63 protein-coding genes (2 of these 63 running past the window's edge) are annotated in these 54,816 nt (G+C 71.9%); 23 read left to right on the plus strand and 40 right to left on the minus strand.

Features of this window, described 5'->3' with window-relative positions; all coding sequences use genetic code 11:
- The 13 genes from csrA to DEJ02_RS01740 all read right to left on the minus strand — a co-directional run.
- Positions 1-47 carry the beginning of a carbon storage regulator CsrA gene (csrA, locus tag DEJ02_RS01680; RefSeq protein WP_111030047.1) on the minus strand. Its footprint begins 232 nt before the window's first position, so only the first 47 of its 279 coding nucleotides appear in the window; the start codon lies at positions 45-47; the stop codon falls past the left edge of the window.
- Positions 48-51: 4 nt separating this feature from the next.
- Positions 52-1,017 (minus strand): hypothetical protein, encoded by a 966-nt coding sequence (locus DEJ02_RS01685; protein ID WP_111031783.1) that lies wholly within the window; start codon positions 1,015-1,017, stop codon positions 52-54.
- Entirely contained in the window at positions 992-3,046 is a 2,055-nt protein-coding gene (locus DEJ02_RS01690; protein ID WP_111022852.1) for a flagellar biosynthesis protein FlhA, read from the minus strand. Before DEJ02_RS01690 ends, DEJ02_RS01685 begins: the two co-directional genes overlap by 26 nt.
- Positions 3,043-4,236 (minus strand): flagellar biosynthesis protein FlhB, encoded by a 1,194-nt coding sequence (locus tag DEJ02_RS01695; protein WP_111031784.1) that lies wholly within the window; start codon positions 4,234-4,236, stop codon positions 3,043-3,045. The genes DEJ02_RS01690 and DEJ02_RS01695 overlap by 4 nt, the downstream gene beginning before the upstream one ends.
- 4 nt (positions 4,237-4,240) lie before the next feature.
- Entirely contained in the window at positions 4,241-4,999 is a 759-nt protein-coding gene (locus DEJ02_RS01700; protein ID WP_111031785.1) for a flagellar biosynthetic protein FliR, read from the minus strand.
- The gene (locus DEJ02_RS01705; protein WP_027465541.1) at positions 4,999-5,274 is read right to left on the minus strand and encodes a flagellar biosynthetic protein FliQ; all 276 of its coding nucleotides are present in this window, start codon (positions 5,272-5,274) and stop codon (positions 4,999-5,001) included. The genes DEJ02_RS01700 and DEJ02_RS01705 overlap by 1 nt, the downstream gene beginning before the upstream one ends.
- A 9-nt stretch (positions 5,275-5,283) precedes the next feature.
- Positions 5,284-6,120: a flagellar type III secretion system pore protein FliP gene (gene fliP, locus DEJ02_RS01710; RefSeq protein WP_110859880.1), complete on the minus strand. Its 837-nt coding sequence runs from the start codon at positions 6,118-6,120 to the stop codon at positions 5,284-5,286.
- Positions 6,117-6,677: a flagellar biosynthetic protein FliO gene (locus tag DEJ02_RS01715; RefSeq protein WP_111031786.1), complete on the minus strand. Its 561-nt coding sequence runs from the start codon at positions 6,675-6,677 to the stop codon at positions 6,117-6,119. The genes fliP and DEJ02_RS01715 overlap by 4 nt, the downstream gene beginning before the upstream one ends.
- Before the next feature lie 7 nt (positions 6,678-6,684).
- Positions 6,685-7,389, minus strand: a complete 705-nt coding sequence (gene fliN, locus DEJ02_RS01720) for a flagellar motor switch protein FliN (RefSeq protein WP_111022848.1) — start codon at positions 7,387-7,389, stop codon at positions 6,685-6,687.
- Positions 7,389-8,267, minus strand: coding sequence for a flagellar motor switch protein FliM (locus DEJ02_RS01725; RefSeq protein WP_084740413.1), 879 nt, complete (start codon positions 8,265-8,267; stop codon positions 7,389-7,391). Before DEJ02_RS01725 ends, fliN begins: the two co-directional genes overlap by 1 nt.
- Positions 8,268-8,408: 141 nt before the next feature.
- Positions 8,409-9,338, minus strand: a complete 930-nt coding sequence (locus DEJ02_RS01730) for a flagellar motor protein MotB (protein ID WP_111031787.1) — start codon at positions 9,336-9,338, stop codon at positions 8,409-8,411.
- A 2-nt stretch (positions 9,339-9,340) separates the two neighbouring features.
- Positions 9,341-10,174: a motility protein A gene (locus DEJ02_RS01735; protein WP_111031788.1), complete on the minus strand. Its 834-nt coding sequence runs from the start codon at positions 10,172-10,174 to the stop codon at positions 9,341-9,343.
- Position 10,175: 1 nt separating this feature from the next.
- The gene (locus tag DEJ02_RS01740; protein WP_111031789.1) at positions 10,176-10,472 is read right to left on the minus strand and encodes a flagellar FlbD family protein; all 297 of its coding nucleotides are present in this window, start codon (positions 10,470-10,472) and stop codon (positions 10,176-10,178) included.
- Positions 10,473-10,600: 128 nt separating this feature from the next.
- Between DEJ02_RS01740 and DEJ02_RS01745 the strand changes: the two genes are divergently transcribed.
- From DEJ02_RS01745 to DEJ02_RS01785, 9 genes are all read left to right on the plus strand, one after another.
- Positions 10,601-11,680, plus strand: a complete 1,080-nt coding sequence (locus tag DEJ02_RS01745) for a hypothetical protein (RefSeq protein ID WP_111031790.1) — start codon at positions 10,601-10,603, stop codon at positions 11,678-11,680.
- A gap of 109 nt (positions 11,681-11,789) precedes the next feature.
- Positions 11,790-12,629, plus strand: coding sequence for a DUF4397 domain-containing protein (locus tag DEJ02_RS01750; protein WP_111031791.1), 840 nt, complete (start codon positions 11,790-11,792; stop codon positions 12,627-12,629).
- 2 nt (positions 12,630-12,631) lie between these two features.
- The gene (locus DEJ02_RS01755) at positions 12,632-13,276 is read left to right on the plus strand and encodes a class F sortase (protein ID WP_181440247.1); all 645 of its coding nucleotides are present in this window, start codon (positions 12,632-12,634) and stop codon (positions 13,274-13,276) included.
- Positions 13,277-13,344: 68 nt separating this feature from the next.
- The gene (locus DEJ02_RS01760) at positions 13,345-13,890 is read left to right on the plus strand and encodes an RNA polymerase sigma factor (protein WP_111031793.1); all 546 of its coding nucleotides are present in this window, start codon (positions 13,345-13,347) and stop codon (positions 13,888-13,890) included.
- On the plus strand, positions 13,887-14,693 hold the full coding sequence (locus DEJ02_RS01765) for an anti-sigma factor domain-containing protein (RefSeq protein WP_111031794.1): 807 nt from the start codon (positions 13,887-13,889) through the stop codon (positions 14,691-14,693). The genes DEJ02_RS01760 and DEJ02_RS01765 overlap by 4 nt, the downstream gene beginning before the upstream one ends.
- 110 nt (positions 14,694-14,803) lie before the next feature.
- Entirely contained in the window at positions 14,804-16,372 is a 1,569-nt protein-coding gene (locus DEJ02_RS01770) for a UDP-N-acetylglucosamine 1-carboxyvinyltransferase (RefSeq protein WP_171907747.1), read from the plus strand.
- 146 nt (positions 16,373-16,518) lie between these two features.
- On the plus strand, positions 16,519-17,652 hold the full coding sequence (locus tag DEJ02_RS01775; RefSeq protein WP_111031795.1) for a DUF475 domain-containing protein: 1,134 nt from the start codon (positions 16,519-16,521) through the stop codon (positions 17,650-17,652).
- A 135-nt stretch (positions 17,653-17,787) separates the two neighbouring features.
- The gene (locus tag DEJ02_RS01780; protein ID WP_111031865.1) at positions 17,788-19,389 is read left to right on the plus strand and encodes a Na+/H+ antiporter; all 1,602 of its coding nucleotides are present in this window, start codon (positions 17,788-17,790) and stop codon (positions 19,387-19,389) included.
- 264 nt (positions 19,390-19,653) lie between these two features.
- Entirely contained in the window at positions 19,654-20,520 is an 867-nt protein-coding gene (locus DEJ02_RS01785) for a pentapeptide repeat-containing protein (protein ID WP_111031796.1), read from the plus strand.
- A gap of 17 nt (positions 20,521-20,537) precedes the next feature.
- Here the strand turns inward: DEJ02_RS01785 and DEJ02_RS01790 are convergent, their stop codons facing one another.
- Positions 20,538-21,485 carry a GlxA family transcriptional regulator gene (locus DEJ02_RS01790; RefSeq protein ID WP_111031797.1) on the minus strand — a complete coding sequence of 316 codons (948 nt, stop codon included), beginning with the start codon at positions 21,483-21,485 and terminating at the stop codon, positions 20,538-20,540.
- A gap of 115 nt (positions 21,486-21,600) precedes the next feature.
- Between DEJ02_RS01790 and DEJ02_RS01795 the strand changes: the two genes are divergently transcribed.
- The 3 genes from DEJ02_RS01795 to DEJ02_RS01805 all read left to right on the plus strand — a co-directional run bounded on the left by DEJ02_RS01795 (position 21,601) and on the right by DEJ02_RS01805 (position 22,892).
- Positions 21,601-22,236, plus strand: a complete 636-nt coding sequence (locus DEJ02_RS01795; RefSeq protein ID WP_111031798.1) for an isochorismatase family protein — start codon at positions 21,601-21,603, stop codon at positions 22,234-22,236.
- An 89-nt stretch (positions 22,237-22,325) separates the two neighbouring features.
- Positions 22,326-22,481, plus strand: a complete 156-nt coding sequence (locus DEJ02_RS01800) for a hypothetical protein (protein WP_017887460.1) — start codon at positions 22,326-22,328, stop codon at positions 22,479-22,481.
- Positions 22,482-22,601: 120 nt separating this feature from the next.
- On the plus strand, positions 22,602-22,892 hold the full coding sequence (locus DEJ02_RS01805) for a helix-turn-helix transcriptional regulator (RefSeq protein ID WP_111031799.1): 291 nt from the start codon (positions 22,602-22,604) through the stop codon (positions 22,890-22,892).
- 25 nt (positions 22,893-22,917) lie between these two features.
- Here DEJ02_RS01805 and DEJ02_RS01810 read toward each other — a convergent pair whose 3' ends face one another.
- The 20 genes from DEJ02_RS01810 to DEJ02_RS01900 form a co-directional block, all read right to left on the minus strand.
- Positions 22,918-23,607 (minus strand): cation diffusion facilitator family transporter, encoded by a 690-nt coding sequence (locus DEJ02_RS01810; RefSeq protein ID WP_111031800.1) that lies wholly within the window; start codon positions 23,605-23,607, stop codon positions 22,918-22,920.
- A complete protein-coding gene (locus DEJ02_RS01815; protein ID WP_111031801.1) occupies positions 23,589-23,915 on the minus strand; it encodes a helix-turn-helix transcriptional regulator in 327 nt (108 codons plus the stop codon). Before DEJ02_RS01815 ends, DEJ02_RS01810 begins: the two co-directional genes overlap by 19 nt.
- A 78-nt stretch (positions 23,916-23,993) precedes the next feature.
- Complete coding sequence (locus DEJ02_RS18395; RefSeq protein ID WP_181440249.1) at positions 23,994-24,167, minus strand: hypothetical protein; 174 nt, start codon at positions 24,165-24,167, stop codon at positions 23,994-23,996.
- Between the two features lie 192 nt (positions 24,168-24,359).
- Entirely contained in the window at positions 24,360-25,535 is a 1,176-nt protein-coding gene (locus DEJ02_RS01820; RefSeq protein WP_110863826.1) for a flagellar hook protein FlgE, read from the minus strand.
- A gap of 70 nt (positions 25,536-25,605) precedes the next feature.
- Entirely contained in the window at positions 25,606-26,049 is a 444-nt protein-coding gene (locus DEJ02_RS01825) for a flagellar hook assembly protein FlgD (protein WP_071403921.1), read from the minus strand.
- A 25-nt stretch (positions 26,050-26,074) separates the two neighbouring features.
- Positions 26,075-27,475 (minus strand): flagellar hook-length control protein FliK, encoded by a 1,401-nt coding sequence (locus tag DEJ02_RS01830; RefSeq protein WP_111031802.1) that lies wholly within the window; start codon positions 27,473-27,475, stop codon positions 26,075-26,077.
- Positions 27,472-28,209, minus strand: coding sequence for a C40 family peptidase (locus DEJ02_RS01835; RefSeq protein ID WP_111031803.1), 738 nt, complete (start codon positions 28,207-28,209; stop codon positions 27,472-27,474). Before DEJ02_RS01835 ends, DEJ02_RS01830 begins: the two co-directional genes overlap by 4 nt.
- The gene (locus DEJ02_RS01840; protein ID WP_111031804.1) at positions 28,206-28,637 is read right to left on the minus strand and encodes a flagellar FliJ family protein; all 432 of its coding nucleotides are present in this window, start codon (positions 28,635-28,637) and stop codon (positions 28,206-28,208) included. Before DEJ02_RS01840 ends, DEJ02_RS01835 begins: the two co-directional genes overlap by 4 nt.
- Positions 28,637-29,980 carry a FliI/YscN family ATPase gene (locus DEJ02_RS01845; RefSeq protein ID WP_111031805.1) on the minus strand — a complete coding sequence of 448 codons (1,344 nt, stop codon included), beginning with the start codon at positions 29,978-29,980 and terminating at the stop codon, positions 28,637-28,639. The genes DEJ02_RS01840 and DEJ02_RS01845 overlap by 1 nt, the downstream gene beginning before the upstream one ends.
- Positions 29,977-30,651 carry a hypothetical protein gene (locus DEJ02_RS01850; protein ID WP_111031806.1) on the minus strand — a complete coding sequence of 225 codons (675 nt, stop codon included), beginning with the start codon at positions 30,649-30,651 and terminating at the stop codon, positions 29,977-29,979. Before DEJ02_RS01850 ends, DEJ02_RS01845 begins: the two co-directional genes overlap by 4 nt.
- Complete coding sequence (gene fliG / locus DEJ02_RS01855) at positions 30,644-31,696, minus strand: flagellar motor switch protein FliG (protein WP_244993480.1); 1,053 nt, start codon at positions 31,694-31,696, stop codon at positions 30,644-30,646. The genes DEJ02_RS01850 and fliG overlap by 8 nt, the downstream gene beginning before the upstream one ends.
- Positions 31,693-33,363 carry a flagellar basal-body MS-ring/collar protein FliF gene (gene fliF / locus DEJ02_RS01860; RefSeq protein ID WP_111031807.1) on the minus strand — a complete coding sequence of 557 codons (1,671 nt, stop codon included), beginning with the start codon at positions 33,361-33,363 and terminating at the stop codon, positions 31,693-31,695. Before fliF ends, fliG begins: the two co-directional genes overlap by 4 nt.
- Positions 33,363-33,704 carry a flagellar hook-basal body complex protein FliE gene (fliE, locus tag DEJ02_RS01865; protein WP_071244597.1) on the minus strand — a complete coding sequence of 114 codons (342 nt, stop codon included), beginning with the start codon at positions 33,702-33,704 and terminating at the stop codon, positions 33,363-33,365. The genes fliF and fliE overlap by 1 nt, the downstream gene beginning before the upstream one ends.
- Positions 33,704-34,099, minus strand: a complete 396-nt coding sequence (locus DEJ02_RS01870) for a flagellar basal body rod protein FlgC (RefSeq protein ID WP_017886136.1) — start codon at positions 34,097-34,099, stop codon at positions 33,704-33,706. The genes fliE and DEJ02_RS01870 overlap by 1 nt, the downstream gene beginning before the upstream one ends.
- Complete coding sequence (locus tag DEJ02_RS01875; protein ID WP_017886135.1) at positions 34,096-34,440, minus strand: flagellar basal body protein; 345 nt, start codon at positions 34,438-34,440, stop codon at positions 34,096-34,098. The genes DEJ02_RS01870 and DEJ02_RS01875 overlap by 4 nt, the downstream gene beginning before the upstream one ends.
- 237 nt (positions 34,441-34,677) lie before the next feature.
- A complete protein-coding gene (locus tag DEJ02_RS01880; RefSeq protein ID WP_111031808.1) occupies positions 34,678-34,980 on the minus strand; it encodes a hypothetical protein in 303 nt (100 codons plus the stop codon).
- The gene (gene fliS / locus DEJ02_RS01885) at positions 34,970-35,443 is read right to left on the minus strand and encodes a flagellar export chaperone FliS (RefSeq protein WP_084740422.1); all 474 of its coding nucleotides are present in this window, start codon (positions 35,441-35,443) and stop codon (positions 34,970-34,972) included. The genes DEJ02_RS01880 and fliS overlap by 11 nt, the downstream gene beginning before the upstream one ends.
- An 11-nt stretch (positions 35,444-35,454) precedes the next feature.
- On the minus strand, positions 35,455-36,843 hold the full coding sequence (gene fliD / locus DEJ02_RS01890; protein WP_258378643.1) for a flagellar filament capping protein FliD: 1,389 nt from the start codon (positions 36,841-36,843) through the stop codon (positions 35,455-35,457).
- 103 nt (positions 36,844-36,946) lie between these two features.
- Positions 36,947-37,786, minus strand: coding sequence for a flagellin (locus tag DEJ02_RS01895; RefSeq protein WP_071403929.1), 840 nt, complete (start codon positions 37,784-37,786; stop codon positions 36,947-36,949).
- Positions 37,787-37,904: 118 nt separating this feature from the next.
- On the minus strand, positions 37,905-38,720 hold the full coding sequence (locus DEJ02_RS01900; protein ID WP_111030012.1) for a sigma-70 family RNA polymerase sigma factor: 816 nt from the start codon (positions 38,718-38,720) through the stop codon (positions 37,905-37,907).
- 443 nt (positions 38,721-39,163) lie between these two features.
- Between DEJ02_RS01900 and DEJ02_RS01905 the strand changes: the two genes are divergently transcribed.
- The 5 genes from DEJ02_RS01905 (at position 39,164) to DEJ02_RS01925 (ending at position 43,510) form a co-directional block, all read left to right on the plus strand.
- The gene (locus DEJ02_RS01905) at positions 39,164-39,649 is read left to right on the plus strand and encodes a flagellar protein FlgN (protein WP_071403931.1); all 486 of its coding nucleotides are present in this window, start codon (positions 39,164-39,166) and stop codon (positions 39,647-39,649) included.
- A 4-nt stretch (positions 39,650-39,653) separates the two neighbouring features.
- On the plus strand, positions 39,654-41,081 hold the full coding sequence (flgK, locus tag DEJ02_RS01910) for a flagellar hook-associated protein FlgK (RefSeq protein ID WP_111031809.1): 1,428 nt from the start codon (positions 39,654-39,656) through the stop codon (positions 41,079-41,081).
- Positions 41,082-41,083: 2 nt separating this feature from the next.
- Positions 41,084-41,965, plus strand: a complete 882-nt coding sequence (gene flgL / locus DEJ02_RS01915) for a flagellar hook-associated protein FlgL (RefSeq protein ID WP_111031810.1) — start codon at positions 41,084-41,086, stop codon at positions 41,963-41,965.
- On the plus strand, positions 41,962-42,330 hold the full coding sequence (gene fliW, locus DEJ02_RS01920; RefSeq protein WP_071403934.1) for a flagellar assembly protein FliW: 369 nt from the start codon (positions 41,962-41,964) through the stop codon (positions 42,328-42,330). The genes flgL and fliW overlap by 4 nt, the downstream gene beginning before the upstream one ends.
- A 259-nt stretch (positions 42,331-42,589) precedes the next feature.
- A complete protein-coding gene (locus DEJ02_RS01925; protein WP_111031811.1) occupies positions 42,590-43,510 on the plus strand; it encodes a hypothetical protein in 921 nt (306 codons plus the stop codon).
- A 17-nt stretch (positions 43,511-43,527) separates the two neighbouring features.
- On the opposite strand, the gene DEJ02_RS01930 is transcribed toward DEJ02_RS01925, so the two are convergent.
- Complete coding sequence (locus DEJ02_RS01930) at positions 43,528-44,175, minus strand: hypothetical protein (RefSeq protein WP_111031812.1); 648 nt, start codon at positions 44,173-44,175, stop codon at positions 43,528-43,530.
- Positions 44,176-44,213: 38 nt separating this feature from the next.
- Between DEJ02_RS01930 and DEJ02_RS01935 the strand changes: the two genes are divergently transcribed.
- Complete coding sequence (locus DEJ02_RS01935; protein ID WP_181440250.1) at positions 44,214-45,086, plus strand: hypothetical protein; 873 nt, start codon at positions 44,214-44,216, stop codon at positions 45,084-45,086.
- 93 nt (positions 45,087-45,179) lie between these two features.
- Here DEJ02_RS01935 and DEJ02_RS01940 read toward each other — a convergent pair whose 3' ends face one another.
- Together DEJ02_RS01940 and DEJ02_RS01945 are read right to left on the minus strand one after the other, a co-directional pair.
- Positions 45,180-46,148 (minus strand): beta-ketoacyl-ACP synthase III, encoded by a 969-nt coding sequence (locus DEJ02_RS01940; RefSeq protein ID WP_111022822.1) that lies wholly within the window; start codon positions 46,146-46,148, stop codon positions 45,180-45,182.
- A gap of 67 nt (positions 46,149-46,215) precedes the next feature.
- Positions 46,216-46,608: a ChaB family protein gene (locus DEJ02_RS01945; protein ID WP_111031813.1), complete on the minus strand. Its 393-nt coding sequence runs from the start codon at positions 46,606-46,608 to the stop codon at positions 46,216-46,218.
- A 133-nt stretch (positions 46,609-46,741) separates the two neighbouring features.
- Between DEJ02_RS01945 and DEJ02_RS01950 the strand changes: the two genes are divergently transcribed.
- Entirely contained in the window at positions 46,742-47,713 is a 972-nt protein-coding gene (locus DEJ02_RS01950) for an aldo/keto reductase (RefSeq protein ID WP_071403939.1), read from the plus strand.
- Between the two features lie 188 nt (positions 47,714-47,901).
- Here DEJ02_RS01950 and DEJ02_RS01955 read toward each other — a convergent pair whose 3' ends face one another.
- Both DEJ02_RS01955 and zapE read right to left on the minus strand, forming a co-directional pair.
- Complete coding sequence (locus tag DEJ02_RS01955) at positions 47,902-49,176, minus strand: ammonium transporter (protein ID WP_110859596.1); 1,275 nt, start codon at positions 49,174-49,176, stop codon at positions 47,902-47,904.
- Between the two features lie 210 nt (positions 49,177-49,386).
- On the minus strand, positions 49,387-50,409 hold the full coding sequence (zapE, locus tag DEJ02_RS01960; RefSeq protein WP_111031814.1) for a cell division protein ZapE: 1,023 nt from the start codon (positions 50,407-50,409) through the stop codon (positions 49,387-49,389).
- Between the two features lie 171 nt (positions 50,410-50,580).
- Between zapE and DEJ02_RS01965 the strand changes: the two genes are divergently transcribed.
- Together DEJ02_RS01965 and DEJ02_RS01970 are read left to right on the plus strand one after the other, a co-directional pair.
- On the plus strand, positions 50,581-51,492 hold the full coding sequence (locus tag DEJ02_RS01965) for a sulfurtransferase (protein ID WP_111031815.1): 912 nt from the start codon (positions 50,581-50,583) through the stop codon (positions 51,490-51,492).
- On the plus strand, positions 51,489-51,947 hold the full coding sequence (locus tag DEJ02_RS01970; protein WP_111031816.1) for a SufE family protein: 459 nt from the start codon (positions 51,489-51,491) through the stop codon (positions 51,945-51,947). The genes DEJ02_RS01965 and DEJ02_RS01970 overlap by 4 nt, the downstream gene beginning before the upstream one ends.
- Before the next feature lie 72 nt (positions 51,948-52,019).
- Here the strand turns inward: DEJ02_RS01970 and DEJ02_RS01975 are convergent, their stop codons facing one another.
- Positions 52,020-53,243, minus strand: a complete 1,224-nt coding sequence (locus tag DEJ02_RS01975) for an alpha/beta fold hydrolase (RefSeq protein ID WP_146249202.1) — start codon at positions 53,241-53,243, stop codon at positions 52,020-52,022.
- A gap of 23 nt (positions 53,244-53,266) precedes the next feature.
- On the opposite strand from DEJ02_RS01975, the gene DEJ02_RS01980 reads away from it, so the two are divergent.
- Complete coding sequence (locus DEJ02_RS01980; protein WP_017886108.1) at positions 53,267-53,848, plus strand: DUF3000 domain-containing protein; 582 nt, start codon at positions 53,267-53,269, stop codon at positions 53,846-53,848.
- Positions 53,845-54,816, plus strand: partial view of an HRDC domain-containing protein gene (locus DEJ02_RS01985; protein WP_258378644.1) — the 5' portion only. 366 nt of this gene lie beyond the right edge of the window; 972 of the gene's 1,338 nt are visible here — the first part of the coding sequence; the start codon lies at positions 53,845-53,847; the stop codon falls past the right edge of the window. Before DEJ02_RS01980 ends, DEJ02_RS01985 begins: the two co-directional genes overlap by 4 nt.

A 54,816-nucleotide genomic window follows, 5' to 3' on the forward strand; every position in this document is an offset into this window, starting at 1 on the left:
TCGCCGACGAGGATCCGCTCGCCGACCTTCCGCGTGAGTACCAGCACCCGTTCAGCCTAGCGACACGACGGGGAGCCCCAGCAGGTCCACCGACCCGGGCGTGGCGGTCTCCCCCGCACCGATCGCCACGACACCGACCACCGGCAGCCGCGAGGCCACCGCGGACACCATCGCGGCCGAGTCCGCCGGCTTCCGCCCGACGTCGACCACGACCCACACCTGGTCGGCCTGCAGCGCGTCGCCGGTCGCCCGGTCGTCCCACGCGGCGACGGCGAGCACGGCGTGACCGTCCCGGACGCCGTCGGCCCGCGCGAGGATCGCGGCACGGCGGTCGGCGGCGTCCGTCGGCCGGAGCGCGTGCCGCACCGCGAAGAGCCCGGCGGCCGCGTCGACGTCGTTCGGCCGCCCGACCAGGAGCACCAGGTCGCCGTCCGCGGACCGCACGGCCGGCGCGGTGGACCGGGCCACCGGAGCAGGCGAGGACGCGTCGAGAACGCGGGACGGGCCTCCCGACCGGGTCTCGACGACCGGCTGCGCGACGGCCACCGGCTGCGCGTCGACCACCGTCTGCGCGTCGACGGCGGCCTGGAGGCGCGGGTCGACCCCGGTGGGCACGTCCGGCACGGCCGGCGCGCCCGTCGGGCGCGGGGCGCTCGGCGTGATCCCGTCCGCCTGGAACCCGTCGAGCACCGACGCGAAGGCGTCGGCCCGCGTCGTCGCGGTGCCGTCGGTGCCGGCGATGCGCGCCTCGGCCGCCTCGGCGTCGGCGAGCAGCGCGGCGATGCCGACGCGCTGCACGGGCGAGTCGGCGATGACGACCCGGGCGGTGGGCTGGTCCCCCGGTTCCGGCACCTCGACGGTGGCCTCGACGTGCGCCTTGCGGAACAGTCCGCCGAAGCCCGGCGTGGTCACGCGTTCGGCCGCGACGATCCGCGCACCCGCGCCGAACTCGGTCCGGACCGCGTCGCGGACGGACTCGAGCGTGGCGCCGCTACGCTGCAATCGGGTCGGCGGCACGGACCACTCCCACGGTCTCGATGGTGGAGCCCGCGGCGGTGGCCTCCTGGTACGACAGCACCGGGAGCCCGTTCGACTGGGCGGCGACCATGCGGTGCACGGCCGGGCGGAGCTGCGGGGCGCAGACCAGGACGGCGGAGAGCCCCTGGTCCTCCACGGAGCGCACGGCGTCGCGGACGGAGCCGAGGACCTGCTCGATGCGGTGCGCGTCGAGCACGATCTGGCTGCCCTGCTCGGAGGGTCGGAGCCCCTCGAGCATCGACTGCTCGAGCATCGGGTCGATCATGATGACGCGCAGGGTGCCGGCGTCCGTGTGCCGAGCGGCGAGGGCCGGGCCGAGGGCTGCACGGGCGGACTCGACGAGCCCCTCGGGGTCGGTCGACACCTTGGCGCGGAGGGTGAGGGCCTCGCAGATCCGGCCGAGGTCGTTGATCGGCACGCGCTCGGCGAGCAGGCCCTGCAGCACCCGCTGCAGCTCGGCCATCGAGAGCATGCCGGGGACGAGCTCCTCGACCGCGGCGGGGTTGACCTGCTTGACGCCCTCGGTCAGGACCTTGACGTCCTCGCGGGTGAGCAGGCGCGCGGCGTTGTCGCCGATGACCGCCTGCAGGTGGGTGACGAGCACGGAGACCCGGTCGATCACCGTCGCGCCGGTCATCTCGGCGGCGTGGCGCAGTTCGGCAGGCACCCACTTGCCGGTCAGGCCGAACACCGGCTCGACGGTCGAGGTGCCGGGCAGGCCGTCCAGGTGGTCGCCGAGCGCCAGGACGCTGCGGGCGGGCGCGGTGCCCCGACCGGCCTCGACGCCGGCGATCCGGATGGCGTACGTCGACGGCGGCAGGTCGATCGAGTCGCGGGTGCGGACCGGCGGGACGACGATGCCCATGTCGATCGCGATCTTGCGGCGGAGCGCACGCACCCGGCCGAGCAGGTCGTCCGAGGCGCCGGACACCATGTCGACCAGATCGGGGGCGAGCAGGATCTCGAGGGCGTGCACGCGCATCTGCTCGAGCAGGTCCTCGGGGGTGTCGCCGGTCGGTGCGGCGGCCGCGAGTGCCTGCTGCTGGGCGGCGTCGGCCTCGGCCCGGGCGGCGTTCCGGCCGATGCGCCAGCCCGTGAAGAGCAGGGTCGCGCCGACGAGCAGGAAGGGCAGGATCGGCATGCCGGGGATGAACCCCATGGCGATCGCGGCGACACCGGCGATCATCAGGGCGTTCCGCGACTGCGACAGCTGCGTCGCGGCCGAGGACCCCATCTCGGACTCCGCGCCGGACCGGGTGACGATCATGCCCGTGGACACCGCCATGAGCAGCGCCGGGATCTGCGTGACCAGGCCGTCACCGATCGTCAGGATGCCGTACTTCGACAGTGCGTCGGTGACGGACAGTCCGTTCTGCAGCATGCCGATCGCGATGCCGCCGATCAGGTTGATGATGATGATCAGGATGCCGGCGATCGCGTCGCCCTTGACGAACTTCGACGCACCGTCCATCGCGCCGTAGAAGTCGGCCTCGGCGGACACCGCGGCGCGGCGCTCCTTGGCTTCCTGGTCGGTGATGAGCCCGGCGTTCAGGTCGGCGTCGATCGCCATCTGCTTGCCCGGCATCGCGTCGAGGGTGAAGCGTGCCCCGACCTCGGCGACGCGCTCGGCACCCTTCGTCACCACGACGAACTGGATGACGATGAGGATGAGGAAGATGACCGCGCCGATGATGATCGACCCGGAGACGGCGACGTGGCCGAACGCCTGGATGACGTCACCGGCGAAGCCCTCGCCGAGCACCAGCCGGGTGGACGCCACGTTCAGGCCGAGCCGGAACAGCGTCGCGACGAGCAGCAGGGACGGGAACACCGAGAAGTCGAGGGGCTTCTTCACGAACAGCGTCGTGAGCAGGATCACCAGCGCCAGCAGGATGTTGATGATGATCAGGAAGTCGAGCAGGAACGACGGCACCGGCAGGATCAGCAGCAGGATGATGCCGACGATGAACACCGGGACGACGAGCTTCGGCAGGTCCTTGCGGTTCATGCGGGGAGTCCTTTGGTCTGGTTCTCTGCGGTGCGCGGTGTGCGGAGCCTGCGGGGGCGGAGGTCTCCGGTCAGGGTGGCGGGGTCGATGACGCTCGCGACCTCGTCCGGGGTGGTCGGCCGCGGCGGGGCGTGCGTGCCGGCCGCGGTGCCGCGGGCCTTGAGCGCCATCACGAAGGACAGGACGCGGGCCACCGGGGTGTACAGGTCGACGGGGATCTCGTGCCCGAGCTCGCACGCGGCGTGCAGTGCCCGGGTGAGCGGGACGTCGCGGACGATCGGCACGCGTTCTTCTTCGGCACGGGCGCGGATGACGTCGGCGACCGGGCCGGCCCCCTTCGCCACCACCCGGGGCGCGGACTTCCCCGGCTCGTACTTGATCGCGACGGCGTAGTGGGTCGGGTTCGTCATCACGACGTCCGCGGTGCCGATGGCCTGGATCATCCGGTTGCGGCTCATCGCGAGCTGACGGGAGCGGCGCTGCGACTTCACCAGCGGGTCGCCGTCGCTCCGCTTGTTCTCGTCCTTGACCTCGCGCTTGGTCATCATCGTGCGCTTCCGGTTGCGGCGGATCACCACGAACACGTCGAGGGCTGCGAGGACGAGCCCGGCGACGATCGCCGCGCGCAGCAGGGTGCCCGATCCGGCGGCGGCGGCCTCGAGCACGGCCGACAGGGGCAGCGAGCCGCTCGCCATCAGGACCGGCATGAGCCCCTGCACCGCCAACCACAGGACCAGCCCGACGACGGCGGTCTTGAGCAGCGCCTTCGCACCGTTCCAGAGCGCCTGGGTGCCGAAGACGCGCTTCAGTCCGGCGATCGGATCGAAGTGGTCGGGCTGCGGCGTCATCTTGCGGAAGTGCACCCCGCCCTGGGTGACGGCGGCGGCGAGCACCGCGACCGCGACGACCGCGAGCATCGGGCCGAGGGTCGCACCCATCGAACCGAGGGCGTCGGCGAGCAGGGCCTGCACGGCACCGAGCTCGGGGTCCTCGATGACCCGCTGCACGGCGAGGAGCTGGTCCTGCCCGGCGGCCGCGGCGTTGCCGATCGCGGCCGGGATCATGAGCGCCGCGACGGCGATCCCGATCCACGCGCCGAGGTCCTGCGAGCGACCGATCTGGCCCTTCTCGTGGACCTCGCGCATCCGCTGCTGGGTTGCCTGTTCGGAACGTTCTCCGCTGTCGGACACGTCGTCACCCCCGTCCCGTGATCGCCTCGACGGCATCGCCGGTCAGCGACGACACCACCGAGGGCAGGGCCATGAAGAGCGCGCCGGCGAACAGGACGGTCAGGCCGATCTTGATCGGGAAGCCCATCTGGAACGCGTTGAGCGCCGGTGCCACGCGGGTCAGCAGCCCGAGGCCGACGTCGGCCAGGAACAGCACGACGACGAGCGGTCCGGCGATCTGCAGGGTGGCGAGGAACATCTGCGACATCGCCGTCACGAGCATCGACGCGAGCCCGTCCACCGCGAAGGCACCGGTGAGCGGCACGGCGTCGAACGACCGCACCAGACCGCCGACGATGAGCTGGTAGCCGCCCGAGGTGAAGAGCAGCGCGAGCGCGGTCATCTGGAACAGGCGGGTGAACTGGGCGCCGTTGACCTGGGACTGCGGGTCGAACGCCTGCGCGAGCGTGAACCCGCCGAACAGGTCGATGAGCGCACCCGCCGACTGCACGGCGGCGAACACCAGGAACACCAGGAACCCGAGGGACAGCCCGACGACGAGCTGGGTGAGCAGGGCGAGCAGGAACGGCCCCGTGTCGAGCGACTCGTAGCCGACGGCGACACGCGGGGCGACGCCGATGGCGAGCCCCAGCCCGAGGATCACCTTCACCGTGCCGGGGAACGCCCGGTACGAGAACGGCGGCGCGATGACGAAGAACGCGACGAGCCGGACGCCGGCGAGCATGGTCGCCTCCAGACGGTCGGCGTCGATGCTGAGCTCCATCAACCGGCCCCGAGCAGCTTCGGGATCATGTCGAAGGCGACGTGCGTGAACGCGATCATCTCCGAGATCATCCAGTTGCCGCAGACCACCAGGGCGATCGCGACGGCGACGGCCTTCGGCACGAACGAGAGCGTGACCTCCTGGATCTGCGTCACCGACTGGAACAGCGAGATCGCGAAGCCGACGACGAGCGAGGTGATGAGCACCGGGGCGGCGAGCTTGCCGGACACCAGGAGCGCCTGGAGCACGAGGTCGATGACTGCCTGCTGGTTCATGCGTGCCCCCTAGACAACGTGGTAGCTCTCGATGAGCGACGTGATGATGAGGCCCCAGCCGTCGACCAGCACGAAGAGCAGGATCTTGAACGGCAGCGAGATCATGACCGGCGGGAGCATCATCATGCCCATCGACATCAGGGCTGCGGAGACGACGAGGTCGATCACCAGGAACGGGATGAAGATGACGAACCCGATGATGAACGCGCTGCGGAGCTCCGAGATGATGAACGCCGGGATCACCGTCGTCATCGGCACGTCGGCCATCGACTTCGGGTTGTCCAGCCCGGCGGCGCGGGTGATCAGGGCGACGTCCTCGTCGCGGGTCTGGTGGAGCATGAAGGTCCGCAGGGGCTTCGTGCCGATCTCGACGGCCTGGTTGAAGTCGAGGTGCCCGGCCAGGTAGGGCTGCAGGGCGTCGTCGTTGATGTGCCCGAGCACCGGTGCCATCACGAACAGCGACAGGAACAGTGCCAGTCCGGCGATCACCTGGTTCGGCGGGATCGACTGCAGCCCGAGCGCGTTCCGGGTCATCGCGAGCACGACGAAGATCTTCGTGAACGACGTCATCATGAGCATCAGCGCGGGCGCGACGCTCAGCAGGGTGATGCCGATGAGCGTCACCACGGCCGACGACGGGGTGCCGTCCGGACCGTTCACGCTGACGCTGAAGTCACCGGTCGCGGGGGCGGTCGGGGTCGCCGGGGCGGTGGGTTCGACGACACCGGCGGCGTGCGCACCGGTCGTCGTGAGCATCAGGAACCCGGCCACGACCGCCAGGCCGAGCAGGACGAGGGCGACGAGTCGACCCGACCGTGCCAGCCGGTGCGGCCCTGCCACGGTCACCCGGCCCGCCGGTTCCGCAGCGCGGCGGCGGCCTGGCGCCAGGTGTCCACCGAAAGGATCGAGCCCTGCAGCTGCTGCGCGCTCGGCACGGCGCGCTGCGGGCGACGGTTGCGCGGGCGCATCGGCAGGGGCGCGACTTCGCTGGTCGCGTCGGTCCCCCGGGTCACGTCGTCCGAGCCTGCCGGGAGGCCCGTGGTGGCGTCCGACTGCTGCGCGAGTTCCCGACCGAACGCGTCGGCCGACGGGGCGGGACGCACGGGCAGCGCCACCGGTCCGGTCACGATGGTGAGTTCCGGCGCGGGCGCCTGCCCGCTGGTGAGCAGGTTGACCCCGTGCTCGGACACGCCGAGCACGAGCCGCTCCCCCTCGACGTCGACCACGACGACGCTCGCCTTGCCGCCGATGCCCTGCCGACCGACGACCTCGACGGTCGCGGCACGGCGGCCCGACGGCTTGCCCGAGAAGCGCTTGCGGCTCGCGCGGTGCAGCACCCACATGAGGGCGAGCACGACGCCGAGCGAGAGCGCGACGCGGAGGGTGACGACGAGGGTGTCCACGTGCGGGTCAGACCGTCTCGGCGACGTCGAGGATGCGGGTGATCCGGACCGCGTAGTCCTGGTCGACGACGACGACCTCGCCGTGCGCGATCAGGCGGCCGTTCAGCAGGACGTCGGCGGGGGCACCGGCACTGCGGTCGAGCTCGACGACGGCGCCGGGCTCCATGCCGAGCACGTCGCGGACCGACATCCGGGTGCGGCCGATCTCGACCGTCAGGGTCATCTCGACGTTGTTGATCCGGCCGAGGTTGCCGGCGGGCAGGTTCGCCACGACGGGCGCCGACACCGTGCCGTTCTCGCGGATCCGGATGCCGAACCACCCGGCGGGCAGGCCACCGGCGGTCAGTTCGAACACGACGGTGTCCGGGTCGGCCAGCAGCGACGCGGCCGACTCGCGGTTCGCCTCGCCGAGCACCCCGACGCCGAGGACGCCGGCCGCGGCCTCGAGCGACGGACGCAGGACGTCCGTGACGGCCACGATGCCGTGGTCGGTGCCTCCGGCGGCCGTGATCGACTCGAGGTCGGTGAGCACGAGCGCCAGGTCGGCCGACAGGCCGCCGACGAACGAGGCGACCACGGCGTCCGTCGCCGCGTCGAGCACGACCGGTGTCGCGCCTCCAGGCAGGAGCACCGCGGTCAAGGGGGCGGCCGTCGGGAGCTGCGCCGCGAGCGACTCGGCCGCTGCGGTGTGGAGGGTGGTCGTTTCGGTCATCAGTGCTGCTCCGTGCTCGTGGTGGTGACGACGATGCCGGCGAGGCGCGAGCCGTTCGCGCCGACCGCGGCGGTGCCGACGGGTTCGCCGTCGACCGCGATGGTGAGGGGCCGGTGCTGCGGGTGCGGCAGCGGCAGGACGTCGCCGACAGCGAGCCGCAGGACCTGCGTCGGCAGGACCGCGGCCGGGGCGAAGCGCAGGCTGACGCCCACGGGCACGCTCTCGAGCTGCGCGTCGAGCAGGGCTCGGGCGTCGGCGGGCGACACGTGCGCTGCGGCCTCGCCGAGCTGCGGCAGGACGGCCTCGGCCGGCAGGGCCAGCGTGCCGGGGGCGATGCGGTCGCCGACCCGGATCGAGAACGAGGCGACGATCATCAGGTCGCCCTTCTGCGCGGCCTGGGCGAACTGGCTGTTGAACTGGAACCCGCCGACCGTGACGTCCTGCGCGAGCAGCCCGCCGAACGAGTAGCGGAGGTCGTCGAGGGCGTCCTCGACGATCTTGCGGACCAGGGCCTGCTCGATGGGCGTGAAGGTGCGGTCCGGGGTCGGGAGCGGCTTCGAGGCGCCCAGCGCGTGCGACACCCACGTCAGCGCGGCGTCGAGCGGGACCTGCAGCACGCCCTTCGGGGTCAGGCCGGTGATCGGCAGCAGCACCATGCCGGTGAGCGCGGGCAGCGACGCGGCGTACTCGTCGTACGTCGTCATCTCCACCTGCTCGCAGGTGACCTGGCTGACCGCGCGGACCTTCGCCGTCAGCTGCGTGCCCCACTGGCGCGCGAACGTCTCGAAGGCGAGCTCGAGGACCCGGGCGTGCTCACGGGCCAGCGTCGACGGGCGCGCGAAGTCGTACACCTCGGGCGCTGGCAGGGTCTCGGTCACGGGTGCGTCTATCGGTCACCTGTGGGGCACCCGTCAGTGCTGTACCCCGTAGTGGGGCGGTGGCGGCAGCGCTGGTGCGCTCCGCGCGCTGCGTGTCTCAGCCCCGCTGCGCTGCGTCTCAGCCCTGCTGCGCTCTGCGTCTCAGCCCTGCTGCGCTCCGTCCTGCGCCTTGGCCAGCGCCGGCATGAGGGCGCTGACGTCCTGGTCGGCGTTCGACAGGACCACGATGTCGACCCGCCGGTTCAGGGCGAGGTCCCGGTCCGTGCCGCCCTTCGCCAGCGGTCGGCTCGACCCGAACCCGACACTCTGCACGTGGTCGCCGGGCATCCCGCCCCGCTCGACCAGGTCGCGCAGGACCCCGGTCGCCCGTGCTGCGCTGAGCTCCCAGTTGGTGGCGTACGGCGCGGTCGAGTTCCGCTGGTCGGCGTGCCCCTCGACGCTGACGTCGTGGGCGGAGGTCTTCAGCACCGGCGCGATGGCGTCCATGATCGACCGCGCCTGGTCGGACAGGTCCGCGCTGTTCGTGCGGAAGTACGTCTCGCTGCCGATCAACCGGACGATCAGGCCGCGGGCGTCCACGGTGAACTGGACGTTCTCGGTCTGGCCCGCCTTCGCCAGGTTGCGCTGGATCGCACGCTCGAGCTTCGTCAGGTCGTCGAGCTCGCGCTTCGCCTCGGCGAGGTCCTGCTTGCTCGCCGTCGTCGGCACCACCGTCGACGCGGGGTCGACGTTGGTGTCCTTCGTGCCGGACGACGCGGTCGAGTGGTCGGCCTGGGACTTGTCCGTCGAGTAGCCGGAGCCGTCCTCGACCTGGTCCTTCGTCACGACGGTGCCGCTCGCGGTGTCGATCTTCTGCGAGTCGACCTCGCCGAAGCCGGTGGCGAGCGACTGCTTCAGCTGGATGTACTTCTCCTGGTCGACGGTGGACATCGCGAAGAGCACGAGGAACATGCACATCAGCACCGTGATCATGTCCATGTACGACGCCATCCAGCGCTCGTCGGGGTGCTCGGCCTCGTCGTGGGACTTCTTCGCGCGACCGCGGCCGCGGCCCCGGGGGTTGGCGCTCACGGTCAGGCCGCCAGCTGCTGGTCGTCGGCCGCGTCGGCCTTCTTGCCGGCCTTGCCGCCCTTGCCGCCCTTGCCGCCCGTGTCGGCGCGGGCGGCGGGCGGGACCATGGCCTTCAGCCGCTCGCCGAGCAGACGGGGCTGGCTGCCGGCCTGCACCGCGAGCAGCCCCTCCATCAGGAGCGTCTGGCGGTCCGACTCGAGCTGGGCGAGCTTGCGGAGCTTGCCGCCGATCGGCAGCCACATGAAGTTCGCGGTCAGCAGGCCCCACAGGGTGGCGACGAACGCACTGGCGATCAGCGGTCCGAGCTCGTCGGGCTTGCCGAGGTTCGCGAGCACGTGGGTCAGCGAGACCACGGTGCCGATGATGCCGACGGTCGGGGCGAAGCCGCCGAGGCCCATAAAGAACGCGCTCGCGCTCCGGGTCGGGGCCGCGTTCGACTCGATCTCGTCCTCGAGCAGGATCCGCAGCTCGTCGCCGTCCGTGCCGTCCGCGATGTTCTGCAGCGCCTTCTTCATGAACGGGTCGTCGTGCTTGTCGGCCTCCTGCTCGAGGGCGAGCAGGCCGTTGGCGCGGGCGGTCTCGGCGAGCCCGACGACGTCGTCGATGACCGACGCCGGCGGGGTGACCTTGCCGGTGAACGCCTTCGGCACGGCCTTGAAGCTGGCGATCGCGTCCTTCAGCGTGGTGCTGGCGATGCCACAGCCGATGGTGGCACCGAACACGAGCAGCATCGGGGCGGGCAGGAAGAGTCCCCCGAGCTCGACGTGCTCCATCTGGACCATGCCGAACAGGGCGCCGAAGGCGAGCAGGATGCCGACGATCGTTGCGATGTCCACGTCAGCGACCCCCGTCCAGCGCGCGGCCGTGCTGCGTGGAGCGGAGCGCGGCGACCGGGGCGAGCGTCGGCTGCGGGCCGGTGTTCGTGCGGGGGGCCTGGTCGGTGCCGTAGGCCATGCCGACGATGCGTGCGCGGTACGCGGCGATCAGGTCGATGACCTCGGCCATCGACTCCCGCACGATGTACTTCGCACCGTCGACCATGATGAGCGTCGTGTCCGGCGTCTCCTGGATGCGCTCCACGAGATCGGGGTTCACAGCGAATCCGCTGCCGTTCAGTCGTGTGACGACGATCATGGCCCGTCCTGGTTCTCGATCGTCCCGCCGCCGTCCGTGGGGCGGGATGCGGGCCCGTCCGTGGGCCTGCACGGAGGACTATCGGCGCGTGCGACGGGTGCGTTAGCGGCCGTCACTAGCCTGGTTCGGTGATCGATGCCTCGGACCTGCTCGCCCACCCGCGTGGCCGGCGCTTCTGCCTGGAGCTCGTCAGCGGTGTCCAGGACCCCGACGAGCCGGCCGCCGTGCAGCTCGGCCACCTGCTCTTCTGGGCGGAGCACCACCTCGGCGTCGAACGCGGCGACGACCGAACGCTCTTCGGCATCGGTGGTGCGGTCGAACCCAAGCCGGCTCCGAACCTGGCAGCGGTGGCGAGCGCACTCGCGGCGGTGTCCCTGCCGTCCGTGGGCGAGGACGACGTCGTGGTCGCGCTCGAGTCGACTGCGGAGAGCGCGCTGTGGTGGCAGCAACCCGACGCGCTGGACGCGCTCCTCGCTCGGACGGAACTGCAGGCCGCGCTCCGGCGGCTCGCTCGGTGGGCGGTCGGGAGCCCGGTCGTGCGCCGGCTCTTCGACCCGCAGGGCGGAGCATGGACCGTCGAGTTCGACGAGGACGAGCAGCCCCGACGTCCGAGAGCGGCAGAGGCGCTCGCCGACTGGTCCCGGAAGCTGCGCCGCGAGGACGCCGAGGGGAACCCGGGGGTGGCCAGCGGGGTGTGGTGGACGACGCCGCCGTGGCCGCTCGCGCAGCACACGCGAGCGCCATTCCCGTCCGCCGGGCCGCTGGCGCTCTGGGCGGTCGAGGACTCCTTCGGGCAGGAACGCGCCGTGGTCTCGGCCGTGCCCGCCGATGCCATGGCGCGCGTGTGCACCGTCGACGGTCCCGCCGACTGGGCTGCGCTGTGCCGCCGCTGGCCGCTCGACGTGACGCGGACGACCCGACGGAACGACTGGGCCGTGGCGACCGGACGGCAGGGTGACTGGGTGCTGCCGGACTGGTCCGCGGTGGCCACCGAGTACGACGTCGTGCACCTGACCGTCGCGGGCTGGTTCCGCACTTCCGGGCTCGCCGTGCCGGTCGACGGCCGCCGCGCGAGCGTCGTCGCAGGGTGGACGCCGGACTCCGCGTACCGGCTCACCGACCGGGGAGCCGGGGACGAGGCCGTCACGGGCGATCCGGAGACCTGGTCGCGTCCGGGCAACGCAGGGGTCTGGCGCCGTCTCAGCTGATCCCCAGCAAATCGCTGCATCCGATCGGGGTGCTCCGGCGGTAGTGGGGGTACGACGTCGAGGACGACGTCGTCCGCACCGGCCCGGACAGGCCCGAAGGAGACACGTCATGCGCAAGACACTCGCCACCGGCCTCAGCGCCGGTGTCCTGTTCGCCGCCGCTGCGGCCGTACTGCCCGCGACCGCTGCGACCGCCGCCACCGGCGAGGCGACGCTCTCGGTCCTCCACGCCGTCCCCGACGTCACCGTCGACGTCTACCTCGACGGCGAACGTGCCATCGACGACTTCACCCCGGGCACCCTCGCCGGCCCGATGATGGTGCCGGCCGGTGCACACCAGCTCGCGATCACCGCCTCGGACGCAGCCGACGCGTCGAAGCCGATCATCGGCCCGGCGGACGTCTCGTTCGACGCCGGCGGCAACTACACCGCCGTCGCCCACGACGCCACGGACGGGTCGCCGACCGCCACGGTGTTCACCAACGACACCTCGGCCGTCGCGGCCGGCCAGGGACGCCTGGTCGTCCGGCACGTCGCCGCCGCACCGGCCGTCGACGTCCTCGCCGGTGGGAAGGCCGTCGTGTCGAACCTGTCGAACCCCGACGAGCAGGCACTCGAGCTGCCGGCCGGCACCGTGTCGGCGACCGTCGCCGCCACCGGGACCACCGACCCCGTGATCGGCCCGGCGGACGTCGCGGTCACCGCGGGCTCGTCGACCATCGTCTACGCCTGGGGCAGCCTGGACGACGACAACCTCGCCCTCGCCACGCAGACGATCGCGGACCTCGGCGGCACGCCGAACGGCGTCCCCGCCGGGAACGCCGGTCTCGTGGCCACGAACGACCAGGACCCCCTGCCCCTGGTCGGCGCAGCGGCGGCCGCACTGGCCGCCGCTGCCGCGATCGGGGCCGTGGTGCTCCGCCGCCGGCACGCAGCGACCCGCCGCTGAACGTGCCACGCCCCCTGCGGTCCGCCACGGTGACGCTCGTCGTCGCCGTGGCGGCCGCCGCCCTGACCGGGTGCTCGTCGGCCGGGACCACCCCCGGCGGGCAGCCGTCCGTCCTGCCGACCACCACCCCCACACCGGTCCCGTCGGCGTTCTCGACCGAGGTCCCGCAGCAGGCCGCCACGATCCCCCCGGTCCGGGACGCCCCCGCCCCGACCAGCATCACCGTCGACCACGCCGGCATCAGTGCGCCGGTCCGTCCGGAGGGGGTCGACGAGGACGGCGCGATGGCGCTCCCGCCCGACCCGGCGACCGCGGGCTGGTACCGGTTCGGTGCCGCACCGTCGTCCACCGAGGGCACGGTCGTCATCGCGGCCCACGTCGACGCGGTCGGCTACGGCATCGGCCCGTTCTCGCGGCTCGCCGACGCCCCGTCCGGCACCCGCATCACCCTGACCGACGCGGACGGTGCCGAGACCGCGTGGCGCATCGACTCCGTCAGCATGCTCGAGAAGCAGGGACTCCCCTGGGGCGAGGTGTTCCGTGACGACGGACCACGACGGCTCGTCCTGGTGACCTGCGGCGGGACGTTCGACGCAGCCACCGGACACTACGAGAGCAACCTCGTCGTCACCGCGGTCCCGGCCTGACCGTGGCGACGATCCGCCCCCTACGATCGGATCGTGGTCGACGACGACCGCGCCAGCGACAGGAAGACGTGACGACCATCCTCCCGGACGATAGCGAGCTCTCGGACGCGTTCCGCGCCGGGGGCGAGCACGCCCTGCGAGCCGTCTACGAACGGTGGTCGTCGCTCGTGTACTCGCTGGCCCTGCGCGCCCTGGCCGACCCGGACGCCGCGGAGGACGTCACGCAGCAGGTCTTCGTGAAGGCCTGGCAGCGCAGCACGAGCTACGACCCCGGCCGCGCCCCGCTCGGCGCGTGGCTGGTCGGCATCACCCGGAACTGCATCGCCGACGCGCAGAACGAGCGCCGACGGCACGCCAGCGCCGCCGACCCGGACGTGGTCGAGGAGACCACACCAGCGCCGGAACCGGCCTTCGACCTGGCCGAACGCGCACTGGTCGCAGGCGAGCTCGAGCGGCTCGACGAGGTCCCACGACGCGTGATGCGACTGGCGTTCTACGACGACCTCAGCCATCGTGAGATCGCCGAACGGCTCGAACTGCCGCTGGGCACCGTCAAGAGCCACATCCACCGAAGTCTGGCTCGGCTCCGAACACGTCTGGAGGTGATCGAATGAAGCACGTCGACGACGAGACGCTGGCGATGCTCGCGGTCTCCGACCAGGTCGCCGCGGACGACGTCGCCGAGCACCTGGCGTCCTGCGACCGGTGCCGCGCCGAGGTGGCCGCGCTGCAGCGGGTCGCCGCGGTGACGCGGGCGTCCGAGGACGTCACGCTGGCCGCGCCCCCGGAGCACGTGTGGGACCGGATCGCGGCCGAGATCGCCCGGACGCCGCAGCAGGCTGCGGCGACGACCGAACCCGGACGAGCGGCCGAACGAGCACCCGAAGGGGCGCCCGTCGGCGCCCGGCCCGACGCGGAGCACCACGCCGTGGCCCGCCGGCCCCGATCCCGTCCCCGTCGTCGCCGAGCCCTCGCCGTCGCGATCGCCGGCGTCGGTGTCCTCGCCGTCGTCCTCGGCATCGGTGTGGCGTCGGGGATCGTCCCCGGACTCCCCCGCGGCGACACCGAGACCGTCCTGGCGAACACTGAGCTCGCAGCGCTGCCCGGTTGGTCGGGGACGACCGGCCGCGCCGAACTCGAACGTGACCAGGACGGCCGGGTGACCCTGCTCGTCGACCTGCACGGAGAGCGCGGTCGCTCCGGCACCGGTCCGCTGCGCGAGGTCTGGATGATGCGGTCCGACCTCGGCGGACTGGTGAGCGTCGGCTACCTCGACGGCGACCAGGGCCGCTTCACGGTGCCCGACGGCGTCGACACCGCGGAGTTCCCGGTCGTCGACGTCTCGGCCGAGGCCGACGACGGTGATCCGGCGCACTCCGGTGACTCGATCGTCCGGGGCACCCTGACCGATCCCTGAGCGGTTTCGTCCCCCGAAATTCCCAACTGTGACGTATTCGAGACCTCAGGACGCGCAACGGGTGTCGATCTTCCACTGCTTTATCTCATGAGCGTGTTAGCGTGGCGCGCATGACCGACACCACCACCGTCGTCTCGCCGGCATCTCCGGCGACCGCAGCACCCCTCCGTGAGGTCGGCGCCCTGATCCGGGGCGCCCGCAAGGGCCGCAGCATGACGCAGGCCCAGCTCGCCGAACGCGTCGGCACCAGCCAGAGCGCCATCAACCGCATCGAGCAGGGCGGGCAGAACCTGTCCCTCGAGATGCTCACCCGCATCAGCGACGCCCTCGACCAGCAGATCGTCTCGATCGGCGGCGCCCCGCAGCGTGCCCACCTGCGCGTGCAGGGAGGCCGGAAGCTCAGCGGCTCCATCGCGGTGAACTCGAGCAAGAACGCCGCCGTGGCCCTGCTCTGCGCCTCGCTGCTCAACCGCGGCGTGACCCGTCTGCACAAGGTCGCCCGGATCGTCGAGGTCGACCGCATCATCGACGTGCTCCGCAGCCTCGGCGCGAGCGTCACCTGGTCGGAGGACGGCGAGACCCTCGAGATCGTCGCCCCCGACGACCTGCACCTCGACGCGATCGACGCCGACGCCGCCCGCCGCACCCGCAGCGTGCTCATGTTCCTCGGCCCGCTCAGCGGCCGGTACGAGTCCTTCCGCCTGCCCTACGCCGGCGGCTGCGACCTCGGCACCCGCACGGTCGAGCCGCACCTCATCGCGCTCCGCCCGTTCGGCGTGGACGTCGAGGCGACCTCCGGCTGGTACGAGGTCGACGTCGCGAACCAGGCCGTCCCCACCAAGTCGGTCGTGCTCACCGAGCGCGGCGACACCGTGACCGAGAACGCGATCCTGGCCGCCGCGGCCCGCGACGGCGAGACCGTCATCCGGAACGCCAGCCCCAACTACATGGTGCAGGACCTCTGCTTCTTCCTCGAGCTGCTCGGGGTGCAGATCGAGGGCATCGGCACCACCACGCTCCGCATCACCGGCAAGAGCAAGATCGACGAGGTCGTGGACTACTGGCCGAGCGAGGACCCGGTCGAGGCGATGAGCCTGCTGACCGCCGGCATCGTCACCGCGTCGACCCTCACCGTGACCCGGGCGCCGATCGAGTTCCTCGAGATCGAGCTCGCGACCCTGGCCGAGATGGGCCTGCGCTTCGACGTCACCGAGGAGTACGCCGCCGCCAACGGCCGCACCCGCCTCGTCGACATCACGGTGTACCCGTCCGAGCTGCACGCACCGATCGACAAGATCCACGCGATGCCGTTCCCCGGCCTGAACATCGACAACCTGCCGTTCTTCGTCGTCATCGCGGCCATGGCCGAGGGCACCACGCTCGTGCACGACTGGGTCTACGAGGGCCGAGCGATCCACCTGCTCGACCTCACCCGCCTGGGCGCGAGCGTCACCCTGCGCGACCCGCACCGCCTCGACGTGACCGGCCCGACGCACTTCTCCGGCGCTGAGATCAGCTGCCCGCCGGCGCTGCGGCCCGCCGTCGTGATCCTGCTGGCGATGCTCGCGGCGAAGGGCGAGAGCGTCCTGCGCAACGTCGGCATCATCGCCCGTGGCTACGAGCAGCTGCAGGAGCGCCTCAACTCGCTCGGCGCGTCCATCGAGACGTTCCACGACTGACGCGACCACCCACCCGCGCGACCTGACGGCCCGTCCCCGCAAGTGGGGACGGGCCGTCACCCGTCTGACGGGGTCCCCACGGGCCTCCAGGCCGATGCCCAGGAGCGCTCCATGCGCCGCCCAGCCCGACCGTGCTGGATGGGCAGATGGCCACGAGATCACTCCTGACCGTCCCCCTGCTCATCACCGTCGCGGCCGCCGCGGCGGCCTGGCTGGTGCTCGGCCCCGCCGCGGCGCTCGCCTTCGTGGCCCTCGCGTTCCTCGAGATCGCGATGGCCGCGGACTCGTCCGTGCCGATGGCCGGCATCGCCGGCCGTCTGCACTCCCCCGCCCGGCGGCTGTTCCTGTCGCTCGGGATCGTCGCGGGCGTGCTCGCGATGCGCCTGCTCCTGCCGCCGGCCGCCGTCGCGGTCGGTGACGCGACCGACCCGGCCAGCTCGGTGGAGGAAGCCGTCTTCGCGCCCGGCTCGTTCTCCGCGCACCTGGCCGAGGTGCGTCCGGCCCTCGCCGCCTTCGGCGCCGCGTTCATCTGGCAGGTCTTCGCCGAGTACCTGTTCAACACCGACCGCGCGTCACGCAGGTCGTGGCTGGGCAGCCTGGAGGCGCGGCTCGCCTCCGTCGCGCGACCGCGCGTCTGGTCACTGGTCACCGCTGCGACGGGGGTTGTCGTGACCTCCGTGCTCGTCGGGTCGCGTTCCGGCTGGGCCGCCGGTGCGCTGCTGCCGGTCGCGCTCGGCGGGGTGGCCGGCATCGCGGCGTACCTCGTGTCGAAGCGGACCGCGGCGTGGGCGCTGCGCGGCGGCCCCGGGGGCGGCGGGTCGGACACGGCGTCGATCGGGGTCGGCCGCGGAGCCTGGCGCATCCACCTGTACGCGTCGACGGTCGTGTTCGAGCGGGGGCTCGTGGTGTTCATGCTGTTCGAGATCCTCGACGGCGTGTACAGCCTGTCGGGGTCCGGGCCGCTCGGGTCGGACGGGCTCGGGGCGCTCGAGCAGGCCGCGGTCGCCATCGGGGCGATCGGGGTGGGCGCGGTGTTCCTGGCCCGCCTGACCTCGCGGGTCGACCAGGCTGCTGGGCTGAAGCGGCTTCGGTACCTGAAGGCCGGGGCGGCGTACGTGCTCGGGGTGCTGTCGGTGCTGCTGTGGGCGAGTCTGCTCGTGCCGATCCCGGGCGTCGTCGTGGGGTGGTTCGGGACCGTCGTGATCGGGTCGGCGCTGGTGAGTTCCCTGCCGTGGCGTGCGTGGTGGCGGCGGGTGGTGCGGCGGCCGCGAGCGGTGTGAGCGGCGGGTCGTGACGCGTGGTGCGGTCTGGTGCGGCGCGTCGTTCGGCTGTGCGCGGCGCGTCGTCCGGCTGTTCTGGAAGGATCCACCGTGGATCGGCGTTGACTGGCGGGTCGGACGACGATCGGAGTGCACGTGCTGGGACCGGAACTGGTGGTCGTGCTCGGCCTCGCCATCGCACTGACGGCGGCCGTGGCCGACCGGATCCGGATCGCACCACCCGTGCTGCTCCTGGTCTTCGGCGCGCTGCTCGGGCTCGTGCCGGAGTTCGCGGACGTCGAGCTCCCCGCCGAGGCCGTGCTGCTGCTGTTCCTGCCGGCGCTGCTCTACTGGGAGAGCCTGACGACGTCGCTCCGCGAGATCCGGAAGAACCTGCGCGGCATCGTCCTGATGGGCACCCTGCTCGTCGTGGTGACCGCCGGTGCCGTCGCCGTCCTGCTGCACCTGCTCGGGATGCCGTGGGGGCCGGCCTGGGTGCTCGGCGCCGCGGTCGCCCCGACCGACGCGACCGCGGTCGGCGTGCTCACGAAGATGCTGCCCCGGCGGAACGTCACGGTGCTCCGTGCCGAGAGCCTGGTGAACGACGGCACCACCCTGGTGGTCTACGGCATCGCGGTGGCCGTCACCGTCGGCACGCAGGAGCTCACGTTCTGGGGCGTGTCCGGCATGCTCGTCCTGTCGTACATCGGCGGGGTCGCCGCTGGTCTCGCCGCCGCCTGGATCGGGACGATGGTGCTGCGACGCGTCGACACCGTCGTGCTCGAGAACCTCGTCACCCTGCTCGTGCCCTTCGCCGCGTTCCTGGCCGCCGAGGCCATCGGCGCCTCGGGCGTGCTCGCCGTCGTGGCGGCCGGCATCGTCGTCAGCCAGGTCGGCCCCAAGCTCGACCGTGCCGAGACCCGTCAGCAGGTGCGCGCGTTCTGGTCGTTCCTGACCTTCCTGCTCAACGGCGCACTGTTCGTCCTGGTCGGCATCGAGGCGATGGTCGCCGCCCGGGCACTCGACCCCGCCGACCTGCTGCGTGGGACCGGGATCGTCTTCGCGGTCGCGGTGCTGCTCGTCCTCGTGCGGTTCGCGTTCCTCAACGCCGCGGGCGGGACCATCTGGCTCGTCACCCGGCGCACCGGTGGAGAACCCCGCGAGGGGCACCGCGACCGGCTCGTCAGCGGGTTCGCCGGGTTCCGGGGCGCGGTGTCGCTCGCCATGGCCGTCGCCGTGCCGCGCACGCTGGAGTCCGGCGGTGACTTCCCCGAGCGGGACCTCATCGTCTTCGTGACCGCCGGCGTGGTCATCGTCACGATCGTCGGCCAGGCCCTCGTGCTGCCGGCCGTCCTGCGTCGCGCCGCGCTGCCCGAGGACGAGTCCGTCAGCGAGGAACGTCGCTACGCCGAACGCACCGCGATCGAGGAGGCGCTCGATGCGCTCCCCCGTCTCGCTCGGTCGACCGGAGCCGATCGTGCCACCGTCGATCGCCTGCGGAAGGACTACGAGGCCCACCTCGACGTGATCGAGGCCCGCGAAGGGGACGACGACGACCACCCCGCGCTGCAGCGGCACGACAACGCGGTCGCCCTCGAGCTCGCACTCGTCCAGCACAAGGCGAGGACCCTGTTGCGCCTGCGCGACGCCGACGAGATCGACGACCTGGTGCTGCGTCAGGTACGCGCCGGGTACGACGCGGAAGAGGCGCGGCTGGACGGCATCGAATCGGTGGCGTCACCGCCCACGTCGTCGTAGGGCGACTCCGGGCATGCCTGGTCGAACCGGGCGTACCCGGTCGGTCGTTCCGACCAGGTACGCCCGTTCCGCGTTCCCATCGCACCGGGAACGCTAGCCTGGCCGCAGTGATCCTCCGTCTCTCTCGGTGACCCACCGGTCACCCAGCACCACCGGCTCGCCCCGCCGACGCGCGGGGGTGGTCTCGTGCGCCCGGACGGGGAACTCCACCAGGAGTTCCCCGCCCCCGGCACACCATCCAGACCACCAGAGGAAGACCACTCCATGACGACCACCGACCGGTCCGCCCTGCGCACGGACTGCGGCAACTGCTTCGCGCTCTGCTGCACCGCCTTCGGGTTCCAGCGCTCCGCCGACTTCCCGATCGACAAACCCGCCGGCACCCCTTGCGGCAACCTCGCTGACGACTTCTCCTGCTCCATCCACGAGGCGCTGCGGCCGCGAGGGTTCCGGGGCTGCACCGTCTTCGACTGCTCCGGTGCTGGCCAGTACGTGTCCCAGACCCTCTACGACGGGGTCAGTTGGCATGACCACCCGGACTCCCGCGCGGAGATGTTCCGGGTGTTCCCGATCGTCCGCAGGTTGCACGAGATGCTCTGGCACCTCGCCGAGGCACAGGACCGTGCGGTGACCCCGGACTCAGCAGACGACGCTGCCTTCCTCGCGCAGGAGATCCGCCGAAGCCTCGACGCCGGTCGGCCGACGCTCCTCGCGCTGGATGTGGAGCCCCTGCACGCTCGAGTGCGAGATGTCCTCGTCGAGGTGAGCGCCGAGGTCCGGGGCAGGTACTGCGCCGGTGCGGACGACGCTCCGGACGGCCTGCTGCGACCGGGGGCGGACCTCGCCGGGCGCGACCTCCGCGCACGGTCGCTGCGCGGGGCCGACCTGCGGGGAGCCACGATGATCGCGGCAGATCTGCGCGGTGTCGACCTGTCCGGTGTCGACCTGCTCGGCGCGGACCTCCGGGATGCGCGGGTCGACGGAGCCGACCTGTCCACGGCGGTGTTCCTCACACAGGCGCAGGTGAACGCGGCGCGCGGAGATGGCACCACGGCGCTGCCCCGTGGTGTCGATCGACTGACACACTGGCCGTCGACGGCCGCCCCGGTTTCGCCCACGGCGCCGCGCTGAGACCGCGGATCGGCCGGTCAGGGCCTCGCGTCGAACCGTCGGCGGTAGCTCGAGGGCGTGCTGCCGAAGGCCACGGCGAAGTTCTGCCGCAGCGTGACCGGGTTGCCGAAGCCACACGCTGCGGCGATCCGGTCGACGGGCAGGTCGGTGGTCTCGAGCAGCCGACGGGCCTCGTCCAGACGGCGACTCCGTACCCAGGCCGCCGGGGTGGTGCCGGTCGACGCCTTGAAGGCCCGGACGAAGCTGCGGCGGCTCATGTGGGCCGCCGCAGCGAGTCGGTCGACGCCGAGCTCCTCGTCCAGGTGCTCCACCGCCCAGGCCGATGCCGTCGCCACCGGGTCGTCGTCCCGACGCTGCACGATCGGCCGCTCGATGTACTGGGCTTGCCCGCCTTCGCGGTGCGGCGCGACGACCAGGCTCCGCGCGACCTTGTTCGCCGCCTCGGCGCCGAGCCGCGTCCGCACGACGTGCAGGCACGCGTCCAGCCCGGACGCCGTGCCCGCCGAGGTCAGCACGTCACCGTGGTCGACGTAGAGCACGTCGGCGTCCACGGTGACGTCGGGGTGCGCGGCGGCGAGCTGGTTGACCTCGCGCCAGTGCGTGACGGCGCTGCGTCCCGCGAGGAGCCCGGCACCGGCGACCGCGATCGACCCGAGGCACAGACCGACCACGACCGATCCCCGCGCGTGCGCGTCGACGACCGCCCGCTCCGTCGGTCTCGGCAGGCGGGTGCCGTCGTCGGTCCAGGACGGCACCACGACCAGGTCGGCGTCCGCCGCGGCGTCGAGCCCCTGAACCGGACCGAGCGTCAGCCCCTCGGCGGTCCGGACCGAACCGGGCCGGTCGGTGAACACGACGGTCTCCCACTCGGCGAGCCCGAGCCGGGTGACCTCGTCGAACACCATCTGCGGGACCGCCAGGTGGAACATCGTGATGCCGTCGAAGGCGTAGATGGCGATCCGCACGCGGGACTCCTCCGGTTTGGCCTGGATTCATCGTACAGACGCACGCGTGCCAATTGCACCAAGGGCGTCGGCGGACGAGGATCGTCGAGTACACCCACCGACCCAAGGAGCTCCCGTGTCCGATCCTCAGCGCGCCCTCGTCCTCGTCGACATCCAGCTGGAGTACTTCAGCGGCCCACTCGAGGTCCGGTTCCCACCCGTCCGCGACGCGCTCGCGCAGATCACGACCGCGATCGACGCCGCGACGGCTGCCGGCACGCCGATCGTCGTCGTCCAGCACTCCGCCGGTGACGCTGCGCCGGTGTTCAACCCGACGACGGAGGCGTTCGCCCTGCACCCCGAGATCGAGCGGCGGCGGACGTCCGAGTGGCATCAGGTGACGAAGCAGTTCAGCTCCGTCTTCGCCCACACGGACCTGCTCGCCTGGCTGCAGGAGCGGTCGGTCGACACGGTCACCCTGGTCGGCTTCATGACGAACAACTGCATCATCGCCTCGGCTGCCGAGGCGGAGGCACTCGGCGTCTCGGTCGAGGTGCTGTCCGACGCGACCGGCGCGATCAACATCGTCAACGCCGGCGGGGCCGTGTCCGCCGAGACGGTGCACCGCACGCTGATGGCGCTGTTGCAGTCGAACCTCGCCGCCGTCGCGCCGACCGCGGAGTGGGCGTCGGCACTCGCTTCCGGGGTCGCGATCCCCGGGGACGCCCTGCCGACGTCGGCCGTCGCGGGGACCCAGCGGTTCCCGGGCTGACATCCGTTCTCATCTATAAATGTATTGCTACTTCTGCATATGTGGCCTACGCTGAGGGCATCCCAACCGACGATCAGCAGGAGGTCACCATGGCCGAGCACGAGAACAGCGCAGAGCACACCGTCGCCGAGCACACCCACCAGGACGGCTGCGGCCACGAGACGGTGCAGCACGAGGACCACGTGGACTTCGTCCACGACGGCCACAAGCACGCCCAGCACGGCGACCACTACGACGAGCACTGATCGCCTGATCAGCGCAGGCCCGTGATCAGCACCGATCGGCGGACCTGCACGACGACCCCGACGCACCGCGCCGGGGCCGTCGTGTTGCATGCACGTATGCGCGTGCGCTTACATGAGTCCATGTCAGACGGGATCGAAGCAGCAGCCGAACTCTTCAAGGCGCTGTCCTCGCCCGCCCGACTCCGGATCCTGTCGGCGTTGATCTCCCAGCCTTCCGACGTCGGCTCCCTCGCGGAAGTGACCGAGCTGTCGCAGCCCCTGGTGTCCCAGCACCTCCGCACGCTGCGGCTCGCGGGCATCGTGCAGGCCGAGCGCATCGGGCGGAACGCCGTCTACTCGCTGCACGACGAGCACATCGCCCACATCGTCGGTGACGCGGTCAGCCACGTCAGTGAGTCCGAAGCCGACTGAACCGCCGGCCGCGGGCAGACTGCGTTCAGCAGCAGTCGCAACGCTCGCGCTCGCGCTCCCCCGTCAGCGCCGACACCGGCTGCTTGCACGCGTCACCGCGCCAGGCCTCGAGTCCCTCGCGCACGGCGAACACGACCACGACGAGCCCGGCGAGCGGATCGGCCCACCACCAGCCGAACAGGCTGTTCGCGAGCAGGCCGAGCAGCACCGCCGCCGACAGGTAGCTGCAGATCAGCGTCTGCTTCGAGTCGGCGATCGCCGACGCCGAACCGAGTTCGCGTCCGGTCCGCCGTTCGAGGAGGCTCAGGAACGGCATGACGGCCAGGCTCACCGCGGCCAGGACGATGCCGACCGGACTGTGCTCCGGCGACCGGACACCCGTGAAGGTCAGGACGGCATCGGCACTGACCACCAGGGCGAGCCCGAAGAACGAGACCGCGATGACCTGCAGCGCCGTTCGTTCCCGGGCCTCCGGGTCACGCCCGGCGAACTGCCACGCGACAGCCGCAGCCGACAGGACCTCCACGATCGAGTCGAGCCCGAAACCGATCAACGCGGTGGAGGACGCAACCGAACCGGCGGCGATCGCCACGGCGGCCTCGATCACGTTGTAGGCGATGGTCGCCGCGACGATCCACCTGATCCGTCGCCGGAGCACGCCGACACGAGCCGGTGCGAGCGACACCGCGGCCGTGGTCACCGCTCGACCTCGCATCCGTCGTCGTCGGCAACGTCCACCGCGAGCACCACGTCGACCAGGGACTCGAGCGCGCGGGTGAGGTTGCGGTCCGCGATCTCGTAGCGGGTCCGACGCCCCTCGGGCACGGCGACGACGATCCCGCAGCCGCGCAGGCACGCCAGGTGGTTCGACACGTTCGTCCGCGTCAGCTCGAGTTCCTCGGCGAGCCGCGCTGGGTAGCCTGGTCCGTCGAGCAGCCGGAGCAGGATGCGCGCACGCGTGGGGTCGGAGAGCGCCCGCCCGAGACGGTTCAGCAGGTCGTACCGCGAGGCAATGGTCAGCATGCGCTGACCATACATCGGGCCGCGCCCAGACCGCCACCGATCCGGACGACACGTTACGCCCTCGGACAGCGCTCGGGCTCAGACGTCCGAGAGCCCCCGCCCGGTCAGCGCGTCGTTCCAGCTCGTGCGGCCGCCGGGAGCACGCGACTCGTGCACGCCGTCGTGGCCGCGTGGTCGATCACACCGCCAGCGGTCGAAGACGCTGCAGCAGCGGTGGTCGGACGGGTGGTCGGTGTCGTGGTTCTCGCGCATCGCACCGATGAGACGTGGCGACGCACCGTTTCGTCACGAACGGTCGCCGAACTCCTTGCATCACGAACGATGGTGAGCAGGAACGGTCGAGTCCCCCTTCAGCACCCGACCGTTCCTGCTCACCAAGCGCCCAGCGACGCGAGCGCAGCGCCCGCGACGCAAGCGCAGCGCCCGCGACGCGCGCCCCCGCGCCTAGCGCTTCAGGTTCGTGAGCTCCTGCAGCACCTCGTCCGAGGTGGTGATGATGCGGGCGTTCGCCTGGAACCCGCGCTGCGCGACGATCAGGTTCGTGAACTCCTGCGACAGGTCGACGTTCGACATCTCGAGCGTCCCCGCCGCGAGCGAACCGACGCCCGCCGAGCCGGGGCCGCCGACCGTCGCACCGCCCGAGTTCGCGGTGGCGCGGTAGCCCGACGCCCCGGTCTTCTCGAGGCCGGCCGGGTTGGCGAACGTGGCGAGGGCGATGCGGCCGAGCGCGAGCGACGCGCCGTTCGAGAACGTCCCGGTGACGGTGCCGTCCTTCGAGATCGAGTAGCCCTGCAGCGCGCCGGCCTCGCGGCCGTTCTGCGAGCCGATCGCCGCGGTGTTGAGCGAGGCGAACCCGGTCAGGTCGCCCATGTCGACCCGGATGCCCCCGACGGCGAGGGTGCCGCCGGCGGTCAGCTTGCCGTCGGTGCCGAAGGTCAGCGAGGTCGTCGCCGTGGTGCCCTGGCCGTTGCGCCCGGTGACGTCCCAGCCGTCGGCGGTGCGCGTGTAGGCGAGCGACATCGTGTGCTTGGCACCCGAGGCGTCGTACACGGTGGCCTCGCGGGTGATGGTCTGGCCGACGGCGGTCTCGGACGGCAGGTTGCCGGCGACCGTGGCGGCGGTGGTGCGGACCGCCGGGGCCGCTGCTTCGAGCGGCAGCGTGATGTCGGACAGCTGCCCGTTCTCGTTGACGACGCCGTTCGTGGCCGGGTAGCCCTGCACGATCTTGCCGTCGGCGGTGACCAGGCGGCCGTTCGCGTCGAAGTCGAACGCACCGGCGCGGGTGTAGACGGTGTCGTTGCCCAGGCGGGTGACGAAGAAGCCGTCGCCCGAGATCATCAGGTCGGTGGCCTTGCCGGTGGCCTGCGCCGAGCCCTGCGAGAAGTTCGTGGAGACGCCGGCGACCTGCACGCCGAGGCCGATCTGGGCGGGGTTCGTGCCGCCGATGCCGGTCTGCGGTCCGCCGGCACCCTGGGTCATCTGCGACAGGGTGTCCTGGAACACGGTGGTCGACGACTTGAAGCCGACGGTGTTGACGTTGGCGATGTTGTTGCCGGTGACGTCGAGCATCTGCTGGTGGGAGCGGAGGCCGGAGATCCCGGAGTAGAGCGAGCGGAGCATGGTGCGTCCTTTCGGAGAGGCAGGAAGAGCGAGGAAGAACGAGGAAGAGCGAGGAAGGAAAGAGCGGGCGTCAGGACGCCGGAGCGGTGGTGGTGATGCCGGAGATCACGTCGAGAGCGACCTCCTTCCCGTTCACGGTGACCGTGGGCACGCTGTTCGCGTACGACACGGCCGAGGCGGTCCCGGTGACGGACTTGCCCGAGTCGGCGTCGGTGTAGCTGACCTGCTTGCCGACGAGGTTCGCTGCGGCGATGCGCATCTGGAGCGAGAAGTTCTCGTTCCCCGTCGTGGTCTGGTTGGTGATCTGCTCCATCATCGCGAGCTGCGTCTGCTGGCCGATCATCTGGTTGGTGTCCATCGGCGACGACGGGTCCTGGTTGCGCAGCTGCGTGACGAGCAGCTTCATGAAGACCTCGGAGTCCATCGTCTGGGACTTCTGGGCGGTGGAGTTCGCGGCGAGGGCCGCGGCCTGCGCGGTCGGGTCGACGCTGCCGGTGATGCCGTCGATGGGCATGGTGCGTTCCTGTTCGTGAGCCGGATCAGGCGAGGACGTCGAGTCCCGCGGTGCGGATGGAGGGCGTGTGGGTGGGGGGCTGCGTGCGCGGGGCGACCCGCGCCTCCAGACCGGGGTCGCCAGGCAGCGCACGTGCGGCCGGACGCTCGTCGCGACCCGGCGCGTCCTGCGGTTGGTTCTGCGACGACAGGTCGAGCGTGGTGCTCACACCGGTGCCGGCCGCGTCGCGCCGCAGGTCCGGCAGGACCTGGCGGACGGCCTCGCGGCCGGCGTCCGAGGCGGCGAACAGCTCGACGTGCATGCCGTGCGCGGTGACGTGCGCGCGGACCGTGACCGGGCCGAGGCTGTCCGGCACGACCTGCACGGTGACGACGTGCTCGCCGGGGCCGGCCTGCGCGAGCGAGAACACCGGTCGCGCCAGCTGCTGGGCGAGCGGTGCCGGGGCCGGTGCGGTCGCCGCGGCGGGCGCGGTGGTCGGCGTCGTCGACATGACGAACGGCGTCTCGCCACCGCGGCTGGGGGCGACGGCCGGGAGGCCCGGATCACCCGGCGTCGACGCCTGCTGCTCCGTCCCGTGGCCGGCTCGGGAGCCGGTGCCGGTTGCCGGGGCGGCGGCCGCCACCACCGGCGCCTGGGCCGGCGTCACGGTCGCGGTGTCGCCGTCGGCGGTGCGGGTGGCGGCGGGGGCCGCGATCGCGGCAGCGGCCGTCGGGGCGGTGGTCGCCGGGTCGCTCGTGGCCCTGGTCGTCGACGCAGCGGTCGTCGCGGGGGTGGCGCCGGCGACGGTCGTCGCGGGCGCGGCCGGAGACGCGGTGCCGCCGGGCGTCACGGCGGAGGTCGCCGGGGCGGTGGTCGCCGGGCCCGTCGTCGCAGCGGCAGTCGTCTCCGGTGCCACGCCCGACTCGGGTGCCTGCTGCGGGGTCGCCGTGGCGTGGGCGGTGGTCGGCGCCGGGGTCGACGGGACCGGCGTCGAGGTGTCCCCCTCCACCGACGGCGGTGTCGTGGTCGTGGTGTTGGTCGTTCCGGCGGTCGCGCCTGCTGCCACGACGACCTGTGGTTCGCCGGCGGGCGTCTCGGCGGCGCGGCTGGCCGGAGGGATCGGTGCGGACACGGTCACGAGTCCGGCGGCGAGCAGCGCCTGCGCGTCGACGGGCGCTGCGTCGCTCGGCACCGCCTGGTCCGACGCGGACGTGGACGCAGACGCGGACGGCGTGGTGGCGGTGCCCGGCGTCGCAGCCGACCCGTCCGCCGTCCGGCCCTCGGTGTCGTCCCGCCCAGCAGCACCGTCGCCGGTTCGCCGCTCGGTCGCGACGGCGGCGGTCAGTGCCGCACCGAAGGACCCGGCAGCCGCGGGGTCGGACGCCGCACCCCGGGTGGAGCCCGGTGCGGTGGGCACGGACGGCTGGGTGGCGATGGTCAGGCTCATGCGGCGCTCCCGGACTGCATCATGGACAGCAGCGCGGCGGTCTGCAGGTCGGTCGCGGAACGCGCTGCCGAGGCGGTCGGCGCGGTGACGGCCGACGGGGCCGCCTGTGCGGGGACGATCCGGCGGATGGTCGCGATGTCGCCCTGGGAATACCAGTTGTCGACGATCCGGACGTCCTTGCCGGGGCGCGGCGCGTGCAGCACCTTGCCGTCGCCGACGTAGATGACGACGTGGCCCTCGCCCTTCGGGATGATCAGGTCGCCGGGCTGCGCGTCCTTCAGGGAGCCGACCTCGACGCCCATCTTCGCCTGGTCCGGCACGACCCGGGGCATCGTGACCCCGAGGTCCTTGAAGACCGTCTGCACCAGGCCCGAGCAGTCCATCCCCGCGGTCGTCTCCCCGCCGAACACGTACGGGACGCCGAGGTACTTCTTCGCGTCGGCCACCACGTCGGCGCCGGTCGCACCGCTGCCGGTGGCGAGGGTGCCGGCACCCGCGTCGACCGAGGTCGCGGGGGCACGGGTGGCCGCCGGGGTCGCTGCGGCGGTCGCACCGGCAGCGCTCGCGGCGCCGGTCGCGCCGTCGGCGGTGGCGAGGGCGTCGGCGAAGGCCGACGATCCCGCGGCACTGCTGGTGGCGGACGCGCTCGGGGCAGCCGTGGCCGTCCCGCCGCGCAGCGTGTCGATCTGGGACCGGATCTCCGAGATCCGGGAGAGCACCGCTTCGACGCTCATCGGGCACCACCTTCTGTGCGGCGTCGTGCCGCGATCTCGTCGAGGGCGTTCTGTTCGGTCCGGAGTTCCTCGGCCGCCTGCTGCTCGGTGTGCTTGCCCTCGAGCTTCTCGAGGCCGACGGCGGCACGACGGGCGGCGGTGTAGTCCTGCTGCGCCCGGTCGGCGTCGGCACGGCGGTTCTGCACCACGGCGTCGAGCTCCTCGAGCATCCCGCGGGTCGCGGCACGGGCTGCGGCGACGGCGCTCAGGGTGGCGGCGTCCTGGATGGGCTGGGCGTCCTCGCTGTCGGCGAGGCTCCGGCGTGCGGCGATCCGGGCGTCGGCGGCGTACCGGACGCGCTCGTTCGCGGTGGCCAGCGTGGCGGCGGCACGGTCCTGTTCGGTGTGGCGCAGGCGCAGGAGCCCGGCGAGCGGGAAACGGCGCGCCATCACGACACCCCCAGCTGCTGCACGAGGCCGCCGAGGCGCTGCCAGGACGCATCAGCCGTGGCCCGCTCGTCCATGCCTTGACGTAGGAACGCGTCGATCGATCCCTGGTGGTCGACGGCGGCGTCCACGAGCGGGTTCGACCCGCGCTGGTACGCACCGACGTCGAGCAGGTCCTGGGCCCCGGCGCGAGCGGCCATCACCTTCCGCAGCACGGTGGCGGCGGCACGCTGCTCGGGTCGGGTGACCTTCGAGGCGACGCGGGACACCGAGCCGAGGGCGTCGACCGACGGGAAGTGCCCGGTGATCGCGAGCTTGCGGTCGAGCACGACGTGGCCGTCCAGGATGCTGCGGGCGGCGTCGGCGATCGGCTCGTTGTGGTCGTCGCCGTCGACGAGCACGGTGTACATGCCCGTGATGCTGCCGACGCGGTCGGTCCCGGCGCGCTCGAGCAGTCCGGCGAGCACCGAGAACGTCGACGGCGGGTAGCCCCGGGTGGCCGGCGGCTCTCCGACCGACAGCCCGATCTCACGCTGCGCCATCGCGACGCGGGTGAGCGAGTCCATCATGAGCACGACGTCCTGCCCGGCATCGCGGAACGACTCGGCGATGCGGGTGGCGACGAACGCGGCACGCAGGCGCATGAGCGCCGGCTCGTCGGAGGTCGACACCACGACGATCGAGCGGGCGAGCCCCTCGGGTCCCAGGTCGTCCTCCAGGAACTCGCGCACCTCGCGGCCGCGCTCCCCCACCAGGGCGATGACGTTGACGGCCGCGTCGCTCCCGCGCGCGATCATCGACAGCAGCGACGACTTGCCCACGCCGGACCCGGCGAACAGGCCCATGCGCTGCCCGCGGCCGACGGTGGTGAGGGTGTCGAGCACGCGGACGCCGAGCTGCATCGGCGTGTCGATGCGGGTCCGGGCCATCGCGTTCGGGGTGTCGTGGTCGAGCGGGACCCAGGTGACCGGTCCGCCGCCGGGGCCCTCGAGCGGCCCGCGGTCGTCGATCGGTCGGCCGAGTCCGTCGAGCACGCGGCCGAACAGACCGGATCCGGTCGGCACGAGCACCGGGCGGCCGGTCGGACGCGCCGGGGTGCCCGCGGTCACGCCGGTCAGGCGGCCGAGCGGCATGCAGCGGACGCCCGAGGCATCGGTGGCGACGACCTCGACCGCGGTCTGGTCGCCGTCCTCGGCGCCGACCGTGACGACCTCGCCGACGCGGGCGTCGAGCCCGGCGATCGTCAGCCCCAGGCCGACGGCGCTCGTGACGACACCGACCCGCTGGGGTGCGGCCCGCAGGAGGGCCTCGTCGAGGCCGCGCGGACGGAGCAGCGTGGCGGTCACCGGTCGGCTCCCGTCGCGTCCACACCGAGGGCGGTGCGGGCGCGGTCGAGCGCCGTGGCGATGCGCGCGTCGAGCATGCCGTCCGGCAGGTCGACGACGGCGTCGCCGTCGCGCAGGGTGCCGTCCGCGACGACCGGCACCGGCAGGTCGAGGCCGGCGACGCGCGCGGCGTCCGCCGGGCAGAGCCGGACGGCCACCGGGACCGTGCGGTCGACGGACGCGAGTGCCCGCCGGACGGTGGCCTCGGCGCCGGACGCGATGCGGGCCTCCCGGCTGCCCGGTCCGTCCGGACCGTCGGTGACGGTCGCGTCGTGCGCGGGCCTGGAGGCGCGGACCACGTTGCCGACGATCGCCTCGGCCAGGTCGACTGCCGCACTCGCGACCGACGCCTCGGCGTCCGCCAGGACGGGTGCGACCGTGGAGAGCATGGCGTTCGTCGCCGCGTCGAGGACCGCGATCCGGCGTGCCGTGTCGGCCTGCAGCGCGGTGACCCGCGCGGCGTGCTCGGCCTCGAGCCGGGCGCGCAGGGCGTCGGTCTCGGCCTGCGCGGCCCGCAGGCCGGCGGTGTAGCCGGCCGCGTGCCCGCGGACGTCCGCGCTCGACGCGCGCTCGCGTCCGGCGGGGTCGGCGAGCACCGGGAAGGCGACGCGGTGCACGACGGTGTCAGTCAACGAGCTCGTCCTCCTCGGCGCGGTGCACGGTGACGACGCCCTGGGCCTCGAGCTCGCGCACGGAGCGGACGACCTCGGCGCGGGCTTCCTCGACCTGCGAGACGCGGACCGGGCCCATGGCCTGCAGTTCGTCGTCGAGCAGTTCGCGGTTGCGCTCGGACACGTTCGCGCGGATGGTCTCGACGACGGGCCCGGCTGCGCCCTTCATGGCGGTCGCGAGGATCTTCGAGTCGATGCCGCGCAGCACCTGCTGGATGTCGCGGGACTCGAGCTTCACGATGTCCTCGAAGGTCAGCATGCGGGAGCGGATGTCCTCGGCGAGCTCCGGGTCGCGGGCTTCGAGTCCCTCGAGGACGGCCTTCTCGGTCGCGACGTCCGAGCGGTTGATGATGTCGACCAGGGGCGCGATGCCACCGACGACCTCGACGCTCTCGCGCGGCGACACGACGGCCCCGGCGCGCTGGCGCAGCACACCGGCGACGATGCCGACGGCCTCGGGGGTCGCGCTGCCCATGGTCGCGAAGGCCTGGGCGACGTCGGTGCGGACACGCTCGTCGATCCCGGCGAGCACGGCACTGGCCTGCCCGGGGCCCAGGTGGGCGAGCACGAGGGCGATCGTCTGCGGCAGCTCGCCCTCGAGCAGGGAGATGACCTGGCCGGGTTCGGCGTCGTCGAGGAAGTCGAACGACTGGCCGGCGAGGTTCGAGGCCAGACGGTCCATCACGCCGGCGGCCCGCTCGGCGCCGAACGACGCCTCGAGCAGCCCGAGGGCGGTCTCCTTGCCGCCGCGCTTCTGCAGGCGGCCGCTCATCGTGATCCGGTGGAACTCCGACAGCGTCTGGTCGACGACGGTGTCCTCGACGCGGCGCATCCGGACGATCTCGGCGGAGATCTCCTCGGCCTCCATCTCGGTGAACTGCTTCATCACCTCGGCGGCGCGGTCGGTCTCCATCTGCATGAGGATGAGCGCGACCTTCTGCGCACCGGTCAGCGCACGGTCGCTCGGACCGGAACCGCCGCCGGGGCTCGGCATGAGGGCGCTCACACCGGTGCCCGGTCGTCGAGGAGCCCGCGCAGGAGCTCGGCGGTGCGCTTCGGGTCGCGCTCGGCCAGGGCGGAGATGTCCTGACGGCGGCGCTCGGCGGTGATCTCCTCGGTCGTCAGCACCTCGGTGGGGGCGTCACCGGCGGGCATCGCCGACAGCACGGCGGTCGGGGCGTCACCGGCACCGAGCGTCGCCCGGTCGTCGACGCCGTCCATCGCGAGGGGCAGCTGGAACGTCTCGCCGGCGAAGGCGTCGAGCTCGCCGAGGTCGACGGCCTCGCGCTCCTGCTTCCGGTTGCGGCGGGCGACGAAGAACATGATCGCGATGACGGCGAGGACGATGCCGATCACGATGCCGGCGGTGCGGATCGACGACCACAGCGCTTCCTGCTGGTCGGCCTTCTGCTGGGCCTCGAGGGCCTTGGCGGCCTGGTCGGAGGCGCTCGTGTCGAAGTCCATCATCGCGACCTTGACCTGGTCGCCACGGTCCTGGTCGACACCCGCGGCGGCGGACACCAGGTCGTTGATGCTCTGCAGGTTCGCGTTCTGCACGGCGTCGGCCTTCGAGTTCAGCGCGACCGAGATGGTCTGCCGGTCGAGCCCGCCCGAGGGGATCTGCGTGGTCTCGGTGGTGTGGTCGACGGCGTTGTTCTTCGTCGCCGACTCGTTCTTGTACCCGTCGTCGCCGGCGCCGCTCGTCGCGGTGCCGTTCGGGACGGCGATGTTGTCCGGGCCGAGGACCCCCGTCGCGCCGCTCCCCGCGCCCGAGCCGGCGCCGTACTCCTCGGTGGTGCTCGACTCGTTCAGTGCGACCGGGCCCGAGGTCGGGCTCGTGTAGCTCTCGGACGTCCGGGTGCCGGACTCCTGGTTCATCGTCCCGGAGACCACGACGGTCGCGTTGCCGACGCCGAGCGTGGTGTCGAGCAGGTCCTGGATCTTCTTGCTCGTCGCCGCGTCGTAGTCGGCGGCCTGGTCCGCGCCGCTCCCGGTCGCACCGGTGCCGACGGCGGACAGGGTCTGGCCCTTCGCGTCGACGACGGAGACGTCGGTGGGCTGCATGCCCTCGACCGAGGCGCTCGTCAGGTGCACGATGGCCTGCACCTGGTCGGTGCTGAGCTGCGCGCCGTTGTCGGTCGCGATGAACACCGACGCGGTCGGGTCCTTCTCCTCGGAGACGAACACGGACTTCTCCGGGATCGCGAGCTGCACGGTGGCGGTCTGCACGCCGTCCATCGCACCGATGGTCTTGGCGAGCTCGCCCTCCATCGCGCGCTTGTAGGTGACGTCCTGCTGGAACTCGGAGCTCGTCACGCCCATCTTGTCGAGCAGCGAGTAGCCGCCCTCGTTCGACGACGGCAGGCCGTTCGACGCCGCCTTGAGCCGCTCCGAGTACACCTGCGCCTGCGGCACGAGGATCGTCGCACCGCCGTCGGTGAGCTGGAACGGCACGCCGTCGGTCTGGAGCTGGTCCGTGATGGAGCTCGCGTCCGCCGCGGCGAGCCCGGTGAAGAGCGGCGCGTAGGACGCCTTGCCGAGCCAGGACGCGAGGGCGATCCCACCGAGCACGAGCGCCGCGATCGCCAGGATCGCGATGGTGCGCTGGGCGGCGGAGAAGCCCTTCACGTAGGCGCTGAGGCGCGCGAAGACGTTCTTGACGGCGACGGGCATCAGGCCTGCATCCTCATGATCTCGTTGAAGGCGTCGACGCCCTTGTTGCGGACGGCGGAGACGAGCTCGAGCGTGACCTGCGCGCGGGTGGCGGCGATCGTGGCGTCGTGGATGTCGTCGAGGTTGCCGGTCACGGCCTTGAGCGCGAGGGTCTTCGAGTCGCTCTGCAGCGACTGCAGCCCGTCGACGGCGTTGCCGAGGCTCGCGGCGAAGCCGCTGCCGTCGGTCGTCGCCCCGGCGGCAGCGGTGGCGTTCGTGCTGTCGCTGGACGTCCCCGACACACTCGTCAGGGCGTTCGTCATCGCGTTGGTGGTCACACCGTTCACGGCGTCGATGGGCATCAGTTCTTCCCGATCTGCAGTGCCGCCTCGTAGGCGGTCTTGGCACGGTCGACCACGGCGGCGTTCGCCTGGTAGCCGCGCTGGGCCATGATGAGGTCCGCCATCTGCGTGCCGAGGTCGATGTCGGGCATGCGGACGTAGCCCTCCTCGTTCGCGAGCGGGTTGTCCGGGTCGTAGGTCACACGGCCGGCGGCGCTGCCGAACGCAGCGCCCTTGACGTAGGCGCCGGAGACGCCGGCACCCTCCTGCACCTCGACGTAGCGCGCCTGGAACGCGGTGTCGTCCATCGACTTCACGGTGTTCGCGTTGGCGATGTTGTCCGAGACGGCGTCGAGCCACTTCCGGTGCACGGTCAGGCCGGTGCTCGCGATGCCGATCGCGTCGAACGTCGTCACGAGTTCGTCCGCATCGCCGCACGGACGCTGGTGAGCTCGGAGTTCATCGCCTGCGTGGCGAACTGGTACCGCAGCACGGTGTCGATGTTCGACAGCGTCTCCTCGTCGAGGTTGACGTTGTTGCCGTTCGTGTTCGTCGGCTCGAGGCTGCGCGCCATCGTCGGCGTGGTGGCGCCGTCGCCGTCCACGATCGACTTCGCCAGGGCGTCCTCGAACTGCACCTTCTCGGCGTGGTAGTTCGTCGTGTTGATGTTCGCGATGTTGTTCGCGATCACCTTCTGGCGCATCGACAGGCCGTCGAGTGCGCTCTGCAGCGCGACGCTCGTCACGGAATCGAACACGGGGGTCCCCTCGTCAGGCGTCGTCGGTGCGACGTCGCCGTGCGGTGGTGGCCGATCCCTGGCCGAACTGGTGAGCGATCCGTGCTCGTGTGGCGCTATCGGAGCCCGTCGTCCGCCGCGTTAGGCGTCGCCCCGAACGGGGGGCGGTGGGCGTGCGGGGCGAGGACCACCCGAGATGCGACAGAGCACCCGTCGATCGACGGGTGCTCTGTCGCAGAAGCGGTGCGGGGGCGCGGGTCAGGCGGAAGCGTCGAGGTACACGGAGCCGCGGGGCTCGCGCGTGGCGTCGACGGCGCGCAGGGCACCGAGGTGCTCCAGCGTCGAGCGGCGGTCCGCCTCGAGCACCGTCATGCGGTCCCGCTGCGCGGCGAGCAGCCGGGAGGCCCGTCCCACCAGGGCACGCGGCAGCGGTCCCAGCCCGGCCGGCTCCGACCACCCGGCCACGGCCGTGGAGGCGGCCGCCTGCCCGGCGGCGTCCTGCTCCAGGGACGTGAGCAGGGCCTCCCATGCGACTCGTCCGTCGGACGGCTCAGGCGACACCGAGGGCTCCCCCGGTCGGCTGCTGCGTGGCGGGCGTCGCGGGCAGCGACGCGGCCGCCTCGTGCCACGACTGCCGCAGCGGCTCGAGGATCCGGATGCAGTCGCGGGTGGCCTGTACGTCGCGGTGCACGTTCGCCGTGATGAGCGAGGTGGAGGCGTAGTTGTAGACGGCGAGCAGGCCCTCACCGCCGTCCCAGACGTCGATCCGGAGGGTGCTCGAGAGCTCGCCGACGATCGCCTGGGCGTGCAGGAGCTGCTCGCGGGCCGCCTCCCAGTCGGCGGCGACCTGCGCGGCCTCGGCACGGTGCAGGTCGAGCAGCAGCCGGTCGTAGAGCATCGTCACGAGCTGGGCCGGCGTCGCCGACAGCACGGCCTCGTTCGTGTACTGGGCACGGCGCTGGTCGGTGACGGTGCGCGGCTGGGCGGCCTGGCGGAAGGCGGCTGCCTGGAAGTCGAAGGTCATGGTCGTTCCCGTCAGCTCGACGTCGAAGCGAGCTGGCTGGCGAGCCAGCTCGACTGCGACTGGAGCTTGCTGAGGCTGGTCTCGAGGGATGAGTAGAGGGTCTGCAGCGAGGCTCGGCGCATCGCCAGCCGGTCGGTCCAGCTGTCGATCTGGGTGGTGAGGTCCTTGGCGACGGCCTGCTGCCCGGTGATGGACGTGGTGACCGAGCCGTCGTACTTGTCGGACGCGGCGGTGGCCGCGGCGCCGACGTTCGCGGCGACCCCGGAGAGCATCGCCTGGGTGGCCTTCGGGTCGGTCGCGAGGGCCTTCTGGAAGACCTCGGGGTCGAAGGTGAACGTGCCGTCCTTCGTGATCACGATGCCGATCGTCGACGGGGACTTGCCGTCGACCGGGGCGGACATCGTGCTCGTGAGCCGCTGCACGGCGTCGCGGGACGCACCGTCGCCGAGCAGGACACCGGCCTTCGTCGTCGTGGTGCCGGAGGTCGCGCTGGTCGAGCTCGACACCGCGGTGTTCGTCTTGTAGTAGGCCGCGATCGCGTTCATCGCGTCGACGAGCCCGGAGGCCACGGACTGGGCCTTGGTGGTGTCCTGCGCGACCGTCACGGTGACGGGCTCGGTGGTGGCCTTCGAGACGGTGACGTCGACCCCGGGGACGAGCCCGGTGAAGGTGTTCGTGGCGCTCGTGACCGTCTGCGCGGCGGCGGTGCCGGCCCAGAGGGTGACGCTGGCGTCGGTCGCCGCGGTGACGACGGCGGCACCGGTCTCGGTGAGGACGTTCGTCGCGGTGCCCGCTGCCACCTCGTCGGCGCCGCCCCGGTACACCTGGAACCCGCCGGCCGCTCCGGTCTTCGCGGACGTGAGCTGCAGGCGGTAGAGCTTGGTGCCGTCGGCGTCGGTGCCGGCTGAGACCTTCGTCGCGGTGACGCCCGCACCGGACTTGTTCAGGGCGGACACGGCGTCGTCGAGTGAACCGGAGACCGGCGTCACGGTGGTCGACTTGCCGTCCGCGCCGACGATCGTGATCGGCTGCGCACCGGTCGACCACGTCGACATCGCGGCGGTCACCCCGACCTGGGCCGAGGCGGTCGATCCGACGGTGAAGCTGATGGAGCCCGCGGTCGCTCCGGTACCGGTGACGGCGGTGACGCTCGGCGCGGTGCTCGTCGCGGCGAAGAGGTCGAGCGACGAGGCCTTCGCGGCGTCCGCGGCCTTCGTGGCGAGCCCCTGGATCAACCCGTTGAGCGTCTGCAGTGACGAGATGAACGAGTTGGTGGTGGTGAGCTTGTTCTTGAGCAGGGTCTGCGGGACCCCCTCGACGCTCATCAGCGAGTTGATGAGGTCGGTCGTCTTGAGACCGCTGACCAGACCGTCGATCGCGAGGCTGGTGCTCGAGGACACGGACGAGGACATCGTCGACACTCCCTGGCGTCGTGGAGGTGGTCAGGACGGCGAGGTCCGCCCTCCGCGCCCGAAGGGGCCCGGAGGGCGGACCACGTGATGGCTAGCGCAGGAGCGAGAGCACGCCCTGGGTGCTCTGGTTCGCCTGCGCGAGCATCGAGGTGCCGGCCTGGCTGAGGATGTTGTCGCGCGTGTACTTGACCATCTCCTCCGCCATGTCGACGTCGGTGATGCGCGAGGAGGCAGCGGTGAGGTTCTCCTTGGCCACGTTCGTCACGTTGATGGCGTGGTCGAAGCGGTTCTGGACTGCACCGATGCTCGAACGGGCGGCGGAGACGTACTTGATCTGCTCGTCGATCGCGGTGATGGCAGCCTGAGCGTTCGTCGCCGAGTCGAAGGTGAGCGCGCCGACCGCGGTCGACACGGACTCCACGTTCGACTTCGACAGGTCCACGTCGATCTGGCTCGCCGCGTCGCCGTTCGCGCCGACCTGGAACTTCAGGACGCCTGCGGCGCCGGCGGAGCCGTCGAGCAGGTTGATGCCGTTGAAGTTGGTCGACGCCGAGATGCGGGTGAGCTCCTTGGTGAGCTCGCCGACCTCGGTGGTGATCGCCGTGCGGGAGTCCGCGTTGTTCGAGTCGTTGCCGGCCTGGACGGCCAGGTCGCGCATGCGCTGGAGGATCGAGTGGGTCTCGGTGAGGCCACCTTCAGCGGTCTGCACGACGGAGATGCCGTCCTGCGCGTTGCGGGCGGCGACCGTGAGGCCACCGACCTGGGACTTCAGCCCCTCGGAGATCGTCAGACCGGACGCGTCGTCGGCAGCACGGTTGATGCGGAGGCCGCTCGAGAGCTTCTCGAGGGACTTCGACAGGTCGTTCTGCGTCGAGTTCAGGTTCCGGTACGTGTTGAGTGCCGAGAGGTTGGTGTTGATGGACATACCCATGGTGGTTTCCTCCGTGAATGTGGGTCGTGCGTCGGCCCGTCCGTGGGCTGACATGGATGACTCTCGACCGGTTGCCGGGAGTCGTTAGGGGATCGGCGGAGAAGTTTCCGCCGACGTCTCAACTCGCCGCGACGGCCGGTCCTGCTGCGGCGTCGTGCACTGCGCGCGCGACACCGGCGGCGGCGTTCGTGGCGACACGGGCGAGGTAGGCGCTGCGGCGGGCCGCGGTGGTGCGGCTCGCGGGCTCGACGGTCGTGCCGTCGCCGTAGTGGGCGGCGAGACCGTCGTGGAGCAGGCGCATCGCCTCGGAGCGCTGCTGCGAGACGGCCGAGTGCGTGATGCCGAGCTCGGCGGCGACGTCGGTGACCGAGCGGTCGCCGAAGTAGACGGCCTCGACGATGAAGCGCATCCGCTCCGGCAGGGCCTCGACCGCGGCGCGGAGGTACCGGCGCTTCTCGGTCTCGAGCAGGTCGTCCCCGGGGAGCGGCAGGTCCGCGGCGACGAGGTCGTGCACGGTCTCGTCGAGCGGCGCGACGGTACGGGCGGCGTCGCTCATGGCGTCGACGGCGGTCTGCTTGTCGACGCCCATGGCATCGGCGATCTCCTGCGCACCGACGCTCCGGCCGAGGCGCGCGGACAGGGCCTCCTGCGTGGCGAGGGTCTCGCGGATCCGCTTCCGGGTGCCGCGGGACGCCCAGTCGGCCGAGCGCATGTCGTCCGCCAGCGCGCCGGCGATCCGGGTGCGGGCGTAGGCGCCGAACGGCACACCGAGGGTCGGGTCGAACGCCTCGGCGGCTGCGACGAGTGCGAGGGACCCGACGGCGGCGAGGTCGTCGCGGTCCAGGTGCGTCGCCCGGGAGCGGACGTCGGCCACGATGTAGCCCACGAGCGGGAGGTGCTCCACGATCATCGCGTTGCGTTCGGTGCGGTCCATGCTGTTCCCCTGGTCGACCTGACGTGTGTCGGCTCACCCGTCCGTGGGCGCGACGGACGCCGGCCTCGGATGGCCGGTGCGTACGCCGAAGACCCGCCCGGGTCCCTCCGAGCGGTGCACCCCGCGTCGTTCCCGAGCGGTTCCGGGTGTCCCCCGGGGTGCGTTCTGAATGTATCGGCTGGCAATGCGCTGAACAGGTGCACAACCGTCCCCAGTGCGGGGGTGTCAGGCCCCGTTTCCGGTCGGCATTTGGGGGGACTCGGGGTCGGGAACGCTCGTTCTTGTCCCCCGACGGGGGTCATCGGGTCACAGCGTCGACGAGTACGGGTGACGGCACTCGGTCGCCGGGGCTTACGGTCGCGGTCACCGAGTCGATAGGTCCCGGTGTCCGCAGGATGACGGACCGGGGGCCACCCCGACGAACCACCACCTGGGAGGAGCTGATGAGCGTGAACGACCTGTCCGCCGTGCTCTGGCGCGAACGCGAGCTGCTCGAACTGCTCACCTTCAAGCTCGAGGAGGAGCAGCTCCTGCTCACCGCGGGCCGCTCCCGCTGGGTGTCGCACGCCAGCCGCGAGGTCGAGCAGGTCCTCGACCGGCTCCGCAGCACCGGCCTCGAACGCGCCGCACAGAGCGCCGAGGTCGCCGAGGAGTGGGGCGTCCCCGCCGACGCTCCCCTGCGCGACGTCGTCGCCGCGGCGCCGAACGGGCCGTGGGGCGAGATCCTGTCGTCGCACCTCACCGCGATGGTCGAGCTGACCACCCAGATCGGCGCCCTGCGCGACGAGAACGACCGGTTCCTCCGTGCCGCCGCCCAGGCCACCGAGGAGACCCTGGCGGGGACCGTCACCGGTGCCGCCACCTACGACGCCAGTGGCACGTCCGGCGCAGGCCAGGACGGCGCCCGCCTGTTCGAGGGGACGCTGTAGCACCGTGGTCAGCACCTTCGGATCCCTCGCGACCGCGTACTCGGGCCTCGCCGCCGCCCGTGCCGGCATCGACGTCACCGGCCAGAACATCGCGAACGCCGGCACCGCCGGGTACACGCGACAGCGCGTCACGCAGAACTCGATCCCCGCGACCCAGACCGGGTTCATGCGGGGCACCGCGGCCCTCGCCGGCCAGGGCGTCTCGGTCGACGGCATCGCCCGCCTGGCGTCCCTGACGCTCGACGCCGGCGTCCGCGTCGCCGCCGGTTCGTCGGCCTACGCCGATGCCCGCGCCACGGCGCTGTCCGCCCTCGAGACCGGGTTGCACGAGCCCGGCAAGGACGGCCTGAGCGCCAAGCTCGACGCGTTCTGGTCGTCCTGGAGCGAGCTCGCCAGCCACCCCGACGACCCGGGTGCCGCCAGCGCCGTGCTCGGGGCCGCCGGTACCGTCGTCTCCGCGCTGGCCGCCGGCTCGAAGGCCGTCGACGCGCAGTGGTCCTCGGTGCGCGGCACCCTGACCGGGCAGGTCGCCCAGCTGAACGGCGCCGCGGAGCAGGTCGCCGACCTGAACGGCCGGATCCGCACCGCGCTCGCCTCGGGCGGCACCGCCAACGAGCTCCTCGACCAGCGCGACCAGCTCACGCAGCAGATCGCCACGCTCGCCGGCGGAACCACCCGGACGAACGCCGACGGCACGGTCGACGTGCTCCTCGGCGGCAACCCGCTCGTGCAGGGCACCGACGCCCGCTCGGTCGCCCTCGGCGGCGGCGAGTGTCTCGCCGACGGCACCGCGGTCACCCTGACCTGGACCACCGGCACGGCCGGGGCGGTCGGGCTGAGCGGCGGCTCGATCGGCGGAGCCCTCGCGGTCCTCGCGCCGGCGTCCGGCACCGGCACCGGTACCGGCGGCGCACTCGCCGTGGCCTCCGCGTCCTACGACGCCGTGGCCACGCGGCTCGCCACCACCGTGAACGCCGTGCACGCCGCCGGGACCACCCCGTCCGGCACCACCGGTGCACCGTTCTTCTCCCTGGCGGCCGGCGTCCCCGCCGCCCAGGCACTCGGCGTCGTCCCCACGGACGCCAGTGGGCTGGCGACGCGGAACGCGGCGGGGGAACTCGACGACTCGTTCGCCGACGCGCTCGCGCGACTCGGGGCGTCGTCGGACGGTGCCGACCAGGTCTGGGCGACGTTCGTGGCGGGGGTGGGCACCGCCTCCAGGTCGGCGACGTCGGAATCCACCATGACCGGACTCGCGCTCACCAACGCACGCACCCAGCAGCAGTCGAGCGCCGGCGTCGACCTCGACGAGGAGAACGTCAACCTGCTGAGCTACCAGCACGCGTACCAGGGCGCGGCGCGCGTCCTGACCGCGGTCGACGAGATGCTCGACACCATCATCAACCGCGTCGGACTCGTCGGGAGGGGCTGATCGTGATCACCCGTGTGACCACCCAGATGTCGATGGCGGCTGCGTCGGCCCGGCTGCAGGCCGGGGCCGCGCGGGTCGCCGAGCTCACCGACCAGGCCACGACGCTGCGTGCGATCCAGAAGCCCTCGGACGACCCGGTCGGCACCGCTTCGTCGATGCAGGTGCGCAAGGAGCAGGCCGCCGCGGCGCAGTACTCGCGGAACGCGAACGACGCCGCAGCCTGGCTCGCGACCACCGACAGCGCGCTGTCGAGCGTCTACTCGGTGCTCAACAGCGTTCGCGACCTCACCGTGCAGGCCGCGAACTCCGGCACCATGAGCGACACGAACCGCGACGCCTTCGTCACGCAGTTCCGGTCGCTCAAGGCGGACCTCGAAGCGCGGGCCAACACCACCTACGGCACCCGCTCGGTGTTCGCGGGATCCTCGACCGCCGCTGCTGCCTACGACCCCGCCACGGGCTGGGCGGCCGCCGGCACCGACGTGTCCCGGCGGATCGGTGACGGCACGACCGTGCGCGTCGACACCGCCGGCACCGCGGTCTTCGGGTCCGGTGACGACTCGGTGTTCGCCATGATCGACTCCATCGTCAACGACCTGCAGAACGGGGTGAACGTGAACGCTCGGATCAACGACGTGGACGGCGCACTCGGGACCGTCCGCGGCGCCCAGGCCGACGTCGGGATCCGGCACGCCGCCGCGCTCACGGCGCAGGACTCGCTGAAGTCCGCGGCCGTGTCGCTCGAGAGCCGCCGCGCCGACATCGAGGACGTCGACCTCGCCAAGGCCGTCCTCGACCTGCAGGTGCAGCAGACCAACTACCAGGCAGCCCTCGCGGTCACCGCGAAGGTCCTGCAGCCGACCCTGATGGACTACCTCCGATGAGCATCTCCCTGACCTTCGCCGTCCCGCCGTTCGGGCTCGCTCCCGCCGCGGCCTTCGAGCTCTCGCCGGTCGAGGGCGCCGAGGGGCTGTTCACGCTCGTCGGCGACGACGCACGGCTGTTCCTGCTCGACGCAGCGGTGCACCTGCCGTCGTACGCGCCGGAGCTCACCGACGAGCAGGCCGCCGGGCTCGGGCTGACCGACCCCGCCGACGCGATGCTGCTCGTGGTCGCGAACCCCGGCGCGTCCGGCACCACGGTGAACCTGCTCGCGCCGATCGTCGTGAACGCCCGGACGGCCGTGGGCGCGCAGGTCATCCTCGAGGAGCAGGACCTGCCGCTGCGGGCGGAGCTCGCGCGGGTGTAGGTGGCGGTCGGGCGCGGCTGCTTCACACCCGTTCTGCGACATTCCACCAGTCGTTCTCGGCGTGGATCGTCGGAAGATGTGCACGCAGAGGCTGCGTGTGCATGTGACGACAAGACACGAGTCGTTCGACGCGTGGATCGTCGGAAGATGCACGCGCCTTGCAGCTGGTCAGTCCTGCACAGGTCGTCGTCGCCGCCCGTCTCTCCACAGATCGGACTACGGCGGGAGCTGGACCACGATCTTCGGCGAGCCTGGTGGCATGTCCAGAGCGAACGACGTCGAACTGATCCGCACGACGGGTGCGACCTCCGCTGAACGCCGCGCGCTCGAGCGCGATGTCCAACGGGGACGGTACGAACGCCTCCGCCCCGGCGTCCTCGTCCGCCCGGATGCACTCGACGGGATGCACCCCGGTGAGCAGCACCACGTGCTCGTCCGGGCCTCGGCACACCGACTCCGCGCGACCGATGTCGTCTCACACCAGTCTGCCTGCGCGGTCCTCGGACTCCCGTTGATCGGGACCGCCCCACCCAAGGTGCACCTCGCCGATCCGACCACGACGCACACCCGTGTCACGGCGTGGTTCGTCCGGCACGGTGCACAGGGGCGAGCGCCCGCAGTCCTCGTCGATCAGCAGGCGACCCCCACGACGACGGCCGCGAGGACCGCCATCGACGTCGCTGCGACACGCTCCTTGCTCGAAGCACTCCCCGTCGTCGATGCCGTGCTCTCCCGTCGGCTCGCCGACCGTGAGGCGCTGGACGCAGAACACGCATCGCTGGCCTTCGCTCGGACCAAGGCGGGGATCGCGGTGGGGATGGGGTCGGCGCTGTCGGGGTCACCGGCGGAGTCGGTGTGCCGCGTGCGCTTCCGGGAGCTCGGGGTACCGGAGCCGGTGCAGCAGCACGTGTTCGCCCGGGCCGGATCGGCCACGGCGGTCGTGGACTTCTGGTTCCCGGACCAGGGCGTCGTGGTCGAGGTCGACGGCCGCGCGAAGTACGAGGACCCGGTGCTGCTCGACGGGCGCTCCACCGCGGACGTGCACTGGCGCGAGAAGCGGCGTGAGGACTTCATCCGGTCGTTCCCCGAGGTCCGGGCGGTCGTGCGGCTCTCGTGGGCCGACCTGATGCACCCCGACCGGGTGCGGGCCGCCCTCCGGCGTGCGGGTGTCCCGTGCTGAGGGTGCGTGCCGGACAATCAGCGCGGGCGCCGTGGCGCATCCGGGTGGTACGTGCGCTGACGCTCGATCCGCGGCCGAGCGGACGACGCCCCGATGTCCACTGCCCCACCGACCACGACCTCGCCGAGCCGCACGCGCACCCCACGGACCGGCCCGGTGCCCTTCACCACGCCGCCGCCGTGGTCCGGGTCGGGTTCGCGGTGGTCGCCGCCGTCCTCGAGCTCGACGTCGCGCACGGACACCGGCCCGAGCACCTGCGCGCCCACACCGATCCGCGCCGGCCCCTCGACGAGACATCCGGCCGTCAGGCGAGCCCGACCGCCGATCACGACGTCGGACCCGTCCGCGACGACGGTGACGGGGCCCGGGCCGAGTTCGGCGCCCTCCCCGATGTACACGGTCGCCGCAGACGCCACGACGGTCACGGGTCCGGGGCCCAAGCGGGCACCGGTAGCCAGCGTGATCGCCCCACCGTGACGGGTCTCGAGCGTCGTGGACGGGTACAGCACCACGCCGGGCAGGACCGACACGCCCACCCCGATCAGAACGGACGCCGGATCGAGCACCCGGACCTCGGGTGCGAGGGCGGCCACCTGCCGGACGGTCAGGAACCCGGCCGCACGACGGGCGTCGTCGAGGGCTCGCTGCGCGGGGTCGGTGTCCATTCAGCGAGCCTCTCACGTGTGCGGCGTACGGTGAGCGCATGGCCCGCGCCCCGAAGGACCAGTCGATCGTGCCCCTGCCGACCGCACCGGTCTCCCCCACCACGTCCGACCACCGAACGCAGCAGGTCCAGCCCTCGGGCTGGGCCAAGTGGCTCGATCGGGTCATCAGTGTGCAGCGCCCCGTCGTGGTCGCGCACGTCAACGCGATCCGTCGCCGCAAGCCCGACGCGACCCCCGCCGAGGTGATCCAGATCCTCGAGCGGCAGTACCTGGCCGCGGTCACGACCGGTGGCGCCGCGGTCGGCGCGAGCGCGGTGATCCCCGGCGTCGGGATGGCCGCTGCGCTCGGACTGAGCGGCGCCGAGACGGTCGGGTTCCTGGAGACCACCGCGCTGTTCGCACAGTCGGTGACCGAGGTCCACGGCATCGCGCTGGACGACCCGGAGCGCGCCCGCACGCTGGTGATGGCGATGATCCTCGGCGCACCGGGCACGCAGCTCATCAAGCAGCTCGCCGGACAGGCCGCCGGCGGTCAGGCCCGGACGGCGTTCTGGGGCGAGATGGTGACGTCCTCGCTGCCGAAGCAGGTCGTCAACGGCATCGGCGGACAGGTCCGTGACCAGTTCATCAAGCGCTTCGCCATCCGGCAGGGCGGTTCGGTCCTCGGCCGCGCGCTCCCGTTCGGCATCGGAGCGGCCGTCGGCGGTCTGGGGAACCACGCCCTCGGGCGCAAGGTGATCCAGGCGTCGCGGACCGGGTTCGGTATGCCGCCGGCGGAGTTCCCGATCGTGTTGACGGTCACCCCGGCTGCCGAGAAGACCCGGCGAGCCCTGCCGTGGAAGCGCGGTGCGGGCAAGGACCAGGACCTCTGGACCGAGCCGGGCCAGGACGACCCCCGCTCGAAGCGTTAGCCAGGACGACCGAGAACGGCCCGGCGCGACGACCGAGCAGGGCCCGGGCACGGATGCTCAGCAGCCGAGCCCGGGCCCTTCGTGCAGCTTCGCCTAGAAGGACCGCACCGGCGTCGTCACGACCTGGCCGGCGTGGGCGAACCCGCCACCGAACCCGAACAGCAGGGCCGGCACACCCTCCGGCAGGTCGCCACGCTCCCACGCCTTCGACAGGCCGAGCGGCACACTCGCGGCCGAGGTGTTCCCGGACTCGACGACGTCGCGGATGACGAACTTCGATTCCCCACCGAGCGCGGTGACGAGCGGCTCGATGATCCGCAGGTTCGCCTGGTGGAACGCGAACACCTCGATGTCGTCCATCGTGAGTCCGGCGGCCTCGACGACCTTGCGGGCGTGCCCCTCGGCCTCGGTGATGGCCCATCGGTAGATCGAGCGGCCCTCCTGGTTGAAGCGCCCCGGCGACCCTTCGACACGCACGGCGTCGAGCAGGTGCGGCACGCTCCCCCACGACACCGGGCCGATCTCGGGCGTCTCGGCGACCCCGAGCACGGCGGCACCGGCCCCGTCACCGACGAGCACGCACGTCGACCGGTCGGTCCAGTCGGCGATCCCCGACAGCACCTCGGACCCGATGACGAGCGCGACGTCGGCCGAACCGGTGCGGATGGACTGGTCGGCGAGCCCGAGCGCGTACTCGAACCCGCTGCACGCGGTGTTGATGTCGATCGGTGCCGGGCCGTTCGTCATGCCCAGAGCAGCGGCGACGCGGCCTGCCGTGTACGGGGCGCGGTCCTGGTGGGTGGTGGAGGCGACGATGACGAGCCCGACGGCCGAGGGCGACACCCCGGCGTCGGCGAGGGCACGGCGCCCAGCCTCGATGGCCATCGACGTGACGGTGTCGTCGGGACCGGCGATCCGACGCGTCTGGATCCCGGTGCGGGTGCGGATCCACTCGTCGTTCGTGTCGACCATCGTTGAGAGCTCGTCGTTGGTCAGGACGCGTTCGGGCTGGTGGTGTCCGAACCCGAGGATCCGGCTGCCGCGGAGTGCTGGGATGTTCATCGTCGGCACGTTACCCCCTCACCCCACCGCCGCATGCCGAGCGGGGCATGCACGGCACGCGCGACGGTCACTTCCGCGCGGCAGCGGTCGCCCGGTCGTTCGCCTTGCCGATCGCCTCGACCAGCTCGTCCTTCGTCATCTTCGAGCGGCCGCTGACGTCGAGCCGCTTCGCGACGTCCATCAGGTGCGCCTTCGAGGCGTTCGCGTCGACACCCCCCTCGGTCTTCCCGGAACCGCGGGAGCCGGCGGCACCGGAGTCGGACGGCCCGGAGGAATCCTTCTCCTCCCAGTGGTCGCCGACCTTCTCGTACTCGTGCTTCACGGCGGCGAAGGCCGTGCGGTGCGCCCGCTCACCCGGGCCGTACGTCTCGTTCGCCGAGTCCAGTGTCTTCTCGAAGATCTCCTGCGCGTGCTCCGGGGACCGCTGCAGGGTGCTGGGGATCTCGTCCTTGGCTGGCATGGCTGCTCCTCTCGAGTGGTCCTCCCTGACTACTCCGACCAGCACAACGAGCACCAAGCACCAACCAGCGCCAAGCGCCGACCGGTACTCCCAGGGCCTGGCGCCACCAGCGCGTCACGAGTAGACCCGTCTCATGGACTACACACACCTCGGTCGCACCGGTCTGTCCGTCTCCCGCGCCGTGCTCGGCACGATGAACTTCGGCCCGGAGACCAGCGAGGACGACTCGCACGCGATCATGGACCGGGCCCACGAGCTCGGCGTCAACTTCTTCGACACCGCCAACGGCTACGGCGGCTCGGTGGGCAAGGGTGCCACCGAGGAGATCATCGGACGGTGGTTCGCCAAGGGTGGCGGTCGCCGCGAGAAGACGGTCCTCGCCACGAAGGTCTACGGCGAGATGACCGACTGGCCGAACGGCGGCAAGCTCAGCGCCCTGAACATCCGGCAGTCGCTCGACGCGAGCCTGCAGCGGCTGCAGACCGACCACATCGACCTGTACCAGTTCCACCACGTCGACCGTGCGACGCCGTGGGACGAGATCTGGCAGGCGATCGACGTCGCCGTGCAGCAGGGCAAGGTCCTGTACGTCGGCTCGTCGAACTTCGCCGGGTGGCACATCGCCCAGGCGCAGGAGGCAGCGAAGCGCCGGAACACCTTCGGCCTGGTCAGCGAGCAGTCGATCTACAACCTCGTGGTCCGCGACGTCGAGCGCGAGGTCCTGCCCGCCGCCCGCGCGTACGGCCTCGGCGTGATCCCCTGGTCGCCGCTGCAGGGCGGCCTGCTCGGCGGCGTCATCGAGAAGACCGAGAACGGCTCCCGTCGGCTCTCCGGCCGCAGCGCCGAGTACGTCGACGCGCACCGCGACCAGCTGCAGTCGTACGAGTCGTTCGCGAAGGAGCTCGGCCACACGCCCGGCGAGCTGGCCCTCGCCTGGCTGCTGCACCAGCCCGGCGTCACGGCGCCGATCACCGGCCCCCGCACGATGGAGCAGTGGGAGTCCGCGGTCCGTGCCGTCGACATCCGCCTCGACCAGCGTGCGCTGGACCGTCTCGACGAGATCTTCCCGGGGCACGAGACGTCGCCGGAGGACTACGCCTGGTGATCGAACCAACGGAACCAACGGAACCAACGGGTCGCTGATGCGACCATCTGCCTGGAGGCGCGGTGCGGGCCGGACCCGCACCGCGCCTCCCGGCCGTGGTCACGTCGAGAACGCGACCAACGGAACGACGACGGGCCCCGCGCTGCTGTGTGCGCGGGGCCCGTCGTCGTGCGGGTGGTGCCTGGTGACTAGCGGACGCTGACCGGGCTGTCGTCGGTCTGCTCGTAGAGGACGTAGCCCTCTTCGCCGTGGACCGCGGTGTCGATGCCGGCGACCTCGTCCTCGGTCTTGACGCGGAAGCCCATCGTCTTCTCGATGGCGAACCCGATGACCAGGGCGAGCACGAACGAGTAGACGCCGACGGCGAGGGCCGCTGCGGCCTGCTTGCCGAGCTGCTCGAACGAGCCCGAGTAGATCAGGCCGGTGTCGTTGGCGAAGAAGCCGAGGAACAGCGTGCCGAAGATGCCGCCGACCAGGTGGACGCCGACCACGTCGAGCGAGTCGTCGAAGCCGAGACGGTACTTCCAGTCGATCGCGAAGCAGCAGACGATGCCGGCGAGGAAGCCGAGCAGGATGCCCCAGCCCGGGGTCAGCGCGGCACAGGCCGGGGTGATCGCGACGAGGCCGGTGACGGCGCCCGAGGCGGCTCCGACGGAGGTCGCCTTGCCGTCCTTGAGCTTCTCGATGAGCAGCCAGCCGAGGATGGCGGCGGCCGGGGCGGCGAGGGTGTTCACCCAGGCGATCGCGGCGATGCCGTCAGCAGCGCCCTCGGAGCCGGCGTTGAAGCCGAACCAGCCGAACCACAGGATGGCGGCACCGAGCAGGACGAAGGGCGGGTTGTGCGGCTTGTGCGCGCCCTTGGCGAAGCCGACGCGCTTGCCGAGCACGATCGCCAGGGCGAGACCCGCTGCACCGGCGTTGATGTGCACCGCGGTGCCACCGGCGAAGTCGATGACGCCCCACGTGGCGGCCCAGCCGGAGGTCAGGTTGAAGACCCACGAGGCGACCGGGAAGTAGACGACCGTGACCCAGACGCCGGCGAAGACCATCCACGCGCCGAACTTGGCACGGTCGGCGATGGCGCCGGAGATGAGCGCGACGGTGATGATCGCGAACGTCGCCTGGAACCCGACGAAGGCCATCGACGGGTACGCCGCCTGGATGTTCGAGGACTGCGCTTCCTCGAAGGCCTGGCCGAGGCCGATCTGGTTCCAGTCGATGCTGAAGAACCCGACCACGCCGGAGACCGCCGTGCCGTCGCCGTGGTTGGCGAAGGCGATCGCGTAGCCGTAGACCACCCAGAGCACGCTCACGAGCGCGATCGCACCGAACGACATCATCATCATGGAGATGACGGACTTGGCCTTCACCAAGCCGCCGTAGAAGAAGGCCAGGCCGGGTGTCATGAACAACACCAGCGCAGCCATCACCAACACGAACGTCGTGTTGCCCTGATCAAGCATCTGCTCACCTCTCGATTGCACGAGCGGCTCTTGGACCGCCTCGGGTGTCACAGAGTCTGGCGAGGCGAGGTTTCACGAGGGAGCACGAACTGTTTCGCGGATGTAACGCGACCGCGCCGTTTGTAAACGTCGTGTTTCCAGCGGCCCGATGTCCCCTGCGCGAGGGGCAGGAGACCGCCGTGGACAGATCGGTCTGACGGCGAGCGACGCTCAGGCGCGGGTGAGCGCCACCACGCGGGACGCCGCACGCAGGTACTTCTTGCGGTACCCGCCCTCGAGCATCACGTCGGGGTACACCTGGTCGAGCGGCGTGCCCGACGCGACGATGCGCACCTGCGCGTCGTACAGCCGGTCCACCAGGGCGACCCAGCGCAGCGCGTCGGTCTGGTCGGTGAACGCCCGGACGTCGGTGAGCCCGACGGCGTCGAGGTCCTCGACCAGCGCGACGTACTTCGAGGGGTGCACGGAACCCAGGTGCGCGACCACTGCGCCGAAGTCGTCGAGCGTCACGGTGCCGGCCGGCAGCGCGGCGGGCACGTCGGACACCACCTGCGCCGACTCGTCCACGGCACGGCGGCGGTAGTCGAGGCCGTCGATGCGCATGGTGTCGAAGCGGTCCGACATGGCCTGGATCTCGCGCAGGAAGTCCTGCGCGGCGAAGCGTCCCTCGCCCAGGGCTCCCGGGGGCGTGTTCGACGTCGCGGCGAAGCGGGTGCCGGTCTCGGTCAGTTCCTTGATGAGCCGGGTCATCACCATCGTGTCGCCCGGGTCGTCGAGCTCGAACTCGTCGATGCACACCAGTGCGGTGCCGCGGAGCAGGTCGACGGTCCCCTGGAACCCCAGGGCGCCCACGAGCGCGGTGTACTCGATGAACGTGCCGAACGTCTTCCGGCCGGTGGCCGCGTGGTATGCGGCTGCGAGCAGGTGGGTCTTGCCGACACCGAACCCGCCGTCCAGGTACACACCGGACTTCGCCGCGGGTTCCGCCGCCTGCTTCCGACGCCCGAACAGTCCGCGCCGCGGGGACTCGGTCGGACCGGCGGCCACGAACGCGGCGACGGCATCGCGGACCGAGGCCTGCGAGTCGTAGTCCGGGTCCGGCCGGTACGAGTCGAACGACGCGTCCGTGAACTGCGGCGGGGGCACGAGCGCCGCAGCCATCTGCTGCGGCGTCACCTGGGGATCACGGTCGACGAGGTGAGCGGGCAATCGGGGAACCCTTCCGGGAAGCATGTCGTGGGGTGTCACGTTGCGTCAGGAGCACGGCACGTCCGCGTACCGTTGCCCACAGGCACCGACGCCCGATCCTAGTCCGGCGCCGGCAGCACGCACCCGGGCACCAAGCCCGCCCCGCACCACGCTCGCTCCGCACCACGCTCCCCCGCACCCCTGGAGGTACCCCCGATGACCGCACCGGTCGACCCGTCCGAGAAGTTCGCCGCCTACGCGCACCCGGAGCGCCTCGTCTCCACCGAGTGGCTGCAGGAGCAACTCGACGCCGAGGCCGGCGCGCCCGACCTGGTGGTCGTCGAGTCCGACGAGGACGTCCTGCTCTACGAGACGGGGCACATCCCGGGCGCCGTGAAGATCGACTGGCACACCGACCTCAACGACCCGGTGCAGCGCGACTACATCGACGGCGCCGCGTTCGCCGAGCTCCTCGGCGGCAAGGGCATCGGCCGCGACACCACCGTCGTGATCTACGGCGACAAGAACAACTGGTGGGCGGCGTACGCCCTCTGGGTGTTCACCCTGTTCGGCCACGAGGACGTGCGCCTGCTCGACGGCGGTCGCGGCAAGTGGATCGCCGAGGACCGTGCACTGACCACCGACGAGACCCCGGTCACGCCCGTCGAGTACCCCGTCGTCGAGCGCCACGACGAGCCCGTCCGCGCCTTCAAGGACGACGTGCTCGCGCACCTCGGCAAGCCGCTCATCGACGTCCGCAGCGCCCCGGAGTACAGCGGGGAGCGCACGACCGCGCCCGACTACCCGGAAGAGGGCGCGCTGCGCGGCGGCCACGTCCCCACCGCCGTGAACATCCCCTGGGCGACGGCCGCCGATCCCGACGGCACCTTCAAGACGCGCGACGAGCTCGACGCCGTCTACCGCGACGGCGCCGGCATCGGAGACGCCGACGAGGTCATCGCCTACTGCCGCATCGGTGAGCGCTCGAGCCACACCTGGTTCGTCCTGCAGCACCTGCTCGGCTACGACAACGTCCGCAACTACGACGGCTCGTGGACCGAGTGGGGCAGCGCCGTCCGCGTCCCCATCGTGCAGGGATCCGAGCCGGGTACTGTTCCGAACCGATGAACGACAGCACCGACGCACCACTCCCCGCCACCCTCGCCGAGATCCGCGACGACTTCCTCGCCCTGGGCCAGAAGGACCGCCTGCAGCTCCTGCTCGAGTTCTCGAACGAGCTGCCTGCGCTGCCCGAACGCCTGCTGGGGCACGAGGACGAGCTCGAACGCGTCGAGGAGTGCCAGTCCCCCGTCTTCATCACCGTGACGGTGGGCGAGGACGGCGACGCCCCCGAGGTGGTCCGGATGCACGCCACCGCCCCGCGCGAGGCGCCGACCACCCGCGGCTTCGCCTCGATCCTGGCGCAGGGACTGTCCGGCCTGACCGTCGAGCAGGTGCTCGCCGTCCCGACGGACTACCCGCTGACCATCGGCCTGTCCGAGGCGGTCAGCCCACTGCGGATCCGCGGCATGGTGGGCATGCTCGGCCGCGTGCAGCGTCAGGTGCAGGCGGCGGTCGCGTAGACGCGACCCGTTGACGGACGGGAGGCGCGGTGCCAGCTGGCACCGCGCCTCCCGTCCGCCCTTCGGTCGCGTCTACCGCGCGCTGGCCGCCCCGCGCCGCTGGACCACCTCGGTCAGCCACGCGAGGATCCGGGCGTCGAACCAGTCGGCGTCGTGGTTCCAGAGCTTGGTGTGCCGGGCCGTGGTCTGGATCTCGAGCCGCACCAGGTCGGGCCGTGCGCGGGCCAGGTCGTGCGAGGCCGAGGACGGCACGAACCCGTCGTCGTCGCTGTGCAGCAGCAGGATCGGCACCGTGAGCTCGTCGGAGCGCGTGACCATGTCGAGCTCACGCAGGTCGACGGGCTGCTGGAGCCCGGCGAGCCGGTGCAGCACGGGCGTGCGGAGCAGCCGCTGCGCGACCTTGCGGACCGGACGCGGCAGACGCAGGAGCTGGCTCTGCGACTTCAGGACGGCGTGCCAGTCGACCACCGGGGACTCGAGGACCACCCCGTCGACCAGGCCGGCGAAGCGCGAGCGGAGCAGGGTCTGCAGCACGACCGCGCCGCCCATCGACCAGCCCATGAGCACGACGCTCTGGGCGTCCTGCGCGGTGAGCCAGCGGAGGACGGAGTCGACGTCCTCCCACTCGGTGCTGCCGAGGCCGTAGCGGCCGTCGACGCTCGGCGGGGCGACACCGTCGTTCCGCCACGAGGCGAGCACCACCGAGTACCCGGCGGCGCGGAAGACGGGGACGGCGCGGATCGTCTCGGCACGCGTGACGCCACGGCCGTGCACCAGGACGGCCCACGGCGCTGCCGGGTCGTCGGCACGGACGACCCACGCGGGAGCCGGGCCGTTCGGCGTGGGGATGTCGACGTCCTCGACGGGCACGTCGAGCTCGCCCGGGGTCAGGTAGAACCAGCCGCCCCAGCGTCCGCGACGTGCAGCGGTCGGATCGCCGGCGTCGATCGCGATGATGCGGCGCGTGACGGTGGTGTCGGTCGTGCCGAGGACCTCGCCGACGCGCATGTGGCCGGTGCCGCCGCCGAACCAGAGCGAGTAGCGGCCCCGCAGCTCGGTGTCGGCCGTGCGCTCGATCGTGACGGTCTTCCGGACCGGGTCGACGGCGTGGATCGGGACGCGTTCGTTGCGCTTGCGGTCCGGGGTGACGACGGCGCGGGCGACGGCGGCGACGAAGCCACCGATGACGGCCGTCCCCACCGCGGCAGCTGCCAGACCGGCGCCGAGTGCGATGAACCCGGCCGATCGAGCGGTCTCCTGGACGACGTCCTCGGCGGGTCGCGCGGATCGGGACATGGCCCGGAGCCTAGTCTGCATGTGTGTCCGAAACCCGAGAGCCCGACGCCTTCGCGCGGCTCCGCGCGTTCGTGTCCGGCGGCAGCGGCCGTGCCGAGACCACCGTCACCGAGATCCCCTCCCCGACCCGGATCGCACCGTTCTCGATCGCCCTGGCGGCGGACGTGTCCGGCACCGCGCACGGGGTGGAGTCGGACCTGGGCACCGGACGGTTCATCGCCCTGTACGACCCGGAAGAACCCGAGGGCTGGGGCGGCGCGTTCCGTGTCGTCTCCTTCGCCCAGGCGCCGCTCGAGCCGGAGATCGGCGTCGACGAGTTCGTCGCCGACGTCACGTGGAGCTGGCTCGTCGACGCGCTCGAGTCGCACGGTGCGACGTACGACCACGCCTCGGGCACGGCCACCAAGATCATCTCGCGCGGGTACGGTGACCTCGCCGCACAGGGCGACGGCGCCCAGCTGGAACTCCGCGCGTCGTGGACACCACGCGGCGACGACCTCACCGCACACGTCCGGGCCTGGCAGGACATCGTCGCCATGCTCGCCGGTCTGCCTCCCGCATCGGACGGCGTGACCCTGCTGGCCCCGAGGAGGCTCGCCAAGTGACCGACCCCGCTCCCCAGGACGCCGCTGGATCGACCGGCCCGGCTGCGCCCGCAGCCACGGCTGCCGGTTCGACTGCTCCGGCCGCCGCCGTCGGCCCGACTGCTGCCGCCGCCGGCCCCGCCTTCGAGGCGTCGCACGACGCCGTCAAGGTCATCGACACCCGCGAGGACTACCTCGAGGCGGTCGCCGCCATCGCCGCCGGCGACGGCCCCGTCGCGGTCGACGCCGAGCGCGCCAGCGGGTACCGCTACTCGCAGCGCGCGTACCTGATCCAGGTGTTCCGCCGCGGTGCCGGAGCGTTCCTGTTCGACCCGATCCCGATCGGTGACTTCTCGGAGCTGCAGGCCGCCATCGTCGACGAGGAGTGGCTGTTCCACGCCGCCTCGCAGGACCTGCCGTGCCTGCAGGAGGTCGGCCTCGTCCCGACGCGGATCTTCGACACCGAGCTCGGCGCCCGGATCGCCGGGTTCCCCCGCGTCGGCCTCGGCGCCGTCGTCGAGCAGCTGCTCGGCATCACCCTGGCCAAGGCGCACTCGGCCGCCGACTGGTCGACCCGTCCCCTGCCGCAGTCGTGGCTCGTGTACGCGTCGCTCGACGTCGAGCTGCTGCCCGACCTCCGCGACGCCCTCGCCGAGAAGCTCGACGAGGCCGGCAAGACCCGGATCGCCCAGGAGGAGTTCGACGCGGTCCTGCACCGTGCGCCGAAGCCCGCCCGTGCCGAGCCCTGGCGTCGCCTGTCCGGCATGCACGCGCTCCGTGGTGCGCGAGCACTGGCGATCGCGCGGTCGCTCTGGCTCGCCCGTGACGAGTACGCCCGCCAGGCGGACATCGCCCCCGGGCGCACGATCCCCGACTCGGCGATCGTCGCCGCCGCTGCCGCTGCACCCGAGTCCCGCGCCGAACTCGGTGCGCTGAAGACGTTCACTGGCCGCGCCAGCCGTTCCGAGCTCGACCGCTGGTGGGCCGCC

The organism is Curtobacterium sp. MCLR17_042 (genome assembly GCF_003234695.1).
Classification (GTDB): Bacteria; Actinomycetota; Actinomycetes; order Actinomycetales; family Microbacteriaceae; genus Curtobacterium; species Curtobacterium flaccumfaciens.

Excerpts from the sequence above, each read along its gene's own strand:
- DEJ02_RS01690 (WP_111022852.1), bottom strand. The coding sequence starts at position 3,046 with ATGAACCGCAAGGACCTGCCGAAGCTCGTCGTCCCGGTGTTCATCGTC.
- DEJ02_RS01700 (WP_111031785.1), bottom strand. The coding sequence starts at position 4,999 with ATGGAGCTCAGCATCGACGCCGACCGTCTGGAGGCGACCATGCTCGCC.
- DEJ02_RS01705 (WP_027465541.1), bottom strand. The coding sequence starts at position 5,274 with ATGAACCAGCAGGCAGTCATCGACCTCGTGCTCCAGGCGCTCCTGGTG.
- fliN (WP_111022848.1), bottom strand. The coding sequence starts at position 7,389 with ATGACCGAAACGACCACCCTCCACACCGCAGCGGCCGAGTCGCTCGCG.
- DEJ02_RS01740 (WP_111031789.1), bottom strand. The coding sequence starts at position 10,472 with ATGATCGTCGTCACACGACTGAACGGCAGCGGATTCGCTGTGAACCCC.
- DEJ02_RS01750 (WP_111031791.1), top strand. The coding sequence starts at position 11,790 with ATGCGCAAGACACTCGCCACCGGCCTCAGCGCCGGTGTCCTGTTCGCC.
- DEJ02_RS01765 (WP_111031794.1), top strand. The coding sequence starts at position 13,887 with ATGAAGCACGTCGACGACGAGACGCTGGCGATGCTCGCGGTCTCCGAC.
- DEJ02_RS01770 (WP_171907747.1), top strand. The coding sequence starts at position 14,804 with ATGACCGACACCACCACCGTCGTCTCGCCGGCATCTCCGGCGACCGCA.
- DEJ02_RS01775 (WP_111031795.1), top strand. The coding sequence starts at position 16,519 with ATGGCCACGAGATCACTCCTGACCGTCCCCCTGCTCATCACCGTCGCG.
- DEJ02_RS01785 (WP_111031796.1), top strand. The coding sequence starts at position 19,654 with ATGACGACCACCGACCGGTCCGCCCTGCGCACGGACTGCGGCAACTGC.
- DEJ02_RS01800 (WP_017887460.1), top strand. The coding sequence starts at position 22,326 with ATGGCCGAGCACGAGAACAGCGCAGAGCACACCGTCGCCGAGCACACC.
- DEJ02_RS01805 (WP_111031799.1), top strand. The coding sequence starts at position 22,602 with ATGTCAGACGGGATCGAAGCAGCAGCCGAACTCTTCAAGGCGCTGTCC.
- DEJ02_RS01810 (WP_111031800.1), bottom strand. The coding sequence starts at position 23,607 with ATGCGAGGTCGAGCGGTGACCACGGCCGCGGTGTCGCTCGCACCGGCT.
- DEJ02_RS01815 (WP_111031801.1), bottom strand. The coding sequence starts at position 23,915 with ATGCTGACCATTGCCTCGCGGTACGACCTGCTGAACCGTCTCGGGCGG.
- DEJ02_RS18395 (WP_181440249.1), bottom strand. The coding sequence starts at position 24,167 with ATGCGCGAGAACCACGACACCGACCACCCGTCCGACCACCGCTGCTGC.
- DEJ02_RS01820 (WP_110863826.1), bottom strand. The coding sequence starts at position 25,535 with ATGCTCCGCTCGCTCTACTCCGGGATCTCCGGCCTCCGCTCCCACCAG.
- DEJ02_RS01825 (WP_071403921.1), bottom strand. The coding sequence starts at position 26,049 with ATGCCCATCGACGGCATCACCGGCAGCGTCGACCCGACCGCGCAGGCC.
- DEJ02_RS01830 (WP_111031802.1), bottom strand. The coding sequence starts at position 27,475 with ATGAGCCTGACCATCGCCACCCAGCCGTCCGTGCCCACCGCACCGGGC.
- DEJ02_RS01835 (WP_111031803.1), bottom strand. The coding sequence starts at position 28,209 with ATGAGCGTCGAAGCGGTGCTCTCCCGGATCTCGGAGATCCGGTCCCAG.
- DEJ02_RS01840 (WP_111031804.1), bottom strand. The coding sequence starts at position 28,637 with ATGGCGCGCCGTTTCCCGCTCGCCGGGCTCCTGCGCCTGCGCCACACC.
- fliF (WP_111031807.1), bottom strand. The coding sequence starts at position 33,363 with ATGCCCGTCGCCGTCAAGAACGTCTTCGCGCGCCTCAGCGCCTACGTG.
- fliE (WP_071244597.1), bottom strand. The coding sequence starts at position 33,704 with ATGCCCATCGACGCCGTGAACGGTGTGACCACCAACGCGATGACGAAC.
- fliS (WP_084740422.1), bottom strand. The coding sequence starts at position 35,443 with ATGACCTTCGACTTCCAGGCAGCCGCCTTCCGCCAGGCCGCCCAGCCG.
- DEJ02_RS01895 (WP_071403929.1), bottom strand. The coding sequence starts at position 37,786 with ATGGGTATGTCCATCAACACCAACCTCTCGGCACTCAACACGTACCGG.
- DEJ02_RS01900 (WP_111030012.1), bottom strand. The coding sequence starts at position 38,720 with ATGGACCGCACCGAACGCAACGCGATGATCGTGGAGCACCTCCCGCTC.
- DEJ02_RS01905 (WP_071403931.1), top strand. The coding sequence starts at position 39,164 with ATGAGCGTGAACGACCTGTCCGCCGTGCTCTGGCGCGAACGCGAGCTG.
- fliW (WP_071403934.1), top strand. The coding sequence starts at position 41,962 with ATGAGCATCTCCCTGACCTTCGCCGTCCCGCCGTTCGGGCTCGCTCCC.
- DEJ02_RS01925 (WP_111031811.1), top strand. The coding sequence starts at position 42,590 with ATGTCCAGAGCGAACGACGTCGAACTGATCCGCACGACGGGTGCGACC.
- DEJ02_RS01930 (WP_111031812.1), bottom strand. The coding sequence starts at position 44,175 with ATGGACACCGACCCCGCGCAGCGAGCCCTCGACGACGCCCGTCGTGCG.
- DEJ02_RS01935 (WP_181440250.1), top strand. The coding sequence starts at position 44,214 with ATGGCCCGCGCCCCGAAGGACCAGTCGATCGTGCCCCTGCCGACCGCA.
- DEJ02_RS01940 (WP_111022822.1), bottom strand. The coding sequence starts at position 46,148 with ATGAACATCCCAGCACTCCGCGGCAGCCGGATCCTCGGGTTCGGACAC.
- DEJ02_RS01945 (WP_111031813.1), bottom strand. The coding sequence starts at position 46,608 with ATGCCAGCCAAGGACGAGATCCCCAGCACCCTGCAGCGGTCCCCGGAG.
- DEJ02_RS01950 (WP_071403939.1), top strand. The coding sequence starts at position 46,742 with ATGGACTACACACACCTCGGTCGCACCGGTCTGTCCGTCTCCCGCGCC.
- DEJ02_RS01955 (WP_110859596.1), bottom strand. The coding sequence starts at position 49,176 with ATGCTTGATCAGGGCAACACGACGTTCGTGTTGGTGATGGCTGCGCTG.
- zapE (WP_111031814.1), bottom strand. The coding sequence starts at position 50,409 with ATGCTTCCCGGAAGGGTTCCCCGATTGCCCGCTCACCTCGTCGACCGT.
- DEJ02_RS01965 (WP_111031815.1), top strand. The coding sequence starts at position 50,581 with ATGACCGCACCGGTCGACCCGTCCGAGAAGTTCGCCGCCTACGCGCAC.
- DEJ02_RS01970 (WP_111031816.1), top strand. The coding sequence starts at position 51,489 with ATGAACGACAGCACCGACGCACCACTCCCCGCCACCCTCGCCGAGATC.
- DEJ02_RS01975 (WP_146249202.1), bottom strand. The coding sequence starts at position 53,243 with ATGTCCCGATCCGCGCGACCCGCCGAGGACGTCGTCCAGGAGACCGCT.